Genomic DNA, 57,671 nt, shown 5'->3' with positions numbered 1-57,671 from the left:
GCAGTACCATGTGAAACGTATAAACGATTATTTACTTTATCTATCGAAAGATAATCATATCCGCCATCGCCGGGTAAAGCAATAGTTTTGTCTGCAACATAGGTTTGCGCATGTAAGGTTAATGCAAGCAGGCTACCACAAAGTGTGGTTAAAAAAAACTTTTTCATGTATATTATAGAGAATTATATGTTATAAATATCAAACCTGATTCTGTAGAAAAATTGTTGTTAAAAATAAATGTGCCTGAACAAAATACTTTGCCAGGCACATTTAACTAATTTCCTAAAACTTTTACTGCTTATTTACGAGTTGTTCTATCTTATCCTGAAATTTTTCATGGCGATAAAAAATGCGAATTAAGCTTGGCAAAACAACCAATAAGAGTGGCAATGCTACTATAAAGCCTCCAATAACAGCAATGGCTAAAGGCTGATGTAATTGGGCACCGGCACCAATACCTAAAGCCAGCGGCATTAAGGCAATTATGGCACCTAAGGCGGTCATCAGTTTGGGACGCAAGCGGGTTGAGATAGAGAAGATAATGGCTTCATCAATACTATTATCAACATTATTGACCAGGTTTTCAATGGCCCTTTGTTTAAATTGCAAAAAAGTAAATATGGCATTTTCGCCAATTATCCCTACAATCATTATAAGGCCGGTATAACTACCTACATTTAAAGGGGTTTTGGTTATAAATAAGGCCAACATACTGCCGGCTATTCCCAAAACGGCTACTATCAATATTAAAAATGCGATCCGGAACTGTTTAAATAAAAACAGGATTACCGCAAACACCAACAAGCTTGATGTAATTAAAATAATGAGCAATTCTTTAAATGATTGCTGTTGCTGGGCATAATCGCCTCCATATTCAATATGGTATCCCTGCGGCAAACTTATTTTTTGAGTGATACTTTTTTGAATGGCTGGAATAACCGATCCCAGGTCCCCGCCCTCTAACCTTGCACTAACAATACCAATTGATTGCAGGTTTTCACGATTAACTTCGGCATCACCAGACCTTAAAACAACCGATGCCAATTCACTGATGGGCACCAGTTTTCCGTTAGGCACAAATACCGTTTGGTTTTTAATTCCTTCTACATTTAAACTACGGTTACCAGGGTATACCATGCGTATAGGCGATAATTGCTCGCGCTCCAGCATATTTCCTATCACATTTCCTTCTAATGAGGTTTGTACCTGGAACTGCAGACTGGCCGGTGTAATATTATACTGGGCAAGCTTACTATAATAAGGATCAATGCTTACCGAAGGCCCTGCAATAACTATTCCGTCAAAAACATCGGCAGTGCCTTTTACTCCGCTAACTACTTCTGCAACCTGCTTTGAAAGGCTATGCAGCTTATCCGGATCATCGCCAAAAATTTTTATTTCAATAGGCTGTACCGAAGTCATCAGGTCGCCAAGCATATCAGAAATTACCTGGCCAAAATCTATCCGTAATGCAGGTTGGTTAGCTGCTATTTTTCCGCGCAGATCGCTTATTACCTCTTCGGTAGTTTTATCACGTTTCTTTTTAAGTTGAATTAAATAATCACCACGATTGGGTTCCGTAATAAAAAAACCCATTTCGGTACCTGTACGCCTTGAATATGCTGCCACCTCTGGTTCATTGGTGATAATCTTCTCAATTTGCCTCAGCATCCGGTCGGTTTCATCCAATGAGGTACCCGGCGGCGAGCTGTAATCCAATACAATGCTGCCTTCGTCCATTTCGGGCAAAAAGCCTGTCTCCAGCAATGGCGGTACAATTATAATGGCAACAATTAATCCCGCTAAAATAATAAGACTCACGTAGGGCCTCAAAATAAACCATTTTACCCAACGTTGCTTTTTAACGTGATGTACTTCTTCCTGCTTTTGTACAGCGGTATTTTGCTTATGCCTGCTTAGTAAAATATAAATAGTTGGTAGGCCAATCCATGTTACAAAAAACGAACAGGTAAGCGTAATAATCATAGTATTGGTAAGCACCGTAAAATAAGCTCCGGCCACTCCAGTCATCAGTAAAAAAGGCACAAAAATCACTATGGTGCTTATTGATGAGCCCAGCATAGCCGGAAACAAATAATCAATTGCTTTTTTAATTAATAAAAGCGGATGCTCGCCCGGATGTTCTTCATGGGTACGGTGTATTTGCTCAACTACCACAATGGCATCATCAATAATTAAACCGAGGGCTGCAGCAATAGCACCCAGGGTCATAATATTGAAGGTATAGCCTATAGTATACAAAACAATTAAACTAAGGCATAAGGTAACCGGTATGGTAATTAAAATAACGGCACTTGCCTTTACCGAGCGAAGAAATATGATAGCCACAACTATGGCTAATAACAACCCTATCCACAAACTATCCTTTACACTTTTAACCGAGTCGTTAACAAAATCGGCCTGCTCATAGTAAGGTTTAATGGTAACATCATGCGGCAATATTTTTTGCAGCTGCCCAATTTTATCATCCATATCTGCAGATAATGATACCAGGTTGGCATTGGGTTGTTTAATAACAGCTATTAAAACACCATCGTGCCCATTGGCATTAATGCGCGTATATTCAATACTTTCCTGTATGGCTATATCTGCAAAATCTCTTAATCTAATCACTCTTTTGCGATTATTACTAACCACCAGGTTCTCCAGCTGATCTTTAGCATTTATGGTTGCGTCAGTAACCGTTAAATACAACATCTTATAATCGCTCAGGTAACCTTCAGACTTTACGAAATTGGTAGTACTTAAAGTGGTGCTGATAATATCAGGCGTTAGGCCCAGTGAGCTCATTTTTTGCTTATTGAGCGTGATCCAGTATTCTTTTGCCTTACCACCTATTACCCTGATTTCTGAAACACCTTCAACCTGCGATAAAAACGGCTTAACCGTATAAGTTGCCAGCTGCCGTAGTTCAATAGGCGAACGGTTGTGACTCTCCAACGTATACCCGCTTACCGGTAAAATAGATGGATTCATCTTCTCTACCGTAATATTTACATCAGCAGGCAAATCATTCTTTATCTGGTCAATACTGGTTTGTATGCGCTGCAAGCTCAGGTCAATGTCGGCATTCCAGTTCATGTACGCAGAAATTTCGCAACTACCACGACTTGTGGTACTCCTAACATTCTGCAAATCAGGTACCTGCTTTATAGCATTCTCTAACGGTTTGGTAACCGTTACCATCATTTTATTTACCGGCTGTAAGCCCTCATCAGCTATAACTTTTATTTTGGGAAAAGTAATTTCAGGGAAAAGCGAAGTCTGCAATTTGGTATACACAAACGCACCTGCCATAATAACAATGGCCAAAACCAAACTGATAGGCTTACGATGGCTTATAAAGGTTTCCTTTATTGGTATTTTAGGGATCATTGCGCAACAATTTTAACTTTGGCAGTATCTGGTAATCCGTAATTACCGCTAACAACTATTTTATCCTGAGCCGAAAATTTGGGTGATAAAACCTCCACACGATCTCCTGTCCGGATGCCTTCTTTAACCGGAACTTTTATGGCCGTTGTTGGATTGATAAGCTTCATTACCCAAAACTCCGTTTGTGTTTCGTTTGAAAGAATTGCCGATTTTGGAAGCGAGGCCGTATTTGTTTTTTGCGATTTGACGATACGGGCTTTGGCAATCAGGTTTTCGGGGATCTGCTGGGCCGAATTTAATTTAAGCACAACGCCCTGTGTTTGTGAAACGGTATCAACAGTTGGCATAAAAGAGCTTGCGAATGATGGAATTTTAGTTCCACCGGGCAATATCAGGTCAATCTGCTGGCCTATTTTTATAAATTGCTTTAGTTCATAAGGCACCTGTAATAAAAACACAAAGCTCGACCGGTCACTTATCACAGCCAATGCCTCACCATCCTGCACATAATCACCCTTCTGATGGCTCATTTGCGAAATATAACCCGGTGCCGATGCCCTTATTTTATTTACGCCAGAAAATTTAAAGGTGGTATCTAAAATATTAATGCTATTACCAATACTTTGGGCTTCTTTTGTTTTTACGGTGAATAAAACATCGCCCTTGTTAACGTTATGCCCAAGCTGTGCATTAACGGTTTCCACATAACCATTGGCGTTTGATTTTACATAATTTTTTTGAAGCGTGGTTGAAGTAGCATTCAGGTCAATATAATCTGTTAATGTGCTATCATCAACCGTAGTTACCGTAACCGGCGTTTGCGAGGTCACTTTGGCATCACTATCATCACCGGCAGCTTTATCATTGCTGTGGCACGAAATGAATAACGATGTAAGGCCAATAATAATACATAATTGGCCGTTGCGTAAATATTTTGAGTTGAAGGTCTTCATATTACCGGTTCCAGTAATTTAACTGATTGATGAGCTGTAATTTATTAATATTAGTAGTAGTGCGCAGATTTTTCACTGTCAGATAGTTATTAACAGCAAGTATCAGATCAGCAATCCGCAGATCGCCGGTTTGTAAAAGCTGGTTATCCACTTTTATCAAACTCTCTGTGTATTTTAACTGCTCATCTATCTGGTTCAGCAAATTCTCGTTCTCACTTATTTGTTGTTTAAGTTGTGCTATTTGTTGACGGTATTGTGTATCAAAAAAAGCCTTATAATTTTCACGTGTCTCTTCGGCCAGTGAAAGCTTTTTATACTGCATTTTACGTTGTCCGCCATCATAAATTGGAACAGTAAAAGTAAACCCGGCGCTTACACCAAAGTTTTTATATGCCTGCCCCATAAAGTCCGAATTATAACCACCGTCGGCCAGTAAATTTGCTTTGGGTTTATAGCTAAAATCAATTAGCTGGCGGCTGTTAATCAGTTTTAAACTATCAATTTTATATTGCCTGAAAAATATACTGCTGTTAACATCGGGCCTTGGTGCTTGTTGTATTACCGGTTCCTGTAATTCAATCATACTGGTATCGGCAATTCCGGCCAGGTAATTTAAAGTAGTATAATCGTTTTTATATTGCAGGCGCGATTGTAAAAGCTGCAACTGTTGTTGTTTTAACGTTACCAAGAAAGTAAGGTAATCACTTTGGTGATAAACGTTTGAGCGGGTAAGCTGTTTAAGCAATTCCTCTTCCTTGCTCAATAAATCAACCACCTCATGGTTAAACTTAAATTGTTGCAAGCTTCCATATGCTGTTATGTATTGAGTAGTGATAGCCTTTTTTAAATCCTGCTCAGATATTTTTGAAGCATTGGTAATTGACTGACTTTGGAGTGTGATGGCCTGCAACTGCGCATCCAGATTTTTTTTACTGACGATAGACTGGTTTATACCAACTAAGCCGTTTAAAGTATGCTCATTGGTGATTGCGCCGGCATAACCATAACCATCAATAGTTGGCGCATATAAACCAGCGCTATTAAGGTTTACCTGGGGTTTATAACCTGCCCGTAAACGTAAACTATCCTGCTGGTTGGAAGCCACCTGATTGTGCAGATCCTTTAATAATGGACTGTTGCTTTTTGCTACATCAAGGTAATGATCAAGGGTTAACGTTTGCGCCAGTGATACAGAACATACAAGTGTGCACAGGAACAGGCTGAAAAATAATTTCATTAAATAATGCCGTTTTTGATGCTAAACTATAATATAATTTTGGATTATTTTGGGATGCCTCAATATTGGCAATTATAAATTAGTATATAATTACAAGAGTTAGAAAGTTATTGTAAAGGTGTGATAGCTATTCTGATACGAATAATTGAGCGTATAATTAAAGTTTTCACAAATCTGCCGACAAATAGTAAGCCCCAGGCCGCTGCCTTCAGATTTTGACGATTTATGGAAACGTGTAAATATCTTCTCTTCTGCCAAAGGGACACTTTCACCCGTATTTTGAATTATAAGGCTTTGGACAGTTAAGGTTATATTAATGCTGCCTGCACGATAATTATGTCTTATTGCGTTATTGATAAGGTTACTCAATAATATTTCCAGCAGATAATGACTCGCATAAATTTCTTTATCATCTAAATTATAATTGAGCTGGATATCTTTATCCTGAAAAATCTCTTCAAACTGACCTATCATTTCTTCTGTCAGTTCTTTCAGGTTAATTTGCTGCTGCTCGTGCAAAAGCCGGTTCTCAATTTTAACCAGCAATAAAAGCGATTGATTTAAACGATTTAAACGTGATACTGCACCATATAAGTCGTTCAATAGTTTACTCTGCTGCGGGCTAAAGTTCTCCGTTTGGATAAGGGTATCTAACTTTGAATTAATTACCGCTATTGGAGTAAGTAATTCGTGCGAAGCATTTTCAGTAAATATTTTCAGGTCTTTATAATCAAGTTTGGCCCTTGCAGCCATATCTACCACTGTTTTGTTTAGTTCCTTAAACTCATCGGTGGTGGTTTCTACCTGTGGTATTTCCTTGGTATCTGCAATGTTAAAGCCCCTTAGCTCTTTCATTATGCTGTAAAAAGGTTGCCAAATTCTGTTTAAAATTAAACGATTGGTAACCACCAATGTAACCAGCAGTAATAAAATAACACAAATGGTAATGGTGAATATTAATTGAATAAGATCTTCCGTTTCAACTTTCGATTCAACTATCAGTATTTTATAATATTGATTGCCAACGGTAACAGAACTTACTAAACCACGGCCCGCTTCATATTCATGATGATGATGGTGCCTGTGTTTTTCGGGCTTATCATCCTCCTCTACCTTTTTAAAGTATATGGTATTGATAAACTCCCGTTTTACTGAGCCCGGCGGGGCTTCGGTAAAAGTAATTTGCTGATCATCTGACTGGAAGGTTTGAGGTAATTGATGATTAAGTTTTACATAGTCAAAGACCTCCTGCTCTTCAACCACAAGGTCTTTATCATTCTGGTTGGTTAATATCCAGCTAATGGCCTGGTAGTAAATAATGCCGGTTATCAGCATTACTACAATGGTGGTAATTAGGTTTACCCTATTATATTTAGCTAAAAGTTTCATTAATCAATAAACTTATAGCCCATACCGTAAGCAGCCTGAATATAATCCTTGCAACCTGCCTCCATTAATTTTTTGCGGATATTTTTGATGTGCGAATATATGAAATCAAAGTTATTAGCCATATCAATACCATCGCCCCAAAGGTGCTCGGCGATAGCATTTTTTGAAACCACCTTTCCTTTATTGGCTAAAAAATAAAGTAATAAAGCATATTCTTTACGGGTAAATTTTATGGGCTGCTTGCCAACTTTTACCTCTTTTGATAACAGATCAATAGTAATTTCATTAAATACAAGCTGATTGCTGCCGCCAAAAGTTTTGCGCCTGATGATGGCAGTTACTCTTGCTTTTAATTCGGATAAATGGAATGGCTTTACCAGGTAATCATCGGCACCGAGGTTAAGGCCATCGAGTCGGTCATCCAATGAGTTTTTTGCAGAGATAATCAATACCCCGTCGGGATAATTGTTTTCTTTTATAATTTTCAAAACATCCATACCGCTGCCATCGGGCAGGGTAATATCCAGTAAAATACAATCATAACGGTAAAGATTCACCTTGGATAGGGCAACCTGGTAATTGTGGGCTGTTTCACAAATATTACCGTCTTCAGTAAAGTATTCTTCAATACTTTCACGCAGCCCCTCTTCATCTTCGATGATCAGTATTTTCAAAACTTTTTTTATCAAATGTACTAACTCAAATTTGTAAAGATTTTGGATTATAATCAACCTTCCTTGTAAAACAATAGATTTTATACAAATTCAACATCTATATTAGCTTTTTTTATTCAAAATCAGGTTTACTATGTGGTGGATATTTGCTTTACTCTCAGCCTTTTTTGCGGCATTGACTGCCATTTTTGCAAAAATAGGCATTAAAGGTGTTGATACGGACCTGGCAACAGCTATCCGTACTGCCGTGATATTGATTATTGCCTGGGGCATTGCTTTTGCCCGCGGTGCAACCACCGGCATTGGTGGGCTAACCAAAATAAACTGGACCTTTCTGGTTCTTTCAGGATGCGCTACCGGCTTATCATGGATCTGTTATTTTAAAGCTTTGCAATTGGGCGAAGTATCGCAGGTGGCTCCTGTTGATAAACTAAGTGTTGCTATTGCCATTGTTTTGGCAGTAGTATTTTTAGGTGAGCCTTTAACCTGGAAAATGGCTGTTGGTGCCTCCCTGATTATTTGCGGCAGTTTAGTGCTTATATTTTAAGGCTGAAGTAAAAAACAATTGCCATTGACTAACAGATGTTTAAAAAATAATTTTACATTTTTAATAAAAAATTAGGGCACAGTAAATAAATCTGATAAATTGCCCTCGCAAATGAGGAGAATTTTATTAACTTTTATCACAGTTGTATGCCTGGTAGTTGTATTGACAAATACTGCCAATGCACTAAAAACTAACAGGCATCACCATAAAGTTAACCTCTCCAAAACCACATTCAATACCGACAGTGTATCAGCCGATAGTATTATCCATTTTGCTCAAAGTTTAATTGGTGTACGTTATCGCTCGGCAATGTCCGATCCTTTGCGTGGCTTTGATTGCTCAGGCTTTGTAAGCTATGTTTTTAAAAGCTTCAATTTTAATGTACCCCGCTCTTCCTGCGAGTTTATCAGCGTTGGCGAAAAGATAAGATTAGAAGATGCAAAACCCGGCGATATTATATTATTTACCGGCACAAAAAAACATACCCGCAAAATTGGGCACATAGGTATAGTTTTATGCAATAGCTGCGATGAATTTAAATTTATCCATTCAACATCAGGAAAAGAACATGGCGTTACCATAACCGCCATGGATAAAAATTACAAACGCCGTTTTGTACAGATTATCCGTATACTAAAGCAGAATGATGTTTAGTCTTAAAGACGATTAATAAATCCCCCGACACCCCAAGCCCATCACCCACAAATAATTGTTATTTAAATATGTAACAATTACACTTACAAGGTAACAATTACATTGCTATAGCTATATTATTCAGTTTTAATCCAAAATTCTGCTGCATTTTTGTCGATTAATGTCTTGACTCAAGCGATGAAAAATATCTGTTTTATATTATTTTTAACAATTTTAGGTTTTGCGGCGCAGGCTCAAAACAATGCAACCGGTAATAATGGCAAAATTAGCGGCAAGGTAAACGATGCCTCCAACAATACCCCGGTTGACTACGCTACCATCAGCGTTTTTAAAACCGGCAGCACTTCGCCCTTTAACGGCGGCGTTACAGATCCAAAAGGAAATTTCAAAATTGATAATATACCTACCGGAACTTATACCATAACCATTGAGTTTTTGGGCTATAAAAAGCTAACCATTAACAATGTTACGGTTAGCGATGCCAACAAAAACGTATCGCTCGGTATTGTTTTACTTGCCCCAGTTCAAAACATGCTAAAGGATGTTGTTATTACAGCTAAAGTTCCGGCGGTTGAAAACAAGATTGACAAACTGGTTTATAACCCTGCAAATGATCTTACCTCACAAGGTGGTGTTGCGCTTGATGTATTGCAAAAAGTCCCTATGGTATCGGTTGATATTAACGGCAACGTAGAGTTGATGGGTAATACCAATATTCAGTTTTTAATTAATGGAAAGCCATCAACGGTATTCGGATCAAGCATTACAGATGCCTTACAAGCTATTCCGGCCAGCCAGATCAAAAATATTGAAGTAATTACCAATCCGGGAGCCAAATATGATGCAAGCGGCACAGGCGGTATTATCAATATTATTTTAAAAGATAATAATGTACAAGGGGTTAACGGCAGCGTAAACTTATCAGCAGGCACTCGTTTAGAAAACGGATCGTTCAACTTAAATGCCAAAAAAGGCAAAATTGGTGTCGGCGTATTTTTTAGCGGCAATGGCCAGCTTACCAGTACAACACCTAGCAGCAGCAACCGTACTTCCTACAGCAATACCAGAGATACCATAACTAATTTAGCTCAGAAAGGCAGCAGTGCATCCAAAAGAAGTGGCTACCGCTCGGGGTTTAGCTTAAATTGGGATATCACACCAAAAGACCAATTAACTGCCGCTGTTAATTACAATCATTTTGGCAACCAAAGCAGCGGTGCAATCAATCAAAACCAAACTACAACTTTCGCGGGTGGCTCGCTTGATACCATGAGTGTTAACAACTCATTCAGTAAGTTTAGCACCAATGCTACCGACTTTAGTTTAGCCTATAAAAAAACTTTCAATAAGGAAAACCAGGAGCTTGATTTCTTATACAACTATAGCTACAGTAATACTACTAATGATTACTCACAGCTGCAAAGTTATACTGGTGTTAATACACCATCTATCGGATCAATAGGCACCAATCCTGGAACGGATAAAGAAACAGACATTTCCGTTGACTATACTCAGCCCGTTACCAAAGATGTCACTATTGAAACCGGTGCCAAGGCAACTATTGAAGATATTAACAACAGCGTAGTTACCCAAACTTTAACAGATGGCGATTACGTTTATAATCCACTTCAATCGTACTCCTTTGAGTATAACCGTAAAATTTTTGCTTACTACCTGTCAACCACTTTTTCATTATTTAACAACTTTATTGATGGTAAAGCAGGTGTAAGGTATGAATATACTACAGCGACTTCTGATTTTCCGAATACCACCCTACCATCATATGGTATCCTTTCGCCTTCATTTGTGTTATCTCACAAATTGGATAAAACAGAGAGCATTAAATTCAGCTATTCATACAGATTACAGCGCCCGGGTTACAACCAGCTTAACCCGTTTGATAATATTAGCGATCCGCACAATATCAGTACCGGTAATCCGGATTTAAAACCAGAGTTGGGGCATAACTTTGAGCTGGGATACAATAAATCGTTTGATAAAGGGCCCAGTATTTATGTAGCAGCGTTTTATCGTTATAACACTAACGATCTGCAATCATTTACTACATTTTTACCATCCTATACCGTCGGCGGTGTAGATTATACAAATGTTTCGCTTACCCAAAACTATAACATCGGTAGGGAAGTTAACGAGGGTGTAAACTTATATGCTTCACTCCCGGTAGGTAAATTAACTTTCCGTTCAAACATGTTTTTTGCCAACAGGATTACCACCAATCCCGGTGATCCGCAGGTAAGTGGTTTTGCCTACCGTATTAACTTGAATGCAAGCTACGACTTTGGTCATGATCTGGCCGGTGAGTTTTTCATCAATGACCGCTCATCGCAAAAAGGCATACAGGGAACCAACCCGGGCTTTATATTTTACAACTTTGCGGTGCGCAAACAAATCATGAAGAAAAAAGCCAGCATTGGCTTAACAGCGGCCAATCCGTTTAACCAGTATGTTAATGTTAACACAACAACTTATGGCTCTAACTTTAACCAGAGCAGCCTGCGCCAAATTCCATTACGTTCGTTTGGTATTAGCTTAATGTACAAATTTGGCAAGATGGAGTTCAAAAAGGACAAGCCTAAGGATGACAATGGCCAGCAACAAGATGACAATAGCGGCAACGCGGGAAAATAAACTTTCCCTGGTTATATAAAACACAACATCCTCTTTGCTTTTCGTAAAGAGGATGTTGTGTTTTATGACGTATGCACTAACTGTTTTACTAACTATTTTACATCCCCCCTTTTCTATCATTCACATCGTTATTATCAATTCCTTTTTTGTTTTTCTTTACTTCGCTCTGCAGCCTGCCAAAATTGTAAGTAAGGCTTAATGATGCCGAACGGAAGTATGTTTGATTAATATTGGTTTCGGTAAAATTAGGGCCTAATGTGGTGGTAATATTATTACGGAACCGGGTAAACGGATTGTTTACTGATGCAGCTATGTACAATTTATTTTTAACCAGTTCTTTATTTACCCCGAATGATGTACCCAAATAAGCATTTGTAACGGCCTGCAATGAAGCCGGAGAAACTGTTGCATAATTCAGGTTAGCGCTCAGATTCCATCCTTTATCGAGCCTGAAATTATTTGAAATCGATAAATTATCCATCCATCGGTATAAACTAATAAGCGACGTACCGCTATAGCCATTCAACATAAAATAAGTAGCATTATTGTTAATACTTAAGCCATAAACATGATTGGGATTATAGTTGGCGTTAAAGATAAAGGTATAGGCGCCTCCTTTACCCGTATTTTGATAGATTGCACTGGTAACTTGTGTTGCCGGATCAAAACTGGAGACTTGTAAATCCAGATCGCTCACAAAAATCCGGTCTACAGCTACAAAAATCGAGAGCTTTTTGCCATTGCCGGTGCTATAGTTAACCTCCAAATTATCAAACGCCGACGCTTTGAGATCAGGATTTCCAGTGGTGATAAAATTAGGATTTGAACGATCCACAAACGGATTAAGTCTGTTAATGCCAGGCCTGCGCAGCCGCTGATCGAAAGAAAAACCCAGATTACCATCGCCCAATGGCCTGCTAATATTGATGGTAGGCACTACGTTAAAATAATTTTGTTTAGCAACCGTGCTGGTTGAAAGAAAGCTGGCATCTACCACTGTTTCTTCGGCACGGGCACCTGCGCTTACATTCCATTTGTATAGGGTAAACTGGTATGAGTTATAAATACCATACACATTCTGGGTATAATGAAACTGGTTTTGGAGCGCCTGGTTGGGCTGATACTGATGTGAGACGGAATCAAGCGCCAGGTATTGAGAATTGCTTTCATCAGCACGGAATATAGCCTTTACACCCAACTCAATATTCACTTTCTTTACCGGTAATACCAGATCGGCCTGCACGGTATGCTCATGTGTGTGTTCATTATCGGGTTGCTGATAATTGGGCGTTGGGTAGTTAACCAATTGCGATAGATCTACATTATTGGTTGAAAAACTGCTGTAACCCGCATATCGGTACGAAAAAGTAAGCAACCTGTTTTTGTCGGCCTTAAAACCAAGCTGATAATTTAAAGAAGCATCGCCACCGCCACCGTTTCCCCTGTTTTGATTATCCAGCGTATAGCCCTGCAAAACTCCGGCCGCATTGGCCAGTAATGATGTTTGATGCGTTGCACCATTGTAATTATTGCCATAAAGATTAAACTCGCCCGATAACAGGTTAAGAGAATCAAGTTCATAACTTACAGTGGTGCCGAAATAGCCATTTTTGCTATTATTATGCTTAAACCCTTCCTGCGTAAGCGAGGATGCACTGGTACCATAACTTTGTTGTGTAGTTGAAAAATTAGTTTGCGGGCTATTGTAAATGCTTCCTCCGTCATAACCACTTATACCAAATTTACCATCTTTTATGGAAAAGGAATTACCCAGATCTGGCCCGCCCTGCGGGCCTTTTTCACTTACACTTAAAGTTCCCCGGTAACCATCAACGGTACTTTTAATAGTAACAATATTAATAATACCACCTAAACCTTCGGCATCATATTTTGCAGGCGGCACAGTAATTACTTCAATACGTAAAATGGTGGAGGCTGGCATAGTACGCAATACATTGGTTAGGTTGTTATCCATCATTCCCGATGGTTTTCCGTTTACAAAAACCTTGAAGCTGGCGCTGCCTTTTAGCTGTATATTGCCACTGGCATCAACAGTAATAAAAGGGATTTTAGGCAGTATATCCAACACGCTTTTGGCTTTGCTTTCCGGGTCGGCCTGCATGTCGTAAATCACTTTGCCGTCCTTTTGCTGAATCAATGGCTTTGATGAACGCACCTGTACTTCCTTTAATGTTTTAACATCGGCCCTTAATAAAAATACACCTGCATTGGTATCTGTTTGTAAGTTGATTGTTGTTTTAATTTCAAGGTAGCCTACCGCGCGGATGCTTAAACTATAAATCTTCTTTTTTAAACCGGTAAATTCAAAGCCACCGTTGTTTTTTGTTTGGGTTGATGCAACATGTGAATCGGCATCAGTTAAGGTAACGGTAATTAAATCCAAAGGCTTTTGAGATGCTGAATCGGCTACTGTGCCATGAATTTTATATCCTGATTTACTTTGTGCGGCAACATCCCTGCAAAGAAAAAGCAGTAGCGTGCAGACGATGAGATTTATAAAAATATTTTTCATTGTGTAATTGTTTTATGGTGATTTTTTGAGCAAAGCAGTAGCTATAGGCTTGTTAAGCTCTTCAATTTTATTTAGGAAAATTTGGATTAAACTACCCGGCGGATCCAACCGGGCAGTATGAAGGGTATCTATTTATTCTCTGCCTTGCGGACGATGAAGTAATAGGCCAGGAAGCCTGCGGCAATAAACATAATTTCGAGGCCGTATGGCAATGGAGAATCAGAATCATAGGGTAAATAATTCAATATTACCAGCCCTAACCCGCCTGAAAATAATACAGCGCCCCATTTTAACTGCTCAAGGCCCATGTCTGACAATCTTTTCAGAAAACTAATAGCGTCAGCATCAATAGGACCTGAGTCGATGATGCGTTTCTTTAAACGGTAATTAAACCAATTAATAATAACTACAGCAATGACGATAAATAATATGATAATTGCTATGAAGGGTGCGATGTTCTTATTCATGTTTTTTAAATTTAGTGAATTTATAACAGTAGTCAGCACACCCGCATTGAGGGTTGCATTTTTTTTTAATTTATTTTTTGCAACCTTTAAAGCATAAGGATTGACTAATAGCATATGTTTAATGAAAAGGAGGTTATTACCAAAGTACTCAATGGCGATGTTCGCGCTTTTGAGGCCTTGGTAAAACAATATGAACGCCTGGTATTTTATGTAGTGCACCGCCTGGTTAAAGATGAAGGCGCCGTGGAAGACATATGCCAGGAGGTTTTTATTAAGGTACATAAAAGCCTTGCCCGTTTCAATCATCAATCCAAACTATCAACCTGGATAGCCCGGATAGCTTATTTAACTGCTATTAACTATTTAAGGAAATATAACCGCGCCCAACTAAGCGATTATCCGGAAGATATTGAAAACTATCATTTTACAACCGAAACGCCAGAACATTTGTTAAACAAAAAAGAAACAGCCAATTATGTGGAACAATTAATACTGCAATTACCGGAAAAGTACCGTACAGTATTAACTTTATACCACCTTAATGAGTTTAGTTGCTTAGAGATTGAAGATATTACGGGCATGCCCGAAGGAACGATAAAGAATTACCTTTTCAGGGCGCGCAAGCTGCTAAAGGAAAAAATACAGGTTTATTTAAAAAATGAATTACCATGAAGGAAATGAGTGATGATGAGCTACAACAATGGCTGGATGGTAAACCATCCCTAAACGGAAATATACCCCTGAATGATGATGCAGAAGCATACCGTAACCTGTTTGAAGCGCTGGGTAAGGAACCCGAAACGGGGCTATCCTACAATTTTGCGGCAAAAGTTACCCGCAAAATAGCTACAGAACAAAAAAGGAATAACGAGCTAAGGCTAAATATAATAGTAGCAGTAATATTTATCACTGTAATTTCAGCGGTCTTTGGCTTATTTACTGTATTTGCAAAAGTTAACATTACAAGCGTACCTTATAAATGGCTTCTTATACTTATTCCGGTGATATTTATTGCTATCCAATACTTTGATCAACAACTGGTAAAACCAAATATTTTTAAGCGACGTTAGTCCAAGTTCATACAGGATTTATACAGAATCATTTGCTAACTATATCAAAAATTAGCCAAATGAAATCTATTCTTAAACCACTTTGTCTGCTGCTTTTCAGCCTGCCGCTCAATACACCATTGCATCTTTTTGCACAAGAGAAAACAGGGTTCCACGTATTAACAGATTACCCTATAAAAAGCACCGGAGGATGGGATTATATCACAGCCGATGGAGCTAACAGCCGGATCTATACTTCGCACGGCAACCAGGTAAATATTCTGAACGCAGCAACCGGCGATTCTGTAAGTTACATTCCTGATACCAAAGGTGTACATGGCATTGCCATAGCTTCTGATTTTAACAAAGGCTACACCAGTAATGGCCGTGCAAACAACATCACCATTTTTGATTTGAAAACCAACCAGGTTTTAAAAACGGTAGATGCAGGTACCAATCCCGATGCTATTTTTTATGATGATTTCTCCAAAAAAGTATATGCCTTTAACGGCCGCAGTAAAGATGCTACGGTGATTGATGTAGCTACCGACGCAGTTGTGGCAACTATACCTTTGGGTGGCAAGCCTGAAACCGGTGTATCTGACGGTAAAGGCAAAATATTTGTAAACATTGAAGACACCAACGAAGAGCTGGAAATTGATGCATCAACCTATAAAATAATTAACCGCTGGAAACTTGACGGTGGTGAAGAACCATCAGGCCTGGCAATGGATCGCGCAACCAACCGCCTGTTTATTGGCTGCGGTGGTAACCAAACCATGATTGTACTTGACGCCACTACCGGCACACAGGTAGCAAAATTCCCTATTGGTCGTTGCGATGGTGTTGGTTTTGATCCGGGGCTTAAACTGGCCTACAGTTCAAATGGTGAAGGTACCATAACGGTAATCCGCGAACTAAGTGCCAGTAAATTTGAATTTGTTGAAAATATACCCACTGAACCCGGCGCACGAACCATTGCCGTGGATACCTACACTCATAAATTGTACTTACCTACAGCCCAGCTAAAACCGGTTGCCCCAACTGCAGATAATGCACACCCAAGGCCACAACAAGTACCCGGAACTTTTCATATTGTAGTGGTGGGTAAATAAGCTTTAAAAACATTAATGGCTCTATAATGAAAATGCCTGGATTTTGATCCGGGTATTTTTATTTATAGGCATTTGTGGCACTTTTTCACTTTCATAAAGCCAAACTTGTATTTTAGTCCAGTTAATTACTTCAGTGAGCGAACAGGAAATTCATACCAGAACCCCCCGGCAACTAAGAATAGGCGCTGCAATTTTCTTTTTCATTTCAGGATTTGGATATTCTACCTGGGCATCGCGCATCCCAACCATTAAACAGGAGCTTCATTTAAATGATGCACAACTGGGTACGGTATTATTTGCCTTGCCCATTGGACTAATGCTTACCATGCCTTTAACCGGCAGATTGCTTAGCACCTACAGCAGCCGCGTTATTATGCTGATTGGTTCACTTTTTTTAAGCTTAGTGCTCCTGCTCATTGGCTTTTCAAACAGCATGCTACAGCTTATTATTATGCTTTTTTGCTTTGGCTCGGCACGCAACCTCCTTACGCTTTCAATAAACACACAAGGGGTTGCCGTACAGGCCTTATACCATAAATCAATTATGGCCAGTTTTCATGGCATATGGAGCCTGGCCGGATTCACAGGGGCCGCTGTTGGCTTGCTGATGGTATATTTAAACATTACTCCGGCTTATCATTTTGCCTTTGTGAGCATAGCGCTTACAGTGTTTACCTTATATTTTATTAAGGATACCGTTTACCAGGTACCCATTAAGCAGGAACGCAAACCTGTATTTTCATTGCCTGATAAATACCTCATCAAATTTTCATTTATCTGTTTTGCCAGTATGGCCTGCGAAAATACCATGTATGATTGGAGCGCACTCTATTTTCAAAAAGAAGTAAATCCCGATAAAACAATAGCCACCGCAGCCTTTGTAATTTATTTAGTAGCTATGACTACCGGCCGCTTTGCAGGCGACAAACTGGTAACCCGTGTCGGCATAAAAACGGTGCTAAAATTTAGCGGCATATTTATTTTTTGCGGTTTAATGACAGCTGTTTTTCTTCCCTATACCGTTATAGCTGCGCTAGGCTTCATACTGGTGGGCTTCGGTGTATCGTGCATAGTACCTATGATATTTAGCTTGGCGGGTAAATCAAAAAACATGAGCAGTTCATCGGCACTGGCATCTATATCTACGGTGGGCTACCTGGGTTTTGTGCTGGTACCTCCGTTTGTTGGCTATATTGCTCAAAATGCCAATCTGCGCTGGTCCTTCGGTATCATTGCGCTATTGGGTGGCCTTATTGTTTTCCTGGTATCTAAACTCAAAACCGATCAGGAACAAAGCCCCTCACCGGTTAATAACTGATTTACAGCATCTTTTTTTCAAACTAAAAAATACGTTATATTGTTTTCCTGCGTTATAATCCTAAATGCGTGCACTTAAACTTATTGCCCGGTTTTATTTTGATCTGTTTTTGGCTGATTTCCTGGTATCGCTAAGCTGCGTTTTTCTTTTAGCACATTTGGGTAATGACGCTTATAAAATTATTGGCGTATTGTTTTGGTATAAGGTAATCACCATAGCCCTTGTGTTTTACGGTGCATTGTTTTACAAAAAGAATGAGTTGTATTATTATCAGAGTCTGGGTGTTTCCAAAATACAGTTGCTGATTGCTACTTCAGTAATTGATTTTTTAATCTGGCTGCTACTTATCATCATTCAAATGAGTGCGGGTATACCGGGATACATCTTAAACCTTATACTGGGGTTTGTTTTATTGCTGCATTTATACCTGTACACCAAAAAATGATACACACCCTTGAAGCAGACGGCATTCAGCTTGATTTTGGCTTGCGCCGGATATTATCAGACGTTTATTTAAAATGCGAAACCGGAAAAATAACCGGTCTGTTAGGTCGCAATGGTCAGGGCAAAAGCTGTTTGATGAATATCATGCTGGGAACACTCAACGCTGGCAGCAACTCGGTAAGGTTTGATGGTAGCGTGATCCATAAAGCGGGTAAAAAGCCTCATTTGCTATTATATCTTCCGCAATTTAATTTCATCCCTAAATCATTTACTATTTATACTGTTCTAAATGATTTCCAGCTCAGCATGGATGATTTTATTTATCGCTTTCCGGATTTTAAGGACCGCCGGCATGAAAGGGTAAGTAACCTTTCCGGGGGGCAATGGCGCACACTCGAAATTTATATTATCGTAAAAACGCCCTCGCTGTTTGCCATGCTCGATGAGCCCTTTACACACCTCAATCCTATCCAGATTGATAACGTAAAGCAGTTTATGCTGGAAGAAAAAGCCAACAAAGGCATGTTGATTACAGATCATATGTACAACCATCTGCTGGAAGTAAGCGACACCGTATACCTGTTAAAAGATGCCAAAACGCACCCAATAAAAACTATTTTTGAGCTGGATGAACTCGGCTATGTAAATTTATAAACAAGCAAAAATTAGTTATACATCTACAAAAACACCACCTTTAATATCAATTAAATATTAACAAATTGCAATTAACTTCAAATTTCTTAACTTAACTATAATTTATATTTTATAATTTGTTAACGTATTTTCGCCGATATGTTTAAAAGCAATTTGCCCGTTTATGCCATTGTTGAGTTGTTGATGCTTTTAGCAAATATTGATCAATCGATAGGGAGTTATAAGGATCATAGTATTAAGGATGATGAGGTGAAAGTTAAAACCACAGGTGGTATACTTTACTTTCCAAAAAACATTATCATGCAGCAATTTGAAAACCCGGAGCTGGTTAGTGCAGATGATTTAAATGATTTGATCAATACCTTTAAACCCATTCGCTAATGAGTGTTGCACCCATTAAGCATCAGTACCAAATTCTTTTCAAATAAGGCGGCGTCAATAATATACTCTCCTTCAAAATAATCTTCACGTCCATGTGTTTTACACGATTGGTGGTAATAATTTATCTCCAGTGCTTCGGCCATGTACCAAAACAAAGGACTGGGATGATTCAATTCATTGGTTTGATTTTTATGGAGTTCGAGGAGCGCGCTACCTTTACGCATAAATAACAGGTTGGTTAAGCCGGATCCGTGTGTGCCTATCAAATATTTCACATCACTAAAAATAGCCACTTGTTTTAAAAACGTATAATGCTCCGGATGAAAAATAGTAAAATCATACTTTTTCAAAACAGCTAAAATTTCTGCTTCATTTACTACTGCCCGTCTTCCCGCCAGCTCCCGGCTAACATATAATTTTTCTATTTTTTGTACGGTAAGTCTTTTTTCTTTTAATACATAATTGCGGTAAAAGTTGCTTACCTGTTTTAAATGCTTTTTGTTATACGAGTCGCAAAGTGGCTTTATTTGCGGCAGACAAAGATTCTTAACCAACAGACTTTTCCCATTGGCAATAAACATCAGGTTCTTCACCTTAAAAGGCTCTATAGATCCCATTATAAAATCGGCATCTTTATAATATTCAGGCAACACTAAAACAAGTTTATCCAATTGATGCCTTACCATCCATAGCCTGAAAATGGATTCGCAAATCCAATGGTAATAATTAAACCATGGGTGGTGAATAGCCAGATAAGTTTGGTCGTTATCAAGTGTTATCAGGTTTTCGGGGTGTTCTTCCGCGTCTAAATAATATTTGCCGGCCTCGTTAAGATAATAATCATGCTGCTGCGGATAATTATGATGGCATTCTTTTATCAGCCCCTTGCTGTTCAGACAAAAACCAGAAAAGCCCACAAATACGTTCTTAAGCTTCCTGATTTTTTGCGGTGCCAGCTCATATTGCTGGTAGGGTTGGTAAAGCTGCAATTCATCGGCTCCTATATTTAACGGAAGAGGAACGTTGATCTTTTTATTCATCGGTTCAGGTTATCGGCAATTTAGGTGGAGAAAAAATCTGATGCAAAATATCGCATAAAAAATGAGAACAATTAACTATCCGGCAATATTTTTTTTCAATAACAATATCTACAAGGCAGTTTGATATGTTAAATTTAATTAATAGTTTCGTTTTATAAACCCTATCGCAATAATCCTTACATGAAAAAAGTACTTTTAGTAACGGATGTTAGTTTCTGGGAAAAATGCTCGGGTCACCGCATGCGCATTTCGGCGCTAATTGCTTACCTGGCCAGCCACGTACAGTTAACTGTGGTTAATACCGGCCCTGCTCCCGAAAATATAGAGCAAATATTAAGTGCCGAATACAGTGCCGAATTCCATATCCTCGAAAAAAAGCGATATCTCGACTCCAACAGTTACGGCCGAAAGCTAAAAGCTTTTTTGAAAAACCGCCATTTTGATACCCTGATTATTGAATACATACACAGCAGTTACTTTTTAAACTTTTTGAGGGAAGATGTTAAACTGATTCTGGATGCGCACGATATTATCAGCGAGCGTACAGCTCAGTTTAAAAGGTTTAATTATGCAGGCGCCCTTTATGAGCTACCCCGTGAAACAGAAAACGAAATATTTAATGTTTATGATAAAATAATGGTGCTTTGCGCTCCCGATTATGAGCAAATAAATACCATGATAGGACCTGGTAAAGCACTTTTATGCCCACATCCGCATCAAATTCATCACCATTCCATCAGCAAGGAGGTTAAAAACATTGTATTTATTGCAAGTGCTTATTTACCCAATAAGGATGGGATCAACTTTTTCATCAATAACTGCTGGCCCGCTATTAGTGAAAAAAGTGCAATGCAGTTATCTATATATGGTACAGTAGCCGAAGGCGTAGTCATAAACAATCAAAAAAACATCAGCATTAAAGGCTTTGAACCCGACATTAATAAAATTTACGAAGAAGCAGATATCGTGATAAATCCTGTACGTTTTGGGGCAGGTCTCAAAATTAAAAATGTAGAGGCCCTGGCGTATGGCCGCCCGTTAGTGACTACCCCACATGGCGCCAGGGGTATTGAGGCGGGACAAGATCATGCATTTTTAGTAGCTAATGATGCTATTGGTTTTATTAATGCAATAGCATCACTTATTGAAAGCAATGAGCTGAGAACTTATCTCAGCCATAACGCGATGACGTTTATAGCGGAAAACTTTAATGTTAATACCTGCTTTGAACCACTGCTTGAAGAAATAAACAAAAACCAATAAACCACCATGAACTGCACTTTTGTTACCTATTTAGGGACTGATAGCTTTTTACCCGGAGTATTGGCCCTTAATCAAGGCATAACAAAAATTATGGTTTACTGGTGCTTATTACTGAAAACATCACTCAAAAAAGCATTGATTTTCTCAAGGCAAAAGGACTAAAATATAAAACCGTACAAGCTATTGAAAACCCTCATAAGCTGGAAAACGATGAAAGAAATTTTAAACTGATGTTTACCAAACTACACATATTTGAACTGTATGAATATGACAAAGTGGTTTATATTGATGCCGATATGCTGGTTTGCAATAATATTGAAGAGCTTTTTAACCATGATGACCTATCGGCTGTTGTGGCTGGTGGCTTGTATCCAGGGCATGAATCATGGATTGATTTTAATGCCGGCTTTTTAGTAGTTGAGCCAAATGAAGACAGATTCAATAAATTAATAAAATCGATCAGTGAACTACCCTCAAAAGACGGCGGCGACCAGGGGTTTTTAAATGTTTATTACAGCAATTGGCCAACCAATAAACAACTTCATCTTGATCACCGGTTTAATGTACCCTCGGGATATATTGATGAATATTGCAGGTTACCCGATTATTATTTTGAATACAAAAGACGATCATTGCGTACCAATATTGCTGTAATACATTATTGGGGTAAATACAAACCCTGGGAAATTGATTTAAAAATACTGAAACGAAAGAGCGATATTAAATGGGAGCAATCGTTAATTTTATGGTGGGATGTTTTTGAAAAAACTATAAATGATTCCCACCCTAATTTACTGGCATAAAAATTAACCGTTACAAGAATAACTAACAGTTCTGATTAATTATATAAAAATAATTTTCTAATATTAATTAAAAATACATAAGTTTAAACCACCAATTAGAATACCCTATTATTCTACATAATAATTATTTATAAATTAAAGCACACAGAATAATGTGTTAAGTTTTCTTTGCGCTTTAATAAATAGTTTATTTATTTACAGATTAAAACTAAACCTTAATGCTGTCATTTACCAAACACCCTAACGCCGAAGCAGCTGTATTTAAACTACTTAAATACTTAAAAATCAACATCGAACCTGAGTTAATTTCTTCAGAGATGTTCAGACATCCTGATTATCCAAGTATGCTTGCCATAAGCGACGTTTTGAATGCTTTAAATATTGAAAATGCAGCTTTCCGCGTTGAAGCAGAAGAAATTGACAGTGTACCCTGTCCTTTCATAGCCTATGCTAAATCAAACGGCGGTGAATTTTGGGTAGTCACCGAAATCAACAAAGACTTTCTTTTGGTTTCGAGCGAAAAATGGGAGAAACATAAACTGGAAACAGAAGCATTCAAAAAAATATTTGGCGGCATAGTGTTAACGGCAGAACCATCAAATGCTTTTACCAAAACCACCACCTTCGCTACATTTTTATCAGAATTTAAGACTCTTTTATTGGCCATTGGCTTGTTGCTTGTACTGGCATCGGCACTGGTATTTCATTCAACTTACTTTACAACCATTACCTGGCAATCATTAGCGCTGGCTTTATTTAAAACCGCCGGGCTGGTTACTTCTGTTTTATTGCTGATACAGTCTATTGATGGGAATAACCCTTTGATCCAAAAACTGTGTCAAAACAAGGGGAAAACCAATTGTAACGCCATATTATCATCAAAAGCGGCAAAAGTATTTGATTGGCTTACCTGGAGCGAGGTAGGCTTTTTTTATTTTTCAGGCACCTGGTTACTGCTATTGTTCAGCAACGGCTCAACTGCAATATGGCAGGTACTGGCTTTGTTAAACCTGGTTAGTTTACCTTATACCTTTTACTCAATTTACTACCAGGCAAGGGTTGCTAAAAAATGGTGCGTATTATGCTGTACCGTACAGGCATTGTTATGGCTGGAGTTCGTTCCGCTTCTTTCTGTTGCATTTAAATCACCGCTTATTATACCGGACGCCGGAGTATGGAGTGCTGTTATTATCAGTTTTTTATTGCCCATAATTTTATGGGCATTTGTAAAACCCTTGTTTTTAGAAATACAACAGTTACCTCCCTTAAAAAAACAGTTAAGAACATTTAAATATAATAACGATCTGTTTAATCAGCTGCTTACCTCCCAGCCTAAATATGCACAACCTGATGAAGAATGGAGTATTGTTTTAGGCAATGTGGAAGCAAACAATATCATTACCATGGTTACTAATCCTTATTGTCCGCCATGTTCCGCAACGCACAAACTGCTTGATGACCTGCTGAATCAGAACGGTGACATACAGGCGCGGATAGTATTTACGGCACAAAATATTGATGATGATATAAAAACACCGGTAAGCCGCCACCTGATGGCATTAAATGCAAATGCTGACAAAGCCAATGTAAAACAAGCATTGCATGACTGGTATGAACAAAAACAAAAAAACTATAATGAGTGGGCAAAAATTTATCCGGTACAATTAAATGAAGCTGATTTTTATAAGCTGGACAAACAACATGAGTGGTGCCAAATGGCAGAGGTTACCGCTACGCCAACATTATTGCTTAACGGTTACCGTCTGCCTCAAATATACCAGCTACCCGATTTAAAGTACATGCTTCAGTAAAAGCGTTGCAACAAACAATACTTATGCGCAAAGCAAAGGAACATGCACTTTACATTACATGCTGCTTAAATTGAAAGCGTGGCATTAGTAAATATCTGAATTATTAGCGGAGCTTACAACATATCAAGAAATATACATAGTTAACCAAACCCTGATTAAGTAATCAGCAAGTCGTAAAAACATCTAACTATAAAATATTAAAGGGCTATCTGAAAAGCCAAAGGCACTTATGCGCAAAAGTAAAGGAGCATGCCCTTTTCAATACATGCCGTTTTGTAACCGGGGCGACGCCGGTGATTTATTAATCAACTCAATATCTAAAAACAATGAGAACAAAAAAATTGAGCTTTAAAGGCGTAAAGAATGCCTTAAGCAGAACTGAGTTAAGAAACATCATGGCCGGCAGTAGCGGTGGCGGCGGTGGTGGTGGTACCGGTGGCGGCTGCCCAATTCCATGCGCCCCAAATTGTGTAAACTCTGTGTTAGTTTACTGTCGCAATAGCTCAGGTGCAAATATAGGTACCACGTTGGCCACTACCTGCAATTCTGAAGGCCAGTTACAGGCATGCTATACTGCAGGCTATTCAAGTACTGTAAGCACTAATTCAGATTGCACCTGCTAAGGGTACTATTTTAATTTAATAAAAGGCTGCCCTGGGGTGGCCTTTTTATTAAATTATTAAAGTTCTCTTTTGTGCAGTATTGCAAAACTCAAGGCTTATTTTATATGACAACTAAGAAGAAAATTGCATTACTGGTTTGTTATTTTGGGAAGCTACCCTGGTATTTCGATTATTTTGTACACTCGTGCAAATACAACCCTTCTGTTGATTTTTTTGTTTATATAGACGATAATGACTATAAGAAAGAAACGTCAAAGAATGTAAAAATCATCCCCTCAACATTAAAAAACATAAGCGATTTAGCCTCGGCCAAATTAGGTTTTGAAGTCGACATTCAATACGGCTATAAACTATGTGATTTTAAACCTGCTTATGGAGTCATTTTTTCGGATATTTTAAAAGATTATGATTTTTGGGGCCATTGCGATATAGATATTATTTTTGGAGATATACGCGAGTTCATCACCGATGAATTACTCAGCAATTACGAGTTGATAAGCGTAAGGCACGATTGGCTTTCCGGATGTTTTCTTCTTTATAAAAACATCCCTAAAATAAACACACTGTTTTTACACAGTAAGGATTATAAAATGGTATTTACCAGTTATCATCATTATTGTTTTGACGAAACCAACTTTGCTCATGATGCTTTTACCGAAGGAAAAGAATGGCACCAGGTACCTACACGCATTGAAAGCATGATGCATGTAGTTAAAAGACTAGAAGCCGAAAATTATATAAAACCATTTTTTGAATTCTTTATTATTGAAGGCTTGCCCGGAAAATTAAAATGGGAAACTGGAAAAATGTATTACCGTAATAAGTATGAAATACTGCTTTATCACCTTATCTACTTTAAAAAACAGTATATTCAAACATTAAAGAAGGAGGCTATACCTGATTTATTTAAAATCAGCCCTTCTAAAATATATCATTGTAAAAATCCTAAACTGATAATCAATGAGTTTTAAATTCTATAAACAATTTGATGCCATGGACTGCGGTCCAACTTGCCTCCGTATGATTGCCAAACATTACGGGCGTAACTTTAAGCAACAAACGCTAAATAAGCTTTGTGAAATTAACCGTGAGGGCGTTTCCCTTTTAGGTATAAGTGATGCCGCCGAAAAAATAGGTTTCCGTTCATTGGGAGTTAAAATAACTACCGAACAATTAAAACAAGCCGAACTGCCTTGTATTTTGCATTGGCGGCAATACCATTTTGTTGTACTTTATAAGATTAAAAATCATAAATATTACCTTGCTGACCCTGCAACCGGGTTAATTACTATTGACGAGGCCGACTTTACCCGCAACTGGCTTGGAGATAAAGAAACAAACGAGGGCATTGCCCTGCTGCTTACCCCATCGCCTCAGTTTTATGAACAGGAGGATGAAAAAAGCAGTGAAGTACGCTGGTCGTTCCTGCTGCGATATTTAATTATATACCGCAAGCTGGTTATACAATTATTGTTCGGTTTGGGTATTGGCAGCCTGTTGCAGTTAATTACACCATTTTTAACACAATCAATTGTTGATATTGGCATTAACACCCGTAACCTGGGCTTTATTTATATTATTCTTATAGCCCAAATAGCGCTCATTATAGGCAGGGCAAGTGTGGAGTTTATACGCTCGTGGATATTACTGCATATCAGTACCCGGATCAATATATCTATCTTAACCGACTTTTTAATTAAACTCATGAAACTACCCATGAGCTTTTTTGATACCAAAATGACCGGCGATATTATGCAGCGCATGAATGACCAGCGCAGCATTCAATCATTTTTAACAGGGTCAACCTTAACTACCATATTCTCCATGTTTAACCTGCTGGTTTTTTCGGTTGTACTGGCTTACTATAATATTACCATATTTTTCGTTTACGCCTTAAGCAGTATACTTTATACCTGTTGGATAATACTTTTTTTAAGCCGTCGTCGGGCGCTCAATTATAAAAGTTTTGAAGTTGCTGCCAAAAACCAAAGCAGCATTATACAGCTCATAGGCGGTATGCAGGAAATAAAACTAAACAACTGCGAGCAGCAAAAACGCTGGGAATGGGAGCACATACAAGCCCGCTTATTTAAATTTAACGTAAAATCACTGGCCCTTAGTCAATATCAACAGGGTGGTGCAACTTTTATTAATGAAGGTAAAAACATATTTATAACTTTTTTAAGTGCCGAAGCGGTAATAAACGGTAACTTAACCTTGGGAGCAATGGTGGCTGTGCAATATATTGTTGGTCAGCTCAGCAGCCCTATTGAGCAATTACTGGGTTTTATACAAAGCTTTCAGGATGCTAAAATAAGTCTGGAACGTTTAAACGAGATCCACCAAATGGCTGATGAGGAACCTGCCGGAAAAGAGTGGAATAATAACATTCCTGAAAATAAAAGTTTAACCATCAGCAATCTCACCTTTCGTTATCCGGGTGCAGGTAACGAACCTGTACTGGAAAATATTGATCTCCATATTCCGCAAGGTAAAACAACAGCTATTGTTGGCATGAGCGGCAGCGGAAAAACAACCATACTTAAACTACTGCTCCGTTTTTATGAGCCACAAAAAGGCGATATAAAGGTTGGGGAGCAATTGATCAGCAATATTAGTTTTAAAACATGGCGCGGTCAGTGTGGTGTGGTAATGCAGGATGGTTTTATTTTTTCGGATAGCATTGAACGTAATATAGCCGTTGGCGATGAATACCCTGACAAGGTTAAATTAAGGCACGCCATAAAGGTTGCCAATATTCAGGATTTTATTGATGATTTGCCGCTGGGACTAAACACCAAAATAGGTTCTGAAGGTAACGGCATAAGCCAGGGACAAAGGCAGCGAATGCTTATTGCACGTGCTGTTTACAAAGACCCGCAATACATATTTTTTGATGAGGCTACTAATGCCCTCGATGCCAATAACGAGCGGGTGATTATGAACAACTTGCAGGAGTTTTTTACAGGTCGCACAGTAATTATTGTTGCACACAGGCTAAGTACTGTTAGCAATGCCGATAACATTATTGTGCTGGATAAAGGACGCATAATTGAACAAGGCACCCACTATGACTTAACCGCTTTAAAAGGTGACTATTATAAATTGGTCAAAAATCAACTGGAATTAGGAACCTGATAAACTACCGGCTAATTTTATTTACGTCACATTTATTTAAATCAATTTTCAATGCCATCCATATATAATTACGATAATGAAACCGCCCGGCATACCGAAGATATGCAGGACATTATTACTGCAGTACCTTCGTGGGTGCTTAGATATGGCATCACCATGTTTTTTGGCGTTTTGGTATTGATTATCGGTCTCTCGGCATTTATCCGTTATCCGGATATTGTGAAAGCACAATTAAAGGTTGATTCACCCAACTCACCTAAACCAGTGGTATCAAAAATATCGGGAAAACTGGTTAAACTACTGGTAGCAGAAAACGAAATGGTTAAAACCGGGCAGCCACTGGGCTATCTGGAAAGTACGGCTAATCACACAAAAGTGCTCGCCCTACTTACTAATCTGAAAACAATGCAGTCTGAAGTTTTACAAAACAAAACACTGGGCACTGCACTTTTTAACCAGGCCGACAATTTGCAGTTCGGTGAGTTACAATCAGCTTATCAGGTATTTTTCCAGGAATATCTAGCCTATAAATCATCCGTTGAAAATGGTTTTTTACTAAAAAAGAAAACTTACCTCCAGAAAGACCTGGCTAATCTAGCACAGCAACAACAGCAGCTGGAGGTTGAAAAATCTATTGAGCAAAGGGATTTTAATTTGGCCAGCGATGAATATGAAATGCACAAAAAACTCACCCAGCAAAAGGTTGAAACCTTAGCGGAGTTAAGGCAGGAAGAAAGTAAATATCTGGCAAAAAAAACACCATTGGCACAAACCGAATCGGCTTTAATTACAGGGGCCAATAACTATACTGCCAAACAAGGCGAAATATTGGAACTGGACAACCAGGTACAGGAAGAAAAAGGAAAATTCCTACAGGCACTTAACAGCCTGATCAGTACTGCCGAAGATTGGAAAAGCAGGTATGTATTGGTGGCATCGCAAAGCGGTAAGCTTTCATTTGCAGGCATTATACAGGAAAACCAGGTGCTTACTCCCAACCAGGAGGTATTTTACATTAACCCCGGGAACGAAGCTTTTTTTGGGGAAATGGCCATATCACAGGGCAACATGGGTAAGGTAAAAGAAGGGCAACAGGTATTGGTAAAACTAAGAAGCTATCCGTTTGAAGAATATGGGATGATAAGAGGGCGAATAAGGTATATTTCAGATATCCCTTTCAAAGACAGCGTATTTATATCAAAGGTTGATTTTAAAATAAAAAATACCTCCGATCTTAAAAAACCCATCATCTTAAAACAGGGAATGATGGCAGATGCGGAGATTATCACACAGGATGCTACCATATTACAACGTCTTACCCGCGATTTCTTTAAAATCATAAGCAATAAATAAAATACATCATTACGGTTTAATATTTTATTATATACAAATTATTTGGTTATTAAATAAACATGATCAAGCACTTTATACCTTGTTGATTTATTAATAAATGCAGGCAAAATGTTTTCTTGCGGATAATCAATAAATGATCTTACTATTCTGAAAGGGGTATGTATTTGTGTCAGATAATTTACCGATTGCTGATCAGCATAAAAGAGAGACGCTTCTTTGGGTGTAAATTTATTAAATTGATCTAAAGGTATCAGGTCAACAGATTTGTTGCAATAAAACTGAAAAATATTGTTTCCTGCTTTAAGCGAATAAACCGGAAAATTACTTAATGGCTTTAGGTTAGCATATTCTGCAGCCGTTATTTCACCCTTATAGGGAATAATTACCCTATAGATAATAGCATTCAAATAAAAGCAAACGAATAAGGCTGAAGCAATACTAAAAAAGAAGGTTTTTTTGTAAGCCTCTTTAAAATTTATCGGGATGAAAATCACAAAGATTCCCAACAAAATACAATCAGCTCCAAAAAATATATCGTGAGCAGGCCTTAATAAAAAATTAAGAACGATAACAATAATAGTTAACAGCACTATATAAATCCATTGTGCAGCAAGCCTGAATTTTGCTTCGGAACGACTTATTTGATTGTAACAGAATGGCGCTGTTATAATTGCAAATAACGGAAAAACGGCATTGGTATAAAACGGCAACTGAAAGCGCGACAATGAAAACAGCAACAGCAATAGCCCTCCCCCGCATAAAGAATAATACTCGGCTAGCTTTTTACCTTTAAAAATATCCTTTATGTTTTTAAAAAGCACATAGTAAAAAATCAGGCACCACGGTCCAAAGGCCCATAACAAGGTATGAACGAAAAAAAATACACTTCCGGATGCTTTACGGCTAATAGGGCCATTATTTACAAACCGACCAAACTGACTGTCCCATAAAAACCATTTTATACCTGATACATTGTGTACCCCAAAAACAGTTTTTTCGGGATGAAGATCAAATTGCAGGTACAAAGAATAAAGCTCAGGCAGGGTAAATACAACGGTGAGTAATCCCAACATTAGCCATTTTAGCTTAAAGAGTTCTTTAAACCTTTTCTGAAATATTAATTGCCCGACTAAGCTTCCGTAAATAGCAATAATAACAAATAGCCCTTTGGTCATTAAGGCACATGCGGTAAGCAATGCGGCCAAAAAGAGATCGGCTATGGTAAACCTATTTTCGAGCTGGCTGATGTGATAAATACTGCCTGTAATTAAGGCCATTAAATAAGGCTCGGCCCTTATATCTGTGTTGGAAAGCATTACATGCAGCGCGGTCATCAATATCAGCACAGCTATGGCAGCTATTTCCCGGCCATAATATTTACTTGCTAAAAGATAGGTATAAAGAAGACTAAGGCAAAAAAACAGCATAGCCGGCAAGCGGTATGCCCAGGTACTTACACCAAATAATTTAAAGCTTACCAATATCATCCAAAACGGGAAATGTGGCTTATCCAGCCAGTCCTGATTATAGGTAAATAATTGAAAAAACTCTTTTTTATGAAGCAAGTTTTTAGCTATCGAAGCATATAACCCCTGATCATCAGAAAAAAAGTCAAGATTAATACCAGCAAAATTTATTATAAGTGCTAATACAAATATTAAAAAGTATACTATTTTTTTAGAATCATTCATTTACAATTGGTTGCCCTACTACTGGTAGTATGTTGGGCAAATATATGGCATACTCCGCTAAATGCTGATTATAGAAATAAAATTATGTACAGCTAACAAAAAGCCCCATGCCAGCTGACATGAGGCCAAAATCACAACAATTGTTTAACCTTTCGGTCAATTCCTAACTGCACTATGACTCTTTATTTCAAACAATAAAACACTTTATTGGTTTTTAATATCTGTACTGTTAACTAAAAAATAAATATTGTGTAACTAAAATCATATTTAACAGTCCACTATATAAAGTTGCTATTTCAGCATATATTTATCCCAATTTTAAACCAACAGCTTAATATTTATGAAAAAGTTATTTTTATTAAAAGCATTTGCCCTGGTTGCATTTGCTTTTTTAGTATCGTCAGTAGCTACGGCCCAAAACATGGCTAAAAAACCGGCAAGCCCACGTGATAGTGTTAGCGGAACTATTAGTGGTGCATCTGTTAAAATTTCTTATGGCAGCCCTTCAGTAAGGGGGCGTAAAATTTGGGGCGGCTTAGTACCTTACGACAAAGTTTGGCGCTTAGGGGCTAACCAAATGACCACGTTTGAAAGCAACCAAGACTTAAAAATTGAAGGCAAAACTTTACCTGCAGGCAAATACAGTGTATTTGCAACTCCAGGAGAAAAAGAGTGGACTATTATATTTAACTCCGTAACTAATCAATGGGGAATTAAAAATGGCGGTTCAGCAAATGATGATCCATCAAAAGATGTTTTAAAAGTAACCGTAAGCTCAATGAAATCTAAAGAATTTACTGAGGCTTTAACCTTTAAAATTGATTCAAAAGGCTTTGTAATACTTTGGGAAAACTTAGCAGTACCTGTTAAGGTTAAATAAGTAATTAAAAACGCATACAAAGCCTCCGGAGATAATCTCCGGGGGCTTTTTTATTTTAAGTTGATGACAATGCTATATTTGCTGTAAATGACGGGAAAGCTAAATAAACATAAAAAAAGCTTAAAAACAAGGTTCATCGCCATAGGCACACTTGCCATTGGTATATTTTTGCTGATGTTGTTTGCAGATCATCCCTTTGCTGTAGAGCATTATTATTCCAATGGTTTCTATCCAGTTGTTTGCCATATATTGCATCCGGTATTAAATTTATTCCCTTTTAGCTTTGGAGATCTGTTATACCTGGTAGTTACAGTCTACCTCATTTATGCTGTATTCAGGCTTATAAAACTCTTGTTTAAAAAAGATTTTAAGCAAGCCGGCATCCTGCTGCTTGGTTTTATAGCAGGTGTAGAAAGCGCAATGTTAATTTTTTATCTTTTTTGGGGGATGAATTATTTCAGGCTGCCGGCCGGTGAGCGTTTAAACCTGCGGGATACCAGCTACAGCACTGCCGATTTGAAAACGGTAACTACCATGCTGATTGATAGTGCAAACGCCTGCCGTGCCCGCATTACACCTGCGGACCTTGAACAAGATAACAGCACCATTTATAAAACCGCTATTGAGGCAGTAAGCAAGTTATCAGCTGATTCTGTAAACTTCCGAACCTACAGGCCCAATATTAAACCTTCTTTGTTAACACCATTGCTTAATTATATCGGCACTTCGGGTTATTACAATCCGTTTACCGGTGAGGCACAGCTTAATTGTCAGATGCCTGTATTTAACCGTCCGGTTATTGCCTGTCATGAAATGTCGCACCAAATGGGATATGGAGCTGAAGATGAAGCCGACTTCTCGGGCTTTTTGGCCGGCATTGGTTCGCATGATCGCTTACTGCGTTATTCGGCCTACCATTTAGCAGTTGACGAATTTATGCATGCTCTTTTTTATCGCGACAGTCTTGAAAACAAGGCGCTGAAGCCAAGGGTATCTACAGCCGTTCATCATGATTTTGTTATTGAACGTGCCTATTGGCTCTCTTATCAAAGCAAGATGGATGTAGTTAGCAGCATTTTTTATGATAGGTTTTTAAAAGTAAACAACCAGCCACAAGGACTTGCAACCTATAACCGGATGGTGTTATTGGTAATGGCTAAGTATAGAAAAAGCTTTTAGCCTGGTTATATTAAACCAAAACTACATTACCACTCCGTTTGAAGTAAAAAGCAATTTATTTTTACCTGAGCTTGCAGATGAAGCATACCCGTTTTCATTAATATAAAGCTTTTCGTTTTCGGCATTTACACGCAGGCTATCAACCAAAAAATCGCCGTTTAAACGTATCACTGCTACTGGTGCATTTACATCCAATTCGGCAGTAATATTATGTTCAAGCCCCATAGCTGCTTTATCATCCAGTTGGTGCACGTGAATAATAGTTGAGCCATCAGACCTTAATACTTTTACACTGTCTATTTTTTTTACAATCTGGTAGGGAGCTCCGGTTACAGGTTTATTGGATACAATAGTAACCGGAGAGCCATCAGTATCTTTAATATCCAGATCAATATCTAAAAATGACTGAACAGGTTCATTCGTATCATGATGAATTGAGTTTATCTTCAAAAACATCCTTTCATTTTCTCCTTCACCAACAAATATGGCTTTGCTGGGTACTATAAAAGCATTTGAGCCAATAACATATGCGTATTTCATAACTTTAGGTTTAATACCATAATGCACAAATACTTAAAATGTTTGAATTTATTTATATATTGCTTAATAATTAAGCAATAAAAATAAACAGGCAAAAAAAAATGCGTTCCGTATCTCACCCCGGAACGCACACAACATCATATCAAATAATGTTGATCAACTAAATCTCAGATGTCATGTTCAATAATCATCCAAGCTCTTTATTTATCTGCAAGCCTTTCGGCTGGTAAATTGAATTTCAGGCACATTATAAGCACACAAAAGCCACACCCATTTGTATAATTTCACTTATATTAGTCTCAAATAAATAGTGAAAACGATACTTCATTAACTTTGGTATACCACAAAGTTAATATTGCCATAATAAAAAGTGTAAAGTTAACATTTATTCAAAAATTTACATAAAATTGTTCTATTTGCTTCAAATTACACAGCAAAACTGTTGTTACTATGACAAACAAACTATTCCTGGCTTTTTTTCTGCTACCATTTTTTTCATTTTCGCAAAAATATGCCACAACAGAAACAAGCAGATTTGAACAGGAAGCCAGGTCGGTTACTATTATACGCGATAATTGGGGTGTACCGCATATTTATGGAAAAACTGACGCTGCCGTTGTTTTTGGGCTGATGTATACCCAATGCGAAGACAACTTTAAAGGGATTGAACAAAACTATTTATACCAATTGGGCAAACAAACCGAGGCCGCTGGTGAAAAAAACCTTTATACTGATGTGCAGCTGCAATTAATTGCTGATACTACCGATGCCATTAAAGATTATAAAGCCAGTCCGCTGTGGTTCAGGAAATTAATGGATGCTTTTGCAGACGGCATAAACTATTATTTATACAAACATCCAGAGGTTAAACCACTTGTATTTCAACATTTTGAGCCCTGGTTTGCCTTAATGTTCACAGATGGCAGCGTATCAGCAACGGTAACTGGTGGCATCAGCTTAAATGAAACCAGCAAATTTTATGGGGCAGAGCCAGAAACGCTGGGTGCCGTTTATAAATCTGACAATATTGATGAAAGGGAAATCGGATCAAACGGGTTTGCTATTGCTCCGGCCCGCTCGGCAAGCGGAAATGCAATGCTGTATATTAACCCGCATGTGCCCTTTTATTTCAGGAGCGAGGTACAACTTGTGAGTGACGAAGGATTAAATGTGTACGGTGCCGTTACCTGGGGACAGTTTTTTGTTTACCAGGGCTTTAATCAGCACTGTGGCTGGATGCATACCAGCAGCAATGCCGATGTTGGTGATTTGTATGCCGAAAAAGTGACCAAAAAAGACGGGCAATGGTTTTATGAATATAATGGGCAACTTAAACCGGTAAGTACTCGCAAACTGATACTGAAAATTAGAAAAGGCGATCAGTTCGAACAAAAAGAGATAACGGGTTATTTTACCCATCATGGCCCAATATTAGGCAGCAGAGATGGAAAATGGCTGGCGCTTAAAGCCAATAATCGTTCGTACAATGCTCTGCTGGAATCATGGCTCATTACCAAAGCCAATACTTTTGCCGAATATAAAAAAGCAATGGGTTTGCTTTCAAATGCCACTAACAATACCGTTTATGCTGATGACCGGGGCAACATAGCCTTCTGGTACGGCAACTTTATGCCCAACCGTGACGCTAAGCTAGATTGGACCTTGCCTGTTGACGGCAGTACCCCTGCAACTGAGTGGAGGGGCTTGCATTCCCTTGATGAAATTGTACACGTATATAATCCGGCAACCGGTTGGATTGAAAACTGTAACTCTACGCCGTTTACTTCGTCGGGCATAAGCAGTCCGGATAAAACACAATACCCTGCTTACATGGCACCTGACGGACAAAACTTCAGAGCTGTAAATGCGATCAAACTATTAGATAATAATCAAAAACTAAGCATTGATGAGTTGATTAGTAAAGGTTATGATCATTATTTAACAGCATTTGATGTGTTATTGCCCCCGCTGTTTAATGCGTATAATACAGCCGAAGATTCGATCAGGCAAAAGCTTGCCGAACCCATTAAAGTTTTACAACAATGGGATAGGAACACGGCTGCAAACTCCGTAGCATCAACCCTTGCTGTTGAATGGGGAACGTTAATGCTACGTGAACTGCCTGCCGCTAAAACAGCTGAAGCAGGCACCTATCAAACAGAACGGGTAAATATCATGCTTAAAAACATTAGCAATAAACAAATACTTGAATTATTTGGCAAAGCACTCAGTAACCTGCAGCAACTTTATGGCAACTGGCAAATTAACTGGGGCGATATTAACCGTTACCAACGCCCTGCCAATGGCATTAGTTTTAATGACAGCTTGCCAAGTTTGCCGGTTGGTCTTACTTCATCAGCGTTTGGACAGCTACCCTCTTTTGTAAGCCGCACCATGAATACTAAAAAACGCTACGGCTATTCGGGCAACAGTTTTATTGCTGCCGTGGAATTTGGTTCCCGTATTAAAGCAAAAACAGTAATAACCGGCGGACAATCATTCGATCCCGCTTCAAAAAACTTCACCGACCAAGCTGGCATATATATTGAAGGTAAGTTTAAAGATGTTTTATTTTATAAAGAAGATGTGTTAAAGCATGCTGAAAAAACCTATCATCCCGGTTATTGAGTAAAATATTAAAAACAAGTATATTTAGCAACAAATTAAGGCTGATGAAAAAACTTTTACTTTTTCCTGTACTATTAATGATTGGCATAAACCTATATGGGCAAAGCATAAAATTTGGTGACCTGATTTACTTCACCAGCCTTAGTAACAGGGAGGTATTTGATAACCTGATGAGAGGAAATACTTTCAGGCAGGATTACACCATGCAGGTGAATGGCCAGGAAATTGAATCGTTTAAAAGCATTGGTGCAAGAGCCAATATAGAAAAAATTGAAGTCGGTAAGTATTCCAAACTAAATGATGGAACTATGTTGCGTACTGTTAATTATACATCAAACAGTCAACAGGATATCATCAATATGATTAGCCAGGTTAAAAGATATGGCCTCGATCTTAAGTTCCAGGGTGCCGATTCAACCAATACTATCTATTTATACGATAGTAATTTTTACAAGGTAAGCATCTACCTTCGTCGCGACCAAACATCGGGTATGATTGAAGTGAAGCAGAAAGAATATCTGGGTCTGGATTAAAAACATTTGCATACCATGCAATCAACCCGAGTGGTCGTGCAATATTTTCCACCCGTTTTTACCATGTACCATCACTATGGAGTACCTGCCTGAACGATCGGGCAAGTTATTTCCATATAAGGTGAACGCACCAGTTAAAAGAGCATAATTGCTTCCTAAAAAGCGTACCTGCATATCAGAATAACGCAAGCTCTGTTTGGGCATACTGCCGTTAAAATACTTTTTTTCATAAAGTCCCCTTATAGATTGGATTCCTACGGGTCCGGTGGACATCATCATAGTTGCTGATGGATCATACATATTCATAAAGGCATCCAGATGACCTTTATTCCATTCATCAGTTGAACTGTTCATAGTTCTTATAATTTCTTTTGCCTCAATAGCGGTATCAATTACCTGAGCTTGTACTTTGCCAACGAGAGAAAAGAGCATTAACACGGCATATTTTACCACATGCCGTATTGATATATTGGGGATTACATTCATAACTATTTTTTAGTTTTAAATTAGAAAAACAAACCGGAAATATACGTACACTTCCACTCACTTACCTTTCTTTTTTGATGCTTTGGCTTTCGGATTAAAATCAAGGCAAAGCTTTACCCAGCTATCGAAATCTTTTTGATTATGCCAGGCTTCTTCGCTTACATACACATAATCCTTCATAGGGATACCCCGCGACATCATCTGACGTACGTAATTATTCTCTAAAGCCATCTCCGCCTCTTCAGCACCTATACGGCACATCATTTCATCGCCGCTTACACAAACACACATCTTATCATTAACCATAAAACAAACGCCCCTAAACATTTCCTTTTCGGTTATGTTGGGCAAATCAACCAAGGCTTCCCTTATCCTGTCAGCTAGTTTTGTATTGTAGGCCATATTATTTAGTTGTTGGTTATTGGGTCTGTGTTTAGCTTTAATCAGCTCCGTTTAACCTGAACCTTATCTCTTTGCCTATGCCTATAAAGCTTTTATGATTTAACGGAAACTCCAGTATAACATGTATCAGGCTTAAAAGAAACAGCCATTTGATACCTAAACGGTAATTATAAAAGTATAAAGTAACGGAGGCTGCCCATATTATCCCTAAAATTACAGCTCTGGTAACAGATATCCTATGCCAATTAATTACCCTTGTTTTGGTAAACCAGTTTAAATAATGATAAGTATAGGCAAAGGCAATTAACCGGGTTAACATTACAGCAGCCGGACTGGTATAAACATTAACAGATGGGCTGCGTAAGGCAACAGTAATAAGCTTTTTAAAACTATCATAATTATTTATTGCCCATGTGGCCGGGGTGTTATGGTAAGAGGTAAACAAAACGCACAATAAAACCGGGCAAAGCAAAAAGAAAATAAACGCCAGGTAACCTGAAACAATTTTATCTTTCAGTGCTCCAAATAGTATAAATGCTCCTGTAAAAAGATACACATGGATAAAGGTAGGCACATATAAGCCAAAAATGGTGCGCAACAGGTTATTGGTAAGTAAAAAGTAGCCAGCTATTATTAATACAATAAAAGCCAGTATCCGGCTAATGCTCCCCCTAACCACTATCAAAATAAGCGACAGGCCAAATGTGTAATAAATTAAATTGGCTGCAGGTAATTTAAGCAGCAACGCTAAAATAACTACGGCAGCTATAAGAAGGTAATCGTACTTTTTTAGGGTGAAAAACTGTCGGGCATTTAACCAGGATATTTCGGTAAGGTAATGGGCCGGACCTAATATGGCATAGGACAAAAGTACAAGCTCGAACGGAATAATAAACGCCAGGCAGGCTGATGCCAGCATAGCCGCAATGTTCAGATAATTTATTCGGTTGAGTTTGATTTCGTTCATTGGGTCATTAGTTCATTGGTAATGATACCATGAACTAAAAAAAGTAAGATTTTTTAAAAATAAATTAAAATGTTCTGATTTCACAATCGTCCTATCTTTATAAAACAATAATACATTGATAACAGCCGTAATGCCCGAAGAAAAAAACAACACTATCATACACGCCATAACAGCGTATGGTAAAAACTTGTTGGGCTTTATACGGCGCAGGGTAAACAACGATGCCGATGCCGAAGACATTCTGCAGGATGTTTGGTACCAGTTTAGTTCGGTAATAAATTCGGAGCCTATTGAGCAAACCGGGGCATGGTTATATCGTGTAGCCCGCAACAAAATACTCGATAAGCATAAAAAGCATACCGAAACCCTACTGGATGATATACTGCCCGAAACAGATGATGAGGATGAAGCCGCGGACTTTAAAGCCATCCTGATGACGGAAGCTAAAACGCCGGAAACAGAGTATCTGCGTAACCTTTTTTGGGAGCAGCTATTTGTCGCACTGGATGAATTGCCCGAAGAACAAAGACAGGTTTTTATATGGCATGAGTTAGACGACATTTCCTTTGCTGAAATTGCTGACCGTACCGGAGAAAAGGTACAAACGCTGGTATCGCGCAAGCGGTATGCGGTATTGCATCTGCGCAAAAGGCTGAAACAACTGTATGAGGAAATTACAGAATATTAAATATTAAAGAAATGAGAATGTTAAATAATAGAAAGAAATTATTTTTTGCTCCCTTCGCCATAGCAGCATTTGCTGCATTGATTGGCTTTGTGGTGATGGGTTTGTGGAACTACCTATTACCAGGCATACTACACGTGGGCACCATTACCTTCTGGCAAGCCCTGGGTATATTTATATTATGCAAAATACTATTCGGGTTTGGCAGAGGTGGTCACCGTTTTGGTGGCAACGGTGGCGCTCCATGGATGCGCCGCAAAATGGAAGAGCGATTTAGGAATATGAGTCCTGAAGAAAAAGAAAAATTTAAAGAAAAATGGGAACAAAGATGCGGTGTTCATGGCAGATGGAGAGGAGAAGGCCGTCATCCATTTGATAAATGGAATGATTTTACTGCACCTGAGGCTGAGAAAACAGCAGAATAAAATTGAAAGTCTGAAGTCCTGAGCCTGAAGCCAAATTTATCGGCTAAGTGCTCGGGACCGGAGACTAATGAAACATACCTAAAACTCGAAAAATGGATATACTTATATTTACAACCAACATTGAAAAGCCAGAACAAGTTACTGCTGTACAACCACTATTAACTTCGGTTCCGGCAATTAGTCAGTGGAATTTTGATCTGGAAGATTGTGATAATATTTTAAGGATTGAAGCCAACAACATTTCTCCGCGGTATATCGAAAATCTGTTGCAAACAGCCGGATTCAATTGCCAGGAATTGGAATATTGAGGGTAACCTTAAATCAATTTTACTTTATCTTTTCAAAACCATCAACGTTTTGTTTATTGATAGTCAGGTTACCTTCTATAGCCGCATTAAACCATCCTTCAATAAAATAACAGGCAAATTTTTATTTGAGGGCGATGATGTTCCTCTAAAATCAACAAGTTTTAAATCTTTAAAATTGTTCACCTCTATTCCATTGGTAAAATAAGGCTGATTGATGGTATAGTCCCAGGTGAGTTTAAAATCATTCAGCGTCAGGCCGTTAAACCGGATATATTAATTCAAACAATTGTTAGCGCTCATCCAGGTACCCGCCTAAATCAATATTACCACCCATTACGCTATTTAATTTGCTATTGACAAATTCCATGGATCAACTGCTTTTTGAATAGCTGTTATTTACAATTTCACCATCATTTAAGACCTTCACAATGCTTAATGCTAAAAGTTTGGACATAAGAAAGCTAAAAAAGAAACAAGCAGCGCAATGCCGTTGTTAAATGAAACGTTATACTCATAATTAATCGGTTAGCCTTTGGGTGTCCAAAACCTGGCAATGTTAAATAAAGATTTTTAACCGGGTAAATTGTTATAGCAAACTTAACACATTGTTTATGATTTAATTTAATACCATTTCTACCTTTAATAATTGAAAATCAACATCATGAACAAGAAGTTAATCACTACTGCATTTTTGTTATTGTGCTTTTTTGTAAGCTTTGCCGCTATTGAAAATTTAAACGGTAAATGGACAGGTTTACTAAAAACCGACCAGGGCGATGAATACCCACTGTTATATAATTTCAAAATAGAGGGCAACCAGTTAACCGGTACTGCCAAAACGCCAAAGGGTGATATGCCCATAAATGATGGCAAAATAACCGGGGATACTTTTACTTTCAATGTAATTGTAAACAATATGGAAATTGACCACAGCGGTAAATTTTATGGCGACTCTGTTGGGGTTGATATCAGTATGGGCGATGCAAAATCGCATGCTACCTTAAAAAGGATAAATCCTTAAAATAAAGGGATTTTATAAGGGAGAAACGGACTGATAAACACCGGCCCGCTTTTTATACCTTTTTATTTTACAGGCTTTTAATATTTTAAATAAATGTTTATACATTTATTGTAACCAATATAGCTTAATAGCATCTTATAAAAAAACTAAAGAATGAAAAAGAAATTTTTAACTACCACAGCTCTTTTATGCTGTTTTATGGTTTGCTTTGCCATAGTAGCAGATTTAACCGGAAAATGGACCGGTAATATCAACACACCAGATGGGCAACAAATTCCGGTAACTTACAATTTTAAGGTTGACGGCACTACACTTACCGGAACTGCAGATTCTCCACAGGGAACAGTAGCCATTGACAAAGGATTAATTAACGGTAACGATTTTTCATTTAGTGTTAACGTTGGCGGCACTGACTACCCTCACACTGGAAAAATGTATGCCGACTCATGCGGTATGGATATTGACTTGGGTGGACAGAAAGTGCATTTCACTATAAAAAGAGCAGACAAATAAGCTAACTATCTGTAAAAAAGACTTTTGATACCCTGCGTTTGCGGGGTATTTTTTTTATATTACACCGGCCAATTGTAACACTTAAACCAAAATTAAATCTTATTAGTAAAAAACTCAATCATGAAAAAGAAACTCCTTACAACAACAGTGCTGCTTTGCTGCTTCGTAGTTTGCTTTGCAATAGCGGCAAGCCTATCCGGAAAATGGACAGGCTCAGTAAAAACAGCTGATGGCAATGAATTTCCGCTTACTTATGTATTGAAGGCCGATAGCGGTAAATTGACCGGAACAGTAATATCACCACAGGGTGAAATTGGCATTACCGACGGCAAAACCAACGGTACCGATTTTAGCTTTAGTGTTTCTGTTAATGGTACCGATGTAAAACATACAGGAAAATATTATGCTACTGCCGACACAGCTGGATTAGATATAGATTATGATGGCATGAAAATGCATACAACTTTAAAACGCGTCCAGTAAAAAAGCAGCTTTTCTGCTAATAAATAAAAGAACCTTACCTCCCGGTAGGGTTTTTTATTGGAATATTTTCAATAATTTTCACATTATCTGCAACTTATTTTTCCAAAAAAGCATCTAATGTATACTAAACTTACAGTATACCTTACTGCCTATGGAAGCTGATGCCTATATCATTAACCTGGCGGCTAAAAAATTGGCCGGCGAGGCTACTGACGATGAAATAAATGAGTTAAATAAACTTTTGGCTGAAAACGAAACGTTAAAAAATTCGCTTAAGAACGTTTTTGCCACGTGGGACAAGATTGACTTTGACAACAACTTGAGTGAACATGAAATTGAACAGAACCTCGGTCGCATTTTAAAAAAAATTCACCATAAGATAAACCCCGAAGGCAACTTGCCGGATGGACCTCTGAAAAACTGCTGATAGAGCAAACAACAAATCAGGTCATTGCGATCCATTTGCAATGACCTGGTTTTATTTTTAACCTAAAAAATCAGGCGGGTAAAGTTTTTGCCTATATTTTTCTGCAATAGCCCGTAACCGGGTTAACTCTTCTTCATTCATTACTGGCGGTGGTAAAAATGTGCCGGCCTCAACGGGTGTGCCTATTTCTTCAAAAAATGCATCGAGCCCTGCTGGAATAACGGTACATAACAAATGAGCCATTTCATTGCCTGTATTTTTAAAACAATGTACTTCTCCTCCTGTGGGAATATTTACAAAAGAGCCTTTTTTTGCAGCATATTTGCCTGCTTCGGTCTTAAACTCAACTTCACCATCTACTACATAAAACAGTTCACTGATGTCAGTATGCGAGTGAGGTCCCGGACCGCCGCCCGGTGGAACAAGCATATCTATTACGGCATAAGCACCTTCGGTTTGTTTACCAGAAACAATGATCCGATAAGAGTCGCCTACTACAGAGAGACTTTGTCCCTGGTTTTCATCTACGGTTATAATGTTGTTTATCATAACAAAAAATTTTAGTGTTAATTATTAAACAGATATGGTATAAGTATTTTTAAAGTACAGGATAATCGATATACCCTTTTTCGCCCGGGGTATACAGGGTAGCAAAATCCAACTGATTTAGCTCCATCCCTTTTTCAATACGGGTTACAAAATCGGGAGTAGCTAAAAAACTTCTTCCAAATGCAATTAAATCGGCAAAGCCTTTTTGTAATTGATCTTCGGCTGTTTCGGCGGTGAACCCGTTACATAAAATAATGGTATTTGAAAAAGCAGAGCGGATAGCATTAAAAGTTTTTTGAGGGATAGTCGGGTTGGCAGAAATATGAATATACCGGATATCTAACTCATTCATTGCCTTTGCAAGGTAAGTATATGTTTCGTGTACTTCGTCTCCATTATAGGCTTGTAAATCGCCCAGGGTTGAGAAAGGAGAAAAACGGATACCCACTTTTTCTTTACCGATAGTTGCAGCCACCTTTTCTGCAATTTCAATAGTTAATCTCGCCCTATTTGCTATGCTTCCGCCATATTCATCGTTACGGTTATTAACATTGGGATTTAAAAATTGTTCAAGCAAATAACCATTTGCAGCGTGCAGTTCCACACCATCAAAACCTGCTTCTATTGCGTTTTTGGATGCTGAGACGTAGCCTTCAATAATAGCTTTTATACCTGTGGTGGTTAAAGCTACTGGTTCGGAGTGATCTTGCATACCTGCGGTATCGGTATAAATTTGTCCCGCAGCTTTAATATTAGATACCCCTACCAGTGTTGCCCCTTCGGGCAAATTATCTATATGACCTATTCGGCCGGTATGCATCAACTGCAGAAAAATTTTACTGCCATACTGATGTACACTGCTGGTTACTTTTTTCCAGCCATTAATTTGTGCCTCATTATAAATACCCGGAATGCGGGGATAACCTAAACCTTCGGGTGCAGGTGCGGTTCCTTCAGTGATGATCAGGCCTGCCCCGGCGCGTTGTCCATAATAGGTTGCCATCAAATCATTAGGGATATTATCGATGGCGCGACTCCTGGTCATCGGCGCCATTACCATATGGTTCTTTAAGTTGAACCCTTTTTTGCTGTATGCTGTTAAAATCGTTTTCATTTTGTTGCTGTCATTTGTTTTGTATTGACAGAACAAATGTAGCCCGGCCTGGCAGGTTAAAATAACGCTTAAAGACTACAAAATAGTCCTATCCGGCGAGGGAGTATTTTTTGGGGGTGATGCCGTAAAATTTTTCGAAAAGCCTTGAAAAATGGCTCAGGTTTGAAAAGCCAAGCCTATAGCCTGCTTCTGATACCGAATAGCCTGCATGTTTCAACAAAAAGCCAGCCTCCTGCATCCTTTCATTCTGATAATAGTTGTAAATAGTATCGCCGAAAGTTTGTTTAAATAATTGCTTCATTTTGGTTTCGCTCATCCCGGCCATTTTTGCCAGGGAAGCCAGCTGTGGTGGCACGCTCAGGTCTGCAAGCAGCGCAGTTCTGATCACATACAATTTATCTATATCAGCCTTATTAACGGGGCTTTGTTTTTCATCGGCCCTGCTCAGCAACTTATCAAACAAAAGATAAATCATTTCGTGCGTTTTTATACTGTAGTATAAATCGCTCAGTTTACTCTGATCATTAATTTCAGAAATCTGCTTCAGCACCCGTTGTACTTCGGGGTTCATTTTTTCGTGATAAAAAAACAGGGTGTTACTGTTGAGAATAGTTGCTAAAGGGCCGTTCACGTTTTCAATACGAAGCAAGGCAGACAATACCTGGCGTTTAATGCCAATTACACAAAAATATACTTCGCTATTAGCCGGGAAAAAAGTTTCAGTGGATAATGAGGTAGAAGCTATCTGAATAGATGAACCATTATTTTTTAAAAACTGAATGGCATCTTCCCTATCGGCTGTAAAGCCTGCTGGTATTTCATTGCTATTGAATACAATGGAAATTAAATCATTGGGTTCTGCATCTGGCGCTATTCGTTTTAAATGGAAGTCCTGTTTAAGGGTATAATGATGCAGCACAAATTTAAAGCCGGGCTCTACATCCACCCATTTAATGCGCCCCTCACCCAGGTTGGCAGGAATTTGTAAACTGTTTTTAAAAACAGGGATATTAAACTTTTCGCCAAAGCTTTTTACAAAATTAAAAGAAGGCTGAACGGTGAACTCAAAAGTCATTGTTTAAAAATATGCATTTTACAGTAAATTGTATGCAGCCTTTCTTTTCGTACACGTGCACCTCTTCTAATTTACTTTGCAACTATAATTTCTACTCCATCAAGGCATTTGTTTACAATTATTTAAACATTCCTTATCAGCCAGTAATTTTTATTATCGATAATTTGGCGGCTGCTGCCTGCTACAGATTTTCATCTTTATTATTTAATCGTTTATCAATATGAAACGCAGAGATTTTGTTATCAATACTACCTTAACCGCCATAGGGGCATCGTTAATTAATCCATTGAGCGGTCTTGCCGAAACTCCTGTTACTCATTTAAATAGTGAAGATGTATCTCCAAGAGCGGCATTAGCCAATGATTTCCCTTTAAACTTTTTGGCAGTTGGCGACTGGGGTCGTAATGGCGAATACGACCAGACAGAGGTAGCCAAACAAATGGGTTTATGGGCAGCCACACATCCCAATAACTTTGTAATATCTGTTGGTGACAACTTTTATCCATTGGGCGTAGTAAGTGAGAATGATCCTTTGTGGCACTATTCGTTCGAAAATATTTACACTGCACATTCTTTACAGTGCGATTGGTACCCGGTTTTGGGAAACCATGACTATGGATCGGATCCAGAAGCACAGGTGCGCTACAGCAAAGTAAGCCGCAGGTGGAATATGCCTGCCCTTTATTATACCAAAGAGGTGAATTTGGCAAAAGATGCCAAAGCATTATTTGTGATGATAGATACCGATCCCTTTCTTTTTGAAACCAAGAAAGATTATGTGGAGAAACAGATGGAATGGATAAACCACACGCTTGCCAATGCATCGGCTGATGTAAAATGGAAAATTGTGGTTGGCCATCATCCTTATTATACCGTGGGCCCGCGTATTACCAATTATGATACGTTAACCATGCGAAAAGCCATGACTGATGTTTTTGAAAAACATAAAGTGGATGTTTACCTGTCCGGACATGATCATTCCCTTCAGCATTTAAAGCCCGCAGGCTATACCCACCAGTTTATTTCGGGTGCCGGATCAGAGCTTACGCATGTAACAGCAGGGATTGATTACAGCAAATTCCAGGCTTCGGAACATGGGTTTATGTATTTTTCGGTTGATCCGAACAGGTTCCATGCAAGCGTAATTAACGTTGACGGCACTGTAATTTACGAAACCACACTTACCAAATAATCTAATAAGTACTGACAAGATACTTTCCCACGGGTTCATCTTTGAACACCTGTTTATTCTTTTAAAAACAGCGTATTCGGATGAAAGTGTTTCCAGGAGTGCCAGTATTCTTGATAGGCTTGAATCTTGTCCAGCTTGCAGCCCTTTAAATAACCTGAGGTTGCCAATCCGTCCCAATCCCAAATGGATGCAGTTTCCTGGTCAGTAAGCATTCCAGCAGTATCCAATTTAAAATGCAATGCTTTACCATTTACTGTACTGTTAAAGGCATGGTAGGTTAGGCTATCATCTTCAATGGCAACCAGCAAGGGTCTTTTGTTTACCTGGTCATTAATAAAACGTTTTTTAAACAGTTTGCGCCAATCATAAGCCTTTGGCTGCCCGTTAACAATCACTCCTAATACCCAGCTTTTTCTAATCAGGGTGTCCTTATTTTTGATGGTGCTATCCCGATCAACCGCCTGCAATCGATCGTAGTTTTTTAAGTCGTTATAGTCATTCAGGTAATGTTCATCAGGCTGCAGGATAAGCGAGCCAGGGTGTTTTTCCAGCCAAGCGCTAAGGGTTGATTGTTCATAGGGCAGTTCCTGCAAATGATTGCCCTTTAATTTTCCTACGGCGGCGTTTCCAGTCGCCTGGTACCACCATGTTTTGGTATCCTGATCCTCAATAATAGCATTATAATGCCTTGCACCCACCAGCCTGAAATTTTGTCTTTTGCCGTTTACAATCGGACTATAAACCCTGCCTGTACGGCACATGGTGCAATAGGTAACCAATACAGGCTCGTTGCCCACATTGTCCTGCACTTTATGATGATAGCCCAAATACACCAGCGGATAGGCTTTGGCCACACCATTATTAACCACACCTATAATTATAAAGCTTTCGGGCACTTTGTTGTGGATTGCATTGGCAAATTTGATAGTTTGCGGCTCTTCAAACATGCTTTCGGCTTTAAACATTACGTCGGTAAAGTAAAAACTAACCAGGCATAGTACCAGCACTGTTCCTTTAACCAATTTACCCGAGGTTGAATTTCTGGCAAAACCTTTAAACAGGTACCACAAAATAAATATGGCACCTATCAGCCGTAAGGGCATTACTATTTTTTCCAGGTAATAAGATACGGTTATGGCATTGAGTTCCTGGCTACCAGGAAACGGCATTAGCAGGTAAGCATGAATTAATCCAGGTACTACCAGTAAAATTACCCCTATCCAAAAAATTATTGATCTGTTTCGCTTTTTCATTTGGTTTCGTTCAGGCTTGCATAGCGGTTAGGCGAGGGCATATAGCCACTGGTTTTTAAAATATTGGCTAACCGGTCATAAAAAGCCGGATCTGTTGGAGTAACGGTGGCCAAACCATCAACATACTTATTATATAGGCAAAACAGGGCGGCTATCAATACCGTATCATGAATTTCCAAATCAGTTGCACCTGCGGCGCGGGCTTTTTCCACCAGTTCAAGGCTTACAGTTCGTGCATCGGCCTGGGTGCGCCGGGCTATCTCAAGCAATTGCTTCATCTTAGCGCTTACCGGTGCATGTTCGGGATTGTTTTTTACCATTTCAGCTGTCTCCCGTTCGCCTAAAAGTACATCGGCAACTGCGGTATGGGCCGCAGTACAAAACCTGCATTGGTTACCCTGTGAGGTAACAGTGGCAATCAATTCCCTTTCACCTTCGGTTAAGGTTGATTCGCCGCGTAACAATATTTGCGTAAGCTGCCTGATAGGCAAAGCAGTATCCTGCCGGTAACTCAGCAAACCGGTGATACCGGGCAGATTCTCATCTAATGGTATATGGGGCATTTATAATTGGTTTAAATTATTCAAAGTGCCGTTATAGAATTAATTGGGCTACATAAAATATCCCATTAATTATTTTCCGGTAACTCCTCTGATGAACACTTGGTTTATAACGATGTTAAATTTATTAAAATTAACATTGTAAAGAAACAAAATCGTTTTTTTTAAGCATTTCTTTCTTAGTGCTTTGTAACAGTATTATCACCAATACATCAATAAACGATTAACTTACTAAATTAGGCCTCTAATTAGCTATTAACTGACCAATTCATTATGAAAAAATTACTACTCTTAACCGGGCTGGTGTTGTGGTATTCCATTACCTTCGCCCAGGCGCCCGCAGCCGAAGACACTTCCTATGTAAGGGATCATTACACCAAGATGGAAACGTACATTACCATGCGCGATGGTAAACGTCTTTTCACATCCATTTACATGCCGAAGGATCAATCAAAAAAATACCCAATGTTGATGACGCGTACGCCGTATACAGTGGCTCCCTATGGTGCAAATGCTTATAAAAGATCGTTGGGTCAAAACAAGTTTCTGGAAAGAGAAGGCTTTATTTTTGTTTACCAGGATGTACGCGGTAAATGGATGAGCGAAGGTGATTATGTAGATGTACGCCCCGATATCGACAATAAAAAAAGCAAAAAAGATGTTGACGAAAGCTCTGACACTTATGACACTATTGACTGGCTGGTAAAAAACATCCCCAACAATAATGGCAAAGTAGGTATTGAAGGCATTTCATATCCTGGCTTTTACTCTACTGCATCATTACCAAATGCACACCCTGCATTAAAAGCAGTATCGCCGCAGGCACCGGTTACCGATTGGTTTATTGGTGATGACTTTCACCACAATGGTGCTTTGTTCCAGATGGATGCTTTTGCATTTATTACCAGCTTTGGCGTACCAAGACCAAAACCTATTACCCCTGCAGAATTTAAAACTGCGATTAAATACAAAGAAGCCGACAACTATAAATTTTACCTGGAATTAGGTGCGCTGCCAAACTTTAAAAAATATTACTTCGGTGATTCTGTTAAGTTTTGGGACAACATGATGGCACATCCAAACTACGACAGCTTTTGGCAGGATATGAACATCCGTCCGCATTTAAAAAACATTACCCCTGCAACTATGACTGTGGGCGGTTTTTTTGATGCCGAAGATTGCTTTGGTGCGTTACACGTATTTAAGGCACTGGAAGAACAAAACCCGGCTACACACAAAAACATGCTGGTTATGGGCCCTTGGTTCCATGGCGGCTGGGAGCGTGGCGATGGTCAGTTTTTTGGCGATCAGGACTTTGGTTCAAAAACCAGTGCCTGGTTTGAAGAAAACGTAGAGCTTCCTTTCTTCAAATATTACCTCAAAGGTGAAGGAGAATTAGATTTGCCAAAAGCAACTATCTTCATCAGCGGAAGCAACGAATGGAAAAAATTCAGCGAATGGCCGCCAAAAAATACCGTTGAAAAAACACTTTATTTTCAACCGAACGGCAAATTATCATTTGATGAGCCTAGTGCTACCGATAGCTTTGACGAATACGTAAGTGATCCAAGTTCACCCGTACCTTATCAGGATGGGATCCAATCACGCCGAACAAGAGAGTATATGCTTGATGACCAGCGTTTTGCAAGCCGCAGACCAGACGTAAAAGTTTATCAAACTGATGCCTTAAATGAAGATATCACCCTAACCGGTCCGGTAATTGCCGACTTGTTAACCTCAACAACAGGTACAGATGCAGATTATGTTGTGAAAATAATTGACGTTTTCCCTGATAACTACCCTAATCCGGTTCCAAACCCTAAAAACGTAACTTTAGCTGGTTACCAGATGCTGGTTCGTGGGGAGGTTTTCAGAGGCAAGTTCCGTAACTCATTTGAAAAACCTGAACCATTTGTACCAGGTAAAGTAACCGAGGTAAAATATAACCTTCCAGATGTAGCACATACTTTCAGAAAAGGTCACCGCATTATGATTCAGGTTCAAAATACCTGGTTCCCCTTGGTTGACCGCAATCCGCAGCAATTTGAAGACATCAACCAAGCTAAAGATTCAGACTTCCAAAAGGCAACCATCAGGATTTATCATGATACCGCAAATAAATCGAGTGTAAAAGTTACAGTATTGCAATAAAAACAGCTTGCATATTGTTAAATTACACAGATCAAAAATTGAAAATGAAAATAAACAACTTATTAATTTGCGCCCTTGCACTAATTACCTTTAGTGCAAAGGCGCAATTAGGTGTTCCAAAAGAAAAATTTACCCGCGCCGATTCATTGCGCGGAAACTTAACACCATTACGTACCTGTTACGATATTGACTACTATCACCTTGATGTTAAGTTTGATATTGATCAGAAATTCATCAGCGGCAGCAACCTTTTTAAATTTACCGCCACGCAAGATTTCACCAAACTTCAATTTGACCTTTTTGCTAACCTAAAGGTTGAAAAAGTAGTTTATAAAGGCCAAGAGCTGCCTTATACCCGCGAGTACAATGCCGTTTTTATAACCTTTCCTAAAACTATAAAAAAGGATAGCAAGGATGAGTTTAAAGTTTACTACTCAGGTAATCCAACCATAGCTAAACGTGCACCATGGGATGGTGGAGTGGTTTTTACCAAAGATTCTGTGGGTAATCCATGGGTAGCTACTGCCTGCCAGGGCGTGGGCGCCAGTATATGGTGGCCCAATAAAGATCATCAATATGATGAAGTGGACAGCGCACTGATCAGCATTAGCGTACCTACTGGCCTGCAGGATGTATCAAACGGCCGTCTGCGTAAGGTTACTGACCTTAAAAATGGCTATACCCGGTACGATTGGTTTGTTGCAAACCCTATTAACAACTATGATATTGAAGCCAATATTGGCAAATACACTCATTTTAGTGATACTTACGCCGGCGAAAAGGGAAATCTGAGCCTTGATTACTGGGTACTTACTTATAACCTTGACAAAGCCAAAAAACAATTTGGCGAAAATGTAAAGGATATGATCAAAGCTTTTGAACATTGGTTTGGCCCTTATCCTTTTTATGAAGATGGCTATAAACTGATAGAAACACCACACCTTGGAATGGAACACCAAAGCGGAACAGCTTATGGAAACCATTACAAAAACGGGTACCTTGGTCGCGATCTTTCAGGTACGGGATGGGGCTTGAAGTGGGATTTTATCATCGTGCATGAAAGCGGGCACGAGTGGTTTGGCAATAACATTACCTCCAAAGACCTTGCCGATATGTGGATTCATGAAAGCTTTACCAATTACTCAGAATCGCTGTTTATTGAACAACGTTACGGCAAACAGGCCGGACAGGAATATGTACATGGCACCAGGATGGCTATTCAAAATGACCGCCCTATAATTGGCCCTTACAATGTAAACAAAGAAGGATCGGGTGATATGTATTATAAAGGCGGTAACATGCTGAATATGATACGTACCATTATTAACGACGATGAAAAATGGCGCAGCATATTACGCGGTTTAAACAAAACTTTTTATCACCAAACGGTTACTTATGATCAGGTTGTAAACTACATCAATGAACAGGCGGGGAAAGATCTCAGTCCTGTTTTTGATCAGTACCTGCATTATAAAAACATCCCAATTCTTAACTTCATGTATATGAGGGGCAAATTATATTGCCGCTGGATAGCCGATGCAAAAGGCTTTAATATGCCTGTTAGAGTTCGGATAAAAGGTGGTGATTATCAATTCATCACCCCAACAACTGATTTTAAACCAGTTGAAATTGCAGATGCAACCAAAGATAATATTGAAGTGGATACCTTTGATTATTACATAGGGGTGCTTATAGACTAATCAACTGCATAAGGACTCAATCTGGCAAAGCCGGGTGAATACTAAATTCATCAGGCTTTGTTGTTTTCGCCAGTCATCATTATTTTTTGATTGGCTGCAACCTTATTAATTTTCAACACGTCTTATTTTCAAAACTGATACATTATGAAATCAATGAGTAAAATCCTACTGGCTGTGGCTATTTTAGCAGGCAGCGTTTATAGCTATGCTATCCCAACTCCAACTGTTAAAGTTCATGTTAATGAAATTGTCGACCGTCATCTTTCAGGTTTCAACGCAGTAAACGTTGCCGGTTCGTTTGATGTAAAAATTGCCCAAACAGGTGCTGAATCGGTAAATATAGATGCACCGGCAGAAGTAATGGATCACATTTTAACAGAAGTAAATAATGGCGTTTTAAAAATTTATAACAAACATGATAATTGGAACTGGGGCGATTGGTGGGGCCATCATAAAAAAATAATTATATACGTTACCGTAAAAAACATCAACAGCGTTTATATATCTGGTTCAGGGGATGTTGCTTTTAAAGATGGCCTTGCGGCAAATTCCTTAAAATTGAAGATCAGCGGCTCGGGTGATATGAGCGGAAAGATTGATGTAAAAATGCTGGAAAGCAGCATTACAGGTTCGGGCGATATGACTTTATCAGGCCGTGCTGAAAGTTCAACGGTAGATTTAGTGGGCTCGGGTGATTATACTGCGGCTAAACTGCTTACCGTAAGTACCGCAGTTCGTCTTTCAGGATCAGGAGATGCAGAAGTTAACGCGAGTGATAAAATTGATGCGGCACTCCATGGTTCCGGCGATATTCACTATACCGGTGCTGCACATAATGTTTCCAGTTCAAAAACAGGCAGTGGGGATATTTCAAGATTTTGAGTTAATTTATAGGGCGGCCTGACAAGCAGTTCGCCCTATAAGTATGCTAAAACCATCATATTATGATGCATTTGTGACGGATAACAGAACAATGACATTAGGCTTTTCGGCTAATAGTTGTAATTTTACCGCCCAAATGCCTCTATATGATTAAAAAGATTTACGCTATTGTTATTGCTTCTTTATTTGTGGTTTCTGCCTCCTTTGCGCAGGGACCTTCAGCCAATACGCAAGTAACAAATAAGACTGATACCTCAAAAACAGCAAAATCCGGAACTACAGGTGTGGTAAAACAAAGCACACTTGATATTCACTTTAATGGTTTGGCTTTTTTAGATGACCATGAATACGACGCTTTAATTCCTATACGCAAAACCAACTCCGGCACACGTACAGCCATAGACATTGGCTACAATGTTGACAGTTTAAACCACTTTGTAGTTGGTACAAATGCACTGCATGAATTTGGAGGTGTTCCTTATTTTGTGCAAGTCAATCCGGTTGCTTACTATAGTTTTAAAAATAAAAACTGGTTGTTTAATGCTGGTGAATTTCCACGCGATAGCTTACTTCAATTACCACGCGGATTATACAATATAGACTCTGCCCAATATTACCGTCCTAATGTGGAAGGTTTGTTATTGAGCCATAAAGGCATACACGGTGTAGAAACCGGGTTTATTGATTGGGTAAGCCGCCAAACAGCAACAAACAGAAATCAGTTTATGGCTGGAGAGTTGGGCACCTATATACCAAATCCGGGCCATGCATTTTATATTTCGCATGCTTTCTTATTTGAGCACAATGCGGGTTCAAAAAGCGACACCGCAGCTGATATACAGGATAGCGGAGGCGGCCAGCTTCGTTTAGGTTTAGATTATAGCCACAAAACCATATTTGACTCCTTACGATTTGAAGCAGGCGCCCAGTTTACAGGGCATCGAGTGCGTTCACAGTATCAGTTCGAATTTTCCCGCGGATTTGTTGCTAATGTTTATATCGGCTACAAACGCTTCTCTTTGGATGATCAGTTTTATAAAGGCACCCCAAGTGATTTAACTTATGCCGATCCTTTTTACACAAAATCCATTTTCAACCGTGCTGATTTTATGTATACCGCTTTTGTAGGCAAGCATTTAAAGGGTCAGTTCTTTTTAGCATTGTACCAATCGCCGGCGCGTTTAACTGACAGCGAACCCGGCTTCAAGATTGTATATGATATCGGCAGAAAAATAATTGCCAGATTCAAAGATCCAGATTAAGCATACAAGCTTATCACAATAAGAAACCCTCATTAAAGCCCATTTATAAATGCACTTTAACGAGGGTTTTTCATTTTATATCTTCTTCTTAATTAACTGTCAATTTAATTATCCTGCTGTTTTTACTACCCAGAAAGGGATCAGTCCGAATTGAAAAAATGAGGTCAAAAACACCTTTCTTCAACGGCGAAGTTAAGGTGAAAGAATAATGTGTACTGTCGCCAGGTTGTAATTTAATACTATTAAAGCTATCAGATGCTCTTTGTACATCAACCAAAGTATCTCCTTTAAACAAACAAGACTCCATAACAACCTGATGCTGTGACGGGTCATTAGCAAAATTAATGGAGTAAGCATATGGGTTGATTATTTTCAAATCAAAAACAATCTTTTGTTTTGTTGACGCATTTATCTTATATAAAGATGTTTCAATCTTCACTTTTTGATAGGTACGCACATCATTAACCCAAGCCCCATACCATGTCCCGGCAGGTAATTTAATGGTATCTGTCGAAAGTCCTTTTATTGGATAATAAGTCAGGTAATATGCCCGCTTATGCTGCAGACTATCTTCCATTGGCCATATGTCAAACTGGGTTAGGCGATAATAGCGTGTATCATAAGCAAAACACTTCAGGCTGTTGGTATAGTAATCATATTTTGATGGATTTTGAAACCCTTCCATCATTATTACATACGAGTCACCAGCCTTTTGCTTTACCACGTTTGCCCATTCTTTAAATCCATAATAGCTTTTTAAATGTCCGTAGGTTTTAGCAAAACCAAAACCAGCAATAATAATAACCCTTACAATTATAATGATGCTTAGATTTACTATGGCAAGCGGCATTAACCATTTTGGCCTGCCGCCCCGCTGTTTAAAATGAATGAGCACCAGCATCACTAAAGGTGCAAAAAGAATAAATGTCCATTGTGGCTGTACTTCGCCCCTGGCACTGCTAATTAAAAAGAAGGTAAAAGTACCTATACAATTTACCAGCAGGCACCTGATAAAAGCATCCTTTATGCGTACGGTAAAAGCCTTACAAAACAAAAACCACCCTATAAGCGGACCAGCCATTAACAATTGGCCAGGGATATAAGAAAAAGTATTTAAAAAACTGTAATGATCTGCCGAGCGCTCAAACAGGTGATAATTTACAGATGGATAACCATGCTGCGCCTGCCAAATAATATGTGGCACATACAAACCAACAGCCAATACCACTATTAACCAAAACGACCATCGCTTTAACAATTTCCAATTAGCCAATAAGGTAAAGCCAATAACCAATACGCCATTGTATTTGCTGTATAATAAGCCTGCTATTACAATTGCTAATACCAATGCCAGCCATAGCTTATCTTTTTCAATATATTGCTGGTAAAAGAAATAAAACAATACGGTAAAAAAGAAAAGAGGAGCATCTGGCGTGGTAGTGAATCCATAAATATGAAATATAAAAATGCCGGATATTACCAACACAAAAGCAACCGCATCAATCGCATACTTCTTTAAGATAAGCCATAACAAGTAGATGGAAACAGAGCTGGCTAAAACGGTAAGCATCCTTAAGCCAAACTCATTGTGCATTATACTATCGCCAATACGGATAAAGATGGCCACCATTGGAGGATGATCAAAATACCCCCAATCCAGGTATCTTGAGTAAAGCCAGTAATAAGCTTCATCGCCCTGTAATTCTAAAGTAGATGCTTGTATAACGTTTAACAACGTCCAAAACAGCAGAAAATAAAAAACGATCTTGCCTGATTGTGATGATTTATTTAGGGTGCCGTTAATCATTTATTACGCGGTAATTTTTGAACTGCAAAGTTAATATAAAACCAATAAGGCTAACAGGGCAATTGCTATAAACGTACCGGTTTTGATGATGCGATAGTTTTTTATCTTTTCACAAAGAACTTCGCCTGGGTATATTATGGCGATGAAAAGATTTTTAAGCGAATAATATTTAATCTGTGATGAATGATCATCCATCACAGATTAAATTTAAATTTAGAATATCACTTTACCAAAAGAGGTTACCAATGATGCAATTCTTACTGCATCAAAAATACGTTCTTCGGTAGTTCCTAATTTAATTAAGGAATCTTCGTGAGCGTTTACACACATTTCACAGCCGTTTACTGCTGAAATGGCCAAACTCATCAATTCAAAAAATTCTTTACCCGTTACCGGTTTCATCATTAACTGCATGCGGATACGTGCAGGTATTTGCGTGTACTTTTCCTTTTGGGTAAAGTGACGGAAACGATAAAACACATTGTTTGATGCCAGCAATGAGGCACAACCAGCAGCTTCGCCTGTTTCAGCGGCAGTAGCACCCTGCTCTTCAGCATAACGGGTAAAATAGTCCGTTAAAATGGTATTGTTATTATTGATGGCAGTTGATAAGCCAAGCAATGCACATTCTTTTGTACTTAAATGCTCAGAAGTAAGTGTGCTGGTAAAATTAAGTTTTAAGTCACGTAAATAGCGTGATTCGCCTTTTTCAAGTAAGTTTAAACTGCTGTTACGGTATGCGGGATCAACGCCTAGGCCTTGTAATATCTCGATTACTAATTCGGTAGATTCATTCATTTATTTAAATATTAAGGTATAAAAAATCCCCGCATTATGATAAAATACGGGGACTATAGGGGTAGTTTTAATTAAACAGTTATAGTTTCTTCACCTTTAACCCAGTTGCAAGGGCAAAGTTCGTCAGTTTGCAAACCGTCAAGTACGCGTAAAACTTCTTTTACGTTACGGCCTACGCTTAAATCATTAACAGATACCCAACGGATGATACCGGTAGGATCGATGATGAAAGTAGCACGGTAAGCAATTTTTTCATTTGGCTCTAATATGCCTAAATCTTCCGCTAATGATTTTGAAGTATCAGCAAGCATTGGAAATTTAAGGTCACGTAAATCAGCGTGATCTCTTCTCCATGCAGCGTGAACAAATTCAGTATCAGTTGAAGCTCCAATTAAACGGGTATCACGGTCACGGAATTCGCCGTAGCTTTTGTTGAATTCAGCGATCTCTGTAGGGCAAACAAAAGTAAAGTCTTTTGGCCACCAGAACATTACTGTCCACACGTTTTCATCGTTTACAAGAAACTCAGAAGTGATGGTTTCAAACTCTTTACCTTTTTCGATACTTACTACCGCGGTTTTAGAAAAGTCAGGGAATTTTTGTCCTATAGTTAACATATTGATAATTTTTTTATTTCTTTAATGCAAATATACCACTTTTTAAAACAGC

Annotated in this window: 56 protein-coding genes (1 of these 56 only partly in view); 33 read left to right on the top strand and 23 right to left on the bottom strand. The window is 38.7% G+C overall.

What is annotated here, in order from left to right; all coding sequences use genetic code 11:
- The 6 genes from JN11_RS08395 to JN11_RS08370 form a co-directional block, all read right to left on the bottom strand.
- Positions 1-167: the 5' portion of a YncE family protein gene (locus tag JN11_RS08395; RefSeq protein WP_144911591.1), read on the bottom strand. The gene continues 826 nt to the left of window position 1, outside the view; 167 of the gene's 993 nt are visible here — the first part of the coding sequence; its start codon is at positions 165-167; its stop codon lies beyond the left edge, outside the window.
- Between the two features lie 124 nt (positions 168-291).
- Positions 292-3,396 carry an efflux RND transporter permease subunit gene (locus JN11_RS08390; RefSeq protein ID WP_246138966.1) on the bottom strand — a complete coding sequence of 1,035 codons (3,105 nt, stop codon included), beginning with the start codon at positions 3,394-3,396 and terminating at the stop codon, positions 292-294.
- The gene (locus tag JN11_RS08385) at positions 3,393-4,349 is read right to left on the bottom strand and encodes an efflux RND transporter periplasmic adaptor subunit (RefSeq protein ID WP_144911589.1); all 957 of its coding nucleotides are present in this window, start codon (positions 4,347-4,349) and stop codon (positions 3,393-3,395) included. Before JN11_RS08385 ends, JN11_RS08390 begins: the two co-directional genes overlap by 4 nt.
- 1 nt (position 4,350) lies before the next feature.
- The gene (locus tag JN11_RS08380) at positions 4,351-5,586 is read right to left on the bottom strand and encodes a TolC family protein (protein ID WP_144911587.1); all 1,236 of its coding nucleotides are present in this window, start codon (positions 5,584-5,586) and stop codon (positions 4,351-4,353) included.
- Positions 5,587-5,685: 99 nt separating this feature from the next.
- Entirely contained in the window at positions 5,686-6,975 is a 1,290-nt protein-coding gene (locus tag JN11_RS08375; protein ID WP_144911586.1) for a sensor histidine kinase, read from the bottom strand.
- On the bottom strand, positions 6,975-7,649 hold the full coding sequence (locus JN11_RS08370; protein WP_144911585.1) for a response regulator transcription factor: 675 nt from the start codon (positions 7,647-7,649) through the stop codon (positions 6,975-6,977). The genes JN11_RS08375 and JN11_RS08370 overlap by 1 nt, the downstream gene beginning before the upstream one ends.
- A gap of 133 nt (positions 7,650-7,782) precedes the next feature.
- Between JN11_RS08370 and JN11_RS08365 the strand changes: the two genes are divergently transcribed.
- The 3 genes from JN11_RS08365 (at position 7,783) to JN11_RS08355 (ending at position 11,499) form a co-directional block, all read left to right on the top strand.
- On the top strand, positions 7,783-8,196 hold the full coding sequence (locus JN11_RS08365) for an EamA family transporter (RefSeq protein WP_144911583.1): 414 nt from the start codon (positions 7,783-7,785) through the stop codon (positions 8,194-8,196).
- 111 nt (positions 8,197-8,307) lie between these two features.
- Positions 8,308-8,850, top strand: a complete 543-nt coding sequence (locus tag JN11_RS08360; RefSeq protein WP_144911581.1) for a C40 family peptidase — start codon at positions 8,308-8,310, stop codon at positions 8,848-8,850.
- Between the two features lie 177 nt (positions 8,851-9,027).
- On the top strand, positions 9,028-11,499 hold the full coding sequence (locus JN11_RS08355; RefSeq protein WP_144911579.1) for an outer membrane beta-barrel family protein: 2,472 nt from the start codon (positions 9,028-9,030) through the stop codon (positions 11,497-11,499).
- 97 nt (positions 11,500-11,596) lie between these two features.
- Here the strand turns inward: JN11_RS08355 and JN11_RS08350 are convergent, their stop codons facing one another.
- On the bottom strand, positions 11,597-14,032 hold the full coding sequence (locus tag JN11_RS08350; protein WP_144911577.1) for an outer membrane beta-barrel family protein: 2,436 nt from the start codon (positions 14,030-14,032) through the stop codon (positions 11,597-11,599).
- A 128-nt stretch (positions 14,033-14,160) separates the two neighbouring features.
- Entirely contained in the window at positions 14,161-14,499 is a 339-nt protein-coding gene (locus tag JN11_RS08345; RefSeq protein ID WP_144911575.1) for a hypothetical protein, read from the bottom strand.
- A gap of 114 nt (positions 14,500-14,613) precedes the next feature.
- Between JN11_RS08345 and JN11_RS08340 the strand changes: the two genes are divergently transcribed.
- The 7 genes from JN11_RS08340 (at position 14,614) to JN11_RS08310 (ending at position 19,460) form a co-directional block, all read left to right on the top strand.
- Positions 14,614-15,171, top strand: a complete 558-nt coding sequence (locus JN11_RS08340) for an RNA polymerase sigma factor (protein ID WP_144911572.1) — start codon at positions 14,614-14,616, stop codon at positions 15,169-15,171.
- Positions 15,168-15,569, top strand: a complete 402-nt coding sequence (locus JN11_RS08335) for a hypothetical protein (protein WP_144911570.1) — start codon at positions 15,168-15,170, stop codon at positions 15,567-15,569. Before JN11_RS08340 ends, JN11_RS08335 begins: the two co-directional genes overlap by 4 nt.
- Before the next feature lie 59 nt (positions 15,570-15,628).
- Entirely contained in the window at positions 15,629-16,663 is a 1,035-nt protein-coding gene (locus JN11_RS08330; RefSeq protein WP_144911569.1) for a YncE family protein, read from the top strand.
- Positions 16,664-16,796: 133 nt separating this feature from the next.
- Positions 16,797-17,981: an MFS transporter gene (locus JN11_RS08325; RefSeq protein WP_246138965.1), complete on the top strand. Its 1,185-nt coding sequence runs from the start codon at positions 16,797-16,799 to the stop codon at positions 17,979-17,981.
- 64 nt (positions 17,982-18,045) lie between these two features.
- Positions 18,046-18,426, top strand: coding sequence for a hypothetical protein (locus JN11_RS08320; protein ID WP_144911567.1), 381 nt, complete (start codon positions 18,046-18,048; stop codon positions 18,424-18,426).
- Complete coding sequence (locus JN11_RS08315; RefSeq protein ID WP_144911565.1) at positions 18,423-19,079, top strand: ATP-binding cassette domain-containing protein; 657 nt, start codon at positions 18,423-18,425, stop codon at positions 19,077-19,079. The genes JN11_RS08320 and JN11_RS08315 overlap by 4 nt, the downstream gene beginning before the upstream one ends.
- 138 nt (positions 19,080-19,217) lie before the next feature.
- The gene (locus tag JN11_RS08310; RefSeq protein ID WP_144911563.1) at positions 19,218-19,460 is read left to right on the top strand and encodes a hypothetical protein; all 243 of its coding nucleotides are present in this window, start codon (positions 19,218-19,220) and stop codon (positions 19,458-19,460) included.
- Here JN11_RS08310 and JN11_RS08305 read toward each other — a convergent pair.
- Positions 19,457-20,500, bottom strand: coding sequence for a glycosyltransferase family 61 protein (locus JN11_RS08305; RefSeq protein ID WP_144911562.1), 1,044 nt, complete (start codon positions 20,498-20,500; stop codon positions 19,457-19,459). The genes JN11_RS08310 and JN11_RS08305 overlap by 4 nt on opposite strands.
- Before the next feature lie 180 nt (positions 20,501-20,680).
- Here JN11_RS08305 and JN11_RS08300 point away from each other — a divergent pair, with 180 nt between their 5' ends.
- The 7 genes from JN11_RS08300 (at position 20,681) to JN11_RS08270 (ending at position 29,491) form a co-directional block, all read left to right on the top strand.
- The gene (locus JN11_RS08300) at positions 20,681-21,763 is read left to right on the top strand and encodes a glycosyltransferase (protein ID WP_144911560.1); all 1,083 of its coding nucleotides are present in this window, start codon (positions 20,681-20,683) and stop codon (positions 21,761-21,763) included.
- A 101-nt stretch (positions 21,764-21,864) separates the two neighbouring features.
- On the top strand, positions 21,865-22,566 hold the full coding sequence (locus JN11_RS08295) for a glycosyltransferase (RefSeq protein ID WP_170227718.1): 702 nt from the start codon (positions 21,865-21,867) through the stop codon (positions 22,564-22,566).
- 218 nt (positions 22,567-22,784) lie between these two features.
- A complete protein-coding gene (locus tag JN11_RS08290) occupies positions 22,785-24,377 on the top strand; it encodes a vitamin K epoxide reductase family protein (RefSeq protein ID WP_144911556.1) in 1,593 nt (530 codons plus the stop codon).
- Positions 24,378-24,703: 326 nt separating this feature from the next.
- Positions 24,704-25,000, top strand: coding sequence for a hypothetical protein (locus JN11_RS08285; RefSeq protein ID WP_144911554.1), 297 nt, complete (start codon positions 24,704-24,706; stop codon positions 24,998-25,000).
- A gap of 104 nt (positions 25,001-25,104) precedes the next feature.
- Positions 25,105-25,971, top strand: coding sequence for a DUF6625 family protein (locus JN11_RS08280; protein ID WP_144911552.1), 867 nt, complete (start codon positions 25,105-25,107; stop codon positions 25,969-25,971).
- The gene (locus JN11_RS08275; protein ID WP_144911550.1) at positions 25,961-28,138 is read left to right on the top strand and encodes a peptidase domain-containing ABC transporter; all 2,178 of its coding nucleotides are present in this window, start codon (positions 25,961-25,963) and stop codon (positions 28,136-28,138) included. The genes JN11_RS08280 and JN11_RS08275 overlap by 11 nt, the downstream gene beginning before the upstream one ends.
- A gap of 51 nt (positions 28,139-28,189) precedes the next feature.
- Positions 28,190-29,491 (top strand): HlyD family secretion protein, encoded by a 1,302-nt coding sequence (locus tag JN11_RS08270; protein WP_144911548.1) that lies wholly within the window; start codon positions 28,190-28,192, stop codon positions 29,489-29,491.
- A gap of 38 nt (positions 29,492-29,529) precedes the next feature.
- Here JN11_RS08270 and JN11_RS08265 read toward each other — a convergent pair whose 3' ends face one another.
- Complete coding sequence (locus tag JN11_RS08265; protein ID WP_144911546.1) at positions 29,530-31,182, bottom strand: ArnT family glycosyltransferase; 1,653 nt, start codon at positions 31,180-31,182, stop codon at positions 29,530-29,532.
- Positions 31,183-31,522: 340 nt separating this feature from the next.
- On the opposite strand from JN11_RS08265, the gene JN11_RS08260 reads away from it, so the two are divergent.
- Together JN11_RS08260 and JN11_RS08255 are read left to right on the top strand one after the other, a co-directional pair.
- Positions 31,523-32,062, top strand: coding sequence for a DUF2911 domain-containing protein (locus JN11_RS08260; protein WP_144911544.1), 540 nt, complete (start codon positions 31,523-31,525; stop codon positions 32,060-32,062).
- A gap of 87 nt (positions 32,063-32,149) precedes the next feature.
- A complete protein-coding gene (locus JN11_RS08255) occupies positions 32,150-33,241 on the top strand; it encodes a DUF3810 domain-containing protein (RefSeq protein ID WP_144911543.1) in 1,092 nt (363 codons plus the stop codon).
- A 21-nt stretch (positions 33,242-33,262) separates the two neighbouring features.
- On the opposite strand, the gene JN11_RS08250 is transcribed toward JN11_RS08255, so the two are convergent.
- On the bottom strand, positions 33,263-33,781 hold the full coding sequence (locus JN11_RS08250) for a hypothetical protein (RefSeq protein WP_144911540.1): 519 nt from the start codon (positions 33,779-33,781) through the stop codon (positions 33,263-33,265).
- Positions 33,782-34,231: 450 nt separating this feature from the next.
- Between JN11_RS08250 and JN11_RS08245 the strand changes: the two genes are divergently transcribed.
- Positions 34,232-36,409 (top strand): penicillin acylase family protein, encoded by a 2,178-nt coding sequence (locus JN11_RS08245; protein ID WP_144911539.1) that lies wholly within the window; start codon positions 34,232-34,234, stop codon positions 36,407-36,409.
- A 44-nt stretch (positions 36,410-36,453) separates the two neighbouring features.
- Entirely contained in the window at positions 36,454-36,942 is a 489-nt protein-coding gene (locus JN11_RS08240; RefSeq protein WP_144911537.1) for a hypothetical protein, read from the top strand.
- A gap of 21 nt (positions 36,943-36,963) precedes the next feature.
- On the opposite strand, the gene JN11_RS08235 is transcribed toward JN11_RS08240, so the two are convergent.
- Genes JN11_RS08235 through JN11_RS08225 form a run of 3 tightly spaced genes read right to left on the bottom strand, consistent with a single transcriptional unit; the run spans position 36,964 to position 38,797 of the window.
- Positions 36,964-37,428, bottom strand: coding sequence for a YybH family protein (locus JN11_RS08235; protein ID WP_144911535.1), 465 nt, complete (start codon positions 37,426-37,428; stop codon positions 36,964-36,966).
- 57 nt (positions 37,429-37,485) lie between these two features.
- On the bottom strand, positions 37,486-37,830 hold the full coding sequence (locus JN11_RS08230) for a TfoX/Sxy family protein (protein WP_144911533.1): 345 nt from the start codon (positions 37,828-37,830) through the stop codon (positions 37,486-37,488).
- 37 nt (positions 37,831-37,867) lie between these two features.
- The gene (locus JN11_RS08225) at positions 37,868-38,797 is read right to left on the bottom strand and encodes a hypothetical protein (RefSeq protein ID WP_144911531.1); all 930 of its coding nucleotides are present in this window, start codon (positions 38,795-38,797) and stop codon (positions 37,868-37,870) included.
- 115 nt (positions 38,798-38,912) lie between these two features.
- Here JN11_RS08225 and JN11_RS08220 point away from each other — a divergent pair, with 115 nt between their 5' ends.
- From JN11_RS08220 to JN11_RS08190, 7 genes are all read left to right on the top strand, one after another.
- Positions 38,913-39,485 (top strand): RNA polymerase sigma factor, encoded by a 573-nt coding sequence (locus JN11_RS08220; protein ID WP_246138964.1) that lies wholly within the window; start codon positions 38,913-38,915, stop codon positions 39,483-39,485.
- A gap of 11 nt (positions 39,486-39,496) precedes the next feature.
- Positions 39,497-39,907 (top strand): hypothetical protein, encoded by a 411-nt coding sequence (locus tag JN11_RS08215; RefSeq protein ID WP_211360699.1) that lies wholly within the window; start codon positions 39,497-39,499, stop codon positions 39,905-39,907.
- A gap of 92 nt (positions 39,908-39,999) precedes the next feature.
- Positions 40,000-40,215, top strand: a complete 216-nt coding sequence (locus JN11_RS08210; protein WP_144911529.1) for a hypothetical protein — start codon at positions 40,000-40,002, stop codon at positions 40,213-40,215.
- Between the two features lie 661 nt (positions 40,216-40,876).
- A complete protein-coding gene (locus tag JN11_RS08205; protein ID WP_144911527.1) occupies positions 40,877-41,236 on the top strand; it encodes a glycoside hydrolase in 360 nt (119 codons plus the stop codon).
- 153 nt (positions 41,237-41,389) lie between these two features.
- Positions 41,390-41,749 carry a glycoside hydrolase gene (locus JN11_RS08200; RefSeq protein WP_144911525.1) on the top strand — a complete coding sequence of 120 codons (360 nt, stop codon included), beginning with the start codon at positions 41,390-41,392 and terminating at the stop codon, positions 41,747-41,749.
- 120 nt (positions 41,750-41,869) lie between these two features.
- The gene (locus tag JN11_RS08195) at positions 41,870-42,232 is read left to right on the top strand and encodes a glycoside hydrolase (RefSeq protein WP_144911523.1); all 363 of its coding nucleotides are present in this window, start codon (positions 41,870-41,872) and stop codon (positions 42,230-42,232) included.
- Positions 42,233-42,383: 151 nt separating this feature from the next.
- Positions 42,384-42,659, top strand: a complete 276-nt coding sequence (locus tag JN11_RS08190; RefSeq protein ID WP_144911521.1) for a hypothetical protein — start codon at positions 42,384-42,386, stop codon at positions 42,657-42,659.
- A gap of 57 nt (positions 42,660-42,716) precedes the next feature.
- Here JN11_RS08190 and JN11_RS08185 read toward each other — a convergent pair whose 3' ends face one another.
- The 3 genes from JN11_RS08185 to JN11_RS08175 form a co-directional block, all read right to left on the bottom strand.
- The gene (locus JN11_RS08185; RefSeq protein ID WP_144911519.1) at positions 42,717-43,208 is read right to left on the bottom strand and encodes a cupin domain-containing protein; all 492 of its coding nucleotides are present in this window, start codon (positions 43,206-43,208) and stop codon (positions 42,717-42,719) included.
- 49 nt (positions 43,209-43,257) lie between these two features.
- Positions 43,258-44,322 (bottom strand): alkene reductase, encoded by a 1,065-nt coding sequence (locus JN11_RS08180; protein ID WP_144911517.1) that lies wholly within the window; start codon positions 44,320-44,322, stop codon positions 43,258-43,260.
- Positions 44,323-44,410: 88 nt separating this feature from the next.
- Complete coding sequence (locus JN11_RS08175; protein ID WP_144911515.1) at positions 44,411-45,397, bottom strand: helix-turn-helix transcriptional regulator; 987 nt, start codon at positions 45,395-45,397, stop codon at positions 44,411-44,413.
- 220 nt (positions 45,398-45,617) lie between these two features.
- Between JN11_RS08175 and JN11_RS08170 the strand changes: the two genes are divergently transcribed.
- Positions 45,618-46,589 carry a metallophosphoesterase gene (locus JN11_RS08170; protein WP_144911513.1) on the top strand — a complete coding sequence of 324 codons (972 nt, stop codon included), beginning with the start codon at positions 45,618-45,620 and terminating at the stop codon, positions 46,587-46,589.
- 53 nt (positions 46,590-46,642) lie between these two features.
- On the opposite strand, the gene JN11_RS08165 is transcribed toward JN11_RS08170, so the two are convergent.
- Both JN11_RS08165 and JN11_RS08160 read right to left on the bottom strand, forming a co-directional pair.
- Positions 46,643-47,842 carry a DUF3179 domain-containing (seleno)protein gene (locus tag JN11_RS08165; RefSeq protein ID WP_144911511.1) on the bottom strand — a complete coding sequence of 400 codons (1,200 nt, stop codon included), beginning with the start codon at positions 47,840-47,842 and terminating at the stop codon, positions 46,643-46,645.
- On the bottom strand, positions 47,839-48,405 hold the full coding sequence (locus JN11_RS08160) for a carboxymuconolactone decarboxylase family protein (protein WP_144911509.1): 567 nt from the start codon (positions 48,403-48,405) through the stop codon (positions 47,839-47,841). Before JN11_RS08160 ends, JN11_RS08165 begins: the two co-directional genes overlap by 4 nt.
- A 270-nt stretch (positions 48,406-48,675) precedes the next feature.
- Here JN11_RS08160 and JN11_RS08155 point away from each other — a divergent pair, with 270 nt between their 5' ends.
- The 4 genes from JN11_RS08155 to JN11_RS08140 all read left to right on the top strand — a co-directional run bounded on the left by JN11_RS08155 (position 48,676) and on the right by JN11_RS08140 (position 54,397).
- Positions 48,676-50,553: a CocE/NonD family hydrolase gene (locus tag JN11_RS08155; protein WP_144911507.1), complete on the top strand. Its 1,878-nt coding sequence runs from the start codon at positions 48,676-48,678 to the stop codon at positions 50,551-50,553.
- Between the two features lie 44 nt (positions 50,554-50,597).
- Entirely contained in the window at positions 50,598-52,253 is a 1,656-nt protein-coding gene (locus JN11_RS08150) for a M1 family metallopeptidase (RefSeq protein ID WP_144911505.1), read from the top strand.
- 153 nt (positions 52,254-52,406) lie between these two features.
- Complete coding sequence (locus tag JN11_RS08145; protein ID WP_246138963.1) at positions 52,407-53,135, top strand: head GIN domain-containing protein; 729 nt, start codon at positions 52,407-52,409, stop codon at positions 53,133-53,135.
- A 146-nt stretch (positions 53,136-53,281) separates the two neighbouring features.
- Complete coding sequence (locus JN11_RS08140) at positions 53,282-54,397, top strand: hypothetical protein (protein ID WP_144911502.1); 1,116 nt, start codon at positions 53,282-53,284, stop codon at positions 54,395-54,397.
- 88 nt (positions 54,398-54,485) lie between these two features.
- Here JN11_RS08140 and JN11_RS08135 read toward each other — a convergent pair whose 3' ends face one another.
- The 4 genes from JN11_RS08135 to JN11_RS08125 all read right to left on the bottom strand — a co-directional run bounded on the left by JN11_RS08135 (position 54,486) and on the right by JN11_RS08125 (position 57,619).
- On the bottom strand, positions 54,486-56,204 hold the full coding sequence (locus JN11_RS08135) for an ArnT family glycosyltransferase (protein ID WP_144911500.1): 1,719 nt from the start codon (positions 56,202-56,204) through the stop codon (positions 54,486-54,488).
- 30 nt (positions 56,205-56,234) lie between these two features.
- A complete protein-coding gene (locus tag JN11_RS24410; RefSeq protein ID WP_170227717.1) occupies positions 56,235-56,399 on the bottom strand; it encodes a hypothetical protein in 165 nt (54 codons plus the stop codon).
- A gap of 18 nt (positions 56,400-56,417) precedes the next feature.
- Positions 56,418-57,002 carry a carboxymuconolactone decarboxylase family protein gene (locus JN11_RS08130; RefSeq protein ID WP_144911498.1) on the bottom strand — a complete coding sequence of 195 codons (585 nt, stop codon included), beginning with the start codon at positions 57,000-57,002 and terminating at the stop codon, positions 56,418-56,420.
- 71 nt (positions 57,003-57,073) lie between these two features.
- Positions 57,074-57,619, bottom strand: a complete 546-nt coding sequence (locus JN11_RS08125; protein WP_144911496.1) for a peroxiredoxin — start codon at positions 57,617-57,619, stop codon at positions 57,074-57,076.
- Between the last annotated feature and the right edge of the window lie 52 nt (positions 57,620-57,671).

The organism is Mucilaginibacter frigoritolerans, from assembly GCF_007830615.1.
Lineage (GTDB): Bacteria > Bacteroidota > Bacteroidia > Sphingobacteriales > Sphingobacteriaceae > Mucilaginibacter > Mucilaginibacter frigoritolerans.
The sequence above is the reverse complement of the archived record's forward strand: the minus strand, read 5'-3'. Positions and strand labels throughout refer to the sequence as shown.

Coding starts and splice junctions, on each gene's coding strand:
- JN11_RS08390 (WP_246138966.1), bottom strand. CDS start 3,396: ATGATCCCTAAAATACCAATAAAGGAAACCTTTATAAGCCATCGTAAG.
- JN11_RS08385 (WP_144911589.1), bottom strand. CDS start 4,349: ATGAAGACCTTCAACTCAAAATATTTACGCAACGGCCAATTATGTATT.
- JN11_RS08380 (WP_144911587.1), bottom strand. CDS start 5,586: ATGAAATTATTTTTCAGCCTGTTCCTGTGCACACTTGTATGTTCTGTA.
- JN11_RS08375 (WP_144911586.1), bottom strand. CDS start 6,975: ATGAAACTTTTAGCTAAATATAATAGGGTAAACCTAATTACCACCATT.
- JN11_RS08365 (WP_144911583.1), top strand. CDS start 7,783: ATGTGGTGGATATTTGCTTTACTCTCAGCCTTTTTTGCGGCATTGACT.
- JN11_RS08360 (WP_144911581.1), top strand. CDS start 8,308: ATGAGGAGAATTTTATTAACTTTTATCACAGTTGTATGCCTGGTAGTT.
- JN11_RS08355 (WP_144911579.1), top strand. CDS start 9,028: ATGAAAAATATCTGTTTTATATTATTTTTAACAATTTTAGGTTTTGCG.
- JN11_RS08350 (WP_144911577.1), bottom strand. CDS start 14,032: ATGAAAAATATTTTTATAAATCTCATCGTCTGCACGCTACTGCTTTTT.
- JN11_RS08345 (WP_144911575.1), bottom strand. CDS start 14,499: ATGAATAAGAACATCGCACCCTTCATAGCAATTATCATATTATTTATC.
- JN11_RS08340 (WP_144911572.1), top strand. CDS start 14,614: ATGTTTAATGAAAAGGAGGTTATTACCAAAGTACTCAATGGCGATGTT.
- JN11_RS08335 (WP_144911570.1), top strand. CDS start 15,168: ATGAAGGAAATGAGTGATGATGAGCTACAACAATGGCTGGATGGTAAA.
- JN11_RS08330 (WP_144911569.1), top strand. CDS start 15,629: ATGAAATCTATTCTTAAACCACTTTGTCTGCTGCTTTTCAGCCTGCCG.
- JN11_RS08320 (WP_144911567.1), top strand. CDS start 18,046: ATGCGTGCACTTAAACTTATTGCCCGGTTTTATTTTGATCTGTTTTTG.
- JN11_RS08315 (WP_144911565.1), top strand. CDS start 18,423: ATGATACACACCCTTGAAGCAGACGGCATTCAGCTTGATTTTGGCTTG.
- JN11_RS08310 (WP_144911563.1), top strand. CDS start 19,218: ATGTTTAAAAGCAATTTGCCCGTTTATGCCATTGTTGAGTTGTTGATG.
- JN11_RS08305 (WP_144911562.1), bottom strand. CDS start 20,500: ATGAATAAAAAGATCAACGTTCCTCTTCCGTTAAATATAGGAGCCGAT.
- JN11_RS08300 (WP_144911560.1), top strand. CDS start 20,681: ATGAAAAAAGTACTTTTAGTAACGGATGTTAGTTTCTGGGAAAAATGC.
- JN11_RS08290 (WP_144911556.1), top strand. CDS start 22,785: ATGCTGTCATTTACCAAACACCCTAACGCCGAAGCAGCTGTATTTAAA.
- JN11_RS08285 (WP_144911554.1), top strand. CDS start 24,704: ATGAGAACAAAAAAATTGAGCTTTAAAGGCGTAAAGAATGCCTTAAGC.
- JN11_RS08280 (WP_144911552.1), top strand. CDS start 25,105: ATGACAACTAAGAAGAAAATTGCATTACTGGTTTGTTATTTTGGGAAG.
- JN11_RS08275 (WP_144911550.1), top strand. CDS start 25,961: ATGAGTTTTAAATTCTATAAACAATTTGATGCCATGGACTGCGGTCCA.
- JN11_RS08270 (WP_144911548.1), top strand. CDS start 28,190: ATGCCATCCATATATAATTACGATAATGAAACCGCCCGGCATACCGAA.
- JN11_RS08265 (WP_144911546.1), bottom strand. CDS start 31,182: ATGAATGATTCTAAAAAAATAGTATACTTTTTAATATTTGTATTAGCA.
- JN11_RS08260 (WP_144911544.1), top strand. CDS start 31,523: ATGAAAAAGTTATTTTTATTAAAAGCATTTGCCCTGGTTGCATTTGCT.
- JN11_RS08255 (WP_144911543.1), top strand. CDS start 32,150: ATGACGGGAAAGCTAAATAAACATAAAAAAAGCTTAAAAACAAGGTTC.
- JN11_RS08250 (WP_144911540.1), bottom strand. CDS start 33,781: ATGAAATACGCATATGTTATTGGCTCAAATGCTTTTATAGTACCCAGC.
- JN11_RS08245 (WP_144911539.1), top strand. CDS start 34,232: ATGACAAACAAACTATTCCTGGCTTTTTTTCTGCTACCATTTTTTTCA.
- JN11_RS08240 (WP_144911537.1), top strand. CDS start 36,454: ATGAAAAAACTTTTACTTTTTCCTGTACTATTAATGATTGGCATAAAC.
- JN11_RS08235 (WP_144911535.1), bottom strand. CDS start 37,428: ATGAATGTAATCCCCAATATATCAATACGGCATGTGGTAAAATATGCC.
- JN11_RS08230 (WP_144911533.1), bottom strand. CDS start 37,830: ATGGCCTACAATACAAAACTAGCTGACAGGATAAGGGAAGCCTTGGTT.
- JN11_RS08225 (WP_144911531.1), bottom strand. CDS start 38,797: ATGAACGAAATCAAACTCAACCGAATAAATTATCTGAACATTGCGGCT.
- JN11_RS08215 (WP_211360699.1), top strand. CDS start 39,497: ATGAGAATGTTAAATAATAGAAAGAAATTATTTTTTGCTCCCTTCGCC.
- JN11_RS08210 (WP_144911529.1), top strand. CDS start 40,000: ATGGATATACTTATATTTACAACCAACATTGAAAAGCCAGAACAAGTT.
- JN11_RS08205 (WP_144911527.1), top strand. CDS start 40,877: ATGAACAAGAAGTTAATCACTACTGCATTTTTGTTATTGTGCTTTTTT.
- JN11_RS08200 (WP_144911525.1), top strand. CDS start 41,390: ATGAAAAAGAAATTTTTAACTACCACAGCTCTTTTATGCTGTTTTATG.
- JN11_RS08195 (WP_144911523.1), top strand. CDS start 41,870: ATGAAAAAGAAACTCCTTACAACAACAGTGCTGCTTTGCTGCTTCGTA.
- JN11_RS08190 (WP_144911521.1), top strand. CDS start 42,384: ATGGAAGCTGATGCCTATATCATTAACCTGGCGGCTAAAAAATTGGCC.
- JN11_RS08185 (WP_144911519.1), bottom strand. CDS start 43,208: ATGATAAACAACATTATAACCGTAGATGAAAACCAGGGACAAAGTCTC.
- JN11_RS08180 (WP_144911517.1), bottom strand. CDS start 44,322: ATGAAAACGATTTTAACAGCATACAGCAAAAAAGGGTTCAACTTAAAG.
- JN11_RS08175 (WP_144911515.1), bottom strand. CDS start 45,397: ATGACTTTTGAGTTCACCGTTCAGCCTTCTTTTAATTTTGTAAAAAGC.
- JN11_RS08170 (WP_144911513.1), top strand. CDS start 45,618: ATGAAACGCAGAGATTTTGTTATCAATACTACCTTAACCGCCATAGGG.
- JN11_RS08165 (WP_144911511.1), bottom strand. CDS start 47,842: ATGAAAAAGCGAAACAGATCAATAATTTTTTGGATAGGGGTAATTTTA.
- JN11_RS08160 (WP_144911509.1), bottom strand. CDS start 48,405: ATGCCCCATATACCATTAGATGAGAATCTGCCCGGTATCACCGGTTTG.
- JN11_RS08155 (WP_144911507.1), top strand. CDS start 48,676: ATGAAAAAATTACTACTCTTAACCGGGCTGGTGTTGTGGTATTCCATT.
- JN11_RS08150 (WP_144911505.1), top strand. CDS start 50,598: ATGAAAATAAACAACTTATTAATTTGCGCCCTTGCACTAATTACCTTT.
- JN11_RS08145 (WP_246138963.1), top strand. CDS start 52,407: ATGAGTAAAATCCTACTGGCTGTGGCTATTTTAGCAGGCAGCGTTTAT.
- JN11_RS08140 (WP_144911502.1), top strand. CDS start 53,282: ATGATTAAAAAGATTTACGCTATTGTTATTGCTTCTTTATTTGTGGTT.
- JN11_RS08135 (WP_144911500.1), bottom strand. CDS start 56,204: ATGATTAACGGCACCCTAAATAAATCATCACAATCAGGCAAGATCGTT.
- JN11_RS24410 (WP_170227717.1), bottom strand. CDS start 56,399: ATGGATGATCATTCATCACAGATTAAATATTATTCGCTTAAAAATCTT.
- JN11_RS08130 (WP_144911498.1), bottom strand. CDS start 57,002: ATGAATGAATCTACCGAATTAGTAATCGAGATATTACAAGGCCTAGGC.
- JN11_RS08125 (WP_144911496.1), bottom strand. CDS start 57,619: ATGTTAACTATAGGACAAAAATTCCCTGACTTTTCTAAAACCGCGGTA.